At 63.6% G+C, this 56,253-nt stretch carries 54 protein-coding genes (2 of these 54 running past the window's edge); 37 read left to right on the plus strand and 17 right to left on the minus strand.

Annotated elements, in window-relative coordinates:
* From BM382_RS23615 to BM382_RS23685, 15 genes are all read left to right on the plus strand, one after another.
* On the plus strand, positions 1-3,304 hold the 3' portion of the coding sequence (locus BM382_RS23615; RefSeq protein WP_345769785.1) for a glycosyltransferase. Its footprint begins 278 nt before the window's first position; only the last 3,304 of its 3,582 coding nucleotides appear in the window; its start codon lies off the left edge, out of view; it ends in the stop codon at positions 3,302-3,304.
* Positions 3,305-3,448: 144 nt separating this feature from the next.
* Positions 3,449-5,578 carry a flagellar biosynthesis protein FlhA gene (gene flhA, locus BM382_RS23620; RefSeq protein WP_011060000.1) on the plus strand — a complete coding sequence of 710 codons (2,130 nt, stop codon included), beginning with the start codon at positions 3,449-3,451 and terminating at the stop codon, positions 5,576-5,578.
* 11 nt (positions 5,579-5,589) lie between these two features.
* Positions 5,590-6,912, plus strand: a complete 1,323-nt coding sequence (gene flhF, locus BM382_RS23625; protein WP_011060001.1) for a flagellar biosynthesis GTPase FlhF — start codon at positions 5,590-5,592, stop codon at positions 6,910-6,912.
* A gap of 118 nt (positions 6,913-7,030) precedes the next feature.
* The gene (fleN, locus tag BM382_RS23630; protein ID WP_011060002.1) at positions 7,031-7,861 is read left to right on the plus strand and encodes a flagellar synthesis regulator FleN; all 831 of its coding nucleotides are present in this window, start codon (positions 7,031-7,033) and stop codon (positions 7,859-7,861) included.
* Positions 7,858-8,598 carry an RNA polymerase sigma factor FliA gene (gene fliA, locus BM382_RS23635; protein ID WP_011060003.1) on the plus strand — a complete coding sequence of 247 codons (741 nt, stop codon included), beginning with the start codon at positions 7,858-7,860 and terminating at the stop codon, positions 8,596-8,598. Before fleN ends, fliA begins: the two co-directional genes overlap by 4 nt.
* Positions 8,599-8,763: 165 nt before the next feature.
* Complete coding sequence (locus BM382_RS23640) at positions 8,764-9,135, plus strand: chemotaxis response regulator CheY (protein WP_003183998.1); 372 nt, start codon at positions 8,764-8,766, stop codon at positions 9,133-9,135.
* A 30-nt stretch (positions 9,136-9,165) separates the two neighbouring features.
* Positions 9,166-9,954 carry a protein phosphatase CheZ gene (locus tag BM382_RS23645; RefSeq protein WP_047284566.1) on the plus strand — a complete coding sequence of 263 codons (789 nt, stop codon included), beginning with the start codon at positions 9,166-9,168 and terminating at the stop codon, positions 9,952-9,954.
* A 12-nt stretch (positions 9,955-9,966) separates the two neighbouring features.
* Positions 9,967-12,252: a chemotaxis protein CheA gene (locus BM382_RS23650; RefSeq protein ID WP_065363385.1), complete on the plus strand. Its 2,286-nt coding sequence runs from the start codon at positions 9,967-9,969 to the stop codon at positions 12,250-12,252.
* 47 nt (positions 12,253-12,299) lie between these two features.
* A complete protein-coding gene (locus BM382_RS23655; RefSeq protein WP_072444217.1) occupies positions 12,300-13,421 on the plus strand; it encodes a protein-glutamate methylesterase/protein-glutamine glutaminase in 1,122 nt (373 codons plus the stop codon).
* The gene (locus BM382_RS23660) at positions 13,421-14,161 is read left to right on the plus strand and encodes a flagellar motor protein (protein WP_011060007.1); all 741 of its coding nucleotides are present in this window, start codon (positions 13,421-13,423) and stop codon (positions 14,159-14,161) included. Before BM382_RS23655 ends, BM382_RS23660 begins: the two co-directional genes overlap by 1 nt.
* Before the next feature lie 2 nt (positions 14,162-14,163).
* Complete coding sequence (gene motD / locus BM382_RS23665; protein WP_011060008.1) at positions 14,164-15,048, plus strand: flagellar motor protein MotD; 885 nt, start codon at positions 14,164-14,166, stop codon at positions 15,046-15,048.
* A 50-nt stretch (positions 15,049-15,098) separates the two neighbouring features.
* Complete coding sequence (locus BM382_RS23670; protein WP_011060009.1) at positions 15,099-15,887, plus strand: ParA family protein; 789 nt, start codon at positions 15,099-15,101, stop codon at positions 15,885-15,887.
* An 84-nt stretch (positions 15,888-15,971) separates the two neighbouring features.
* Positions 15,972-16,850 (plus strand): chemotaxis protein CheW, encoded by an 879-nt coding sequence (locus BM382_RS23675; protein WP_072444215.1) that lies wholly within the window; start codon positions 15,972-15,974, stop codon positions 16,848-16,850.
* Positions 16,851-16,929: 79 nt separating this feature from the next.
* A complete protein-coding gene (locus tag BM382_RS23680; RefSeq protein WP_011060011.1) occupies positions 16,930-17,412 on the plus strand; it encodes a chemotaxis protein CheW in 483 nt (160 codons plus the stop codon).
* Positions 17,413-17,805, plus strand: a complete 393-nt coding sequence (locus tag BM382_RS23685) for a DUF2802 domain-containing protein (RefSeq protein WP_011060012.1) — start codon at positions 17,413-17,415, stop codon at positions 17,803-17,805.
* 59 nt (positions 17,806-17,864) lie between these two features.
* Here the strand turns inward: BM382_RS23685 and BM382_RS23690 are convergent, their stop codons facing one another.
* Positions 17,865-18,194 carry an EscU/YscU/HrcU family type III secretion system export apparatus switch protein gene (locus BM382_RS23690; RefSeq protein WP_053156958.1) on the minus strand — a complete coding sequence of 110 codons (330 nt, stop codon included), beginning with the start codon at positions 18,192-18,194 and terminating at the stop codon, positions 17,865-17,867.
* A complete protein-coding gene (locus BM382_RS23695; RefSeq protein WP_026020030.1) occupies positions 18,191-19,774 on the minus strand; it encodes a flagellar hook-length control protein FliK in 1,584 nt (527 codons plus the stop codon). The genes BM382_RS23690 and BM382_RS23695 overlap by 4 nt, the downstream gene beginning before the upstream one ends.
* Positions 19,775-19,970: 196 nt before the next feature.
* Here BM382_RS23695 and ccmA point away from each other — a divergent pair, with 196 nt between their 5' ends.
* From ccmA to BM382_RS23750, 11 genes are all read left to right on the plus strand, one after another.
* Positions 19,971-20,606 (plus strand): cytochrome c biogenesis heme-transporting ATPase CcmA, encoded by a 636-nt coding sequence (gene ccmA, locus BM382_RS23700; RefSeq protein WP_011060015.1) that lies wholly within the window; start codon positions 19,971-19,973, stop codon positions 20,604-20,606.
* Positions 20,603-21,271, plus strand: a complete 669-nt coding sequence (gene ccmB / locus BM382_RS23705; RefSeq protein WP_011060016.1) for a heme exporter protein CcmB — start codon at positions 20,603-20,605, stop codon at positions 21,269-21,271. Before ccmA ends, ccmB begins: the two co-directional genes overlap by 4 nt.
* A 90-nt stretch (positions 21,272-21,361) precedes the next feature.
* A complete protein-coding gene (locus BM382_RS23710) occupies positions 21,362-22,117 on the plus strand; it encodes a heme ABC transporter permease (RefSeq protein WP_072444213.1) in 756 nt (251 codons plus the stop codon).
* Positions 22,114-22,290 carry a heme exporter protein CcmD gene (gene ccmD / locus BM382_RS23715; protein ID WP_011060018.1) on the plus strand — a complete coding sequence of 59 codons (177 nt, stop codon included), beginning with the start codon at positions 22,114-22,116 and terminating at the stop codon, positions 22,288-22,290. Before BM382_RS23710 ends, ccmD begins: the two co-directional genes overlap by 4 nt.
* On the plus strand, positions 22,287-22,742 hold the full coding sequence (gene ccmE / locus BM382_RS23720; RefSeq protein ID WP_011060019.1) for a cytochrome c maturation protein CcmE: 456 nt from the start codon (positions 22,287-22,289) through the stop codon (positions 22,740-22,742). The genes ccmD and ccmE overlap by 4 nt, the downstream gene beginning before the upstream one ends.
* Positions 22,743-22,745: 3 nt before the next feature.
* Positions 22,746-24,734: a heme lyase CcmF/NrfE family subunit gene (locus tag BM382_RS23725; protein ID WP_072444211.1), complete on the plus strand. Its 1,989-nt coding sequence runs from the start codon at positions 22,746-22,748 to the stop codon at positions 24,732-24,734.
* Positions 24,731-25,267: a DsbE family thiol:disulfide interchange protein gene (locus tag BM382_RS23730; protein WP_011060021.1), complete on the plus strand. Its 537-nt coding sequence runs from the start codon at positions 24,731-24,733 to the stop codon at positions 25,265-25,267. Before BM382_RS23725 ends, BM382_RS23730 begins: the two co-directional genes overlap by 4 nt.
* Positions 25,264-25,734, plus strand: coding sequence for a cytochrome c-type biogenesis protein (locus tag BM382_RS23735; protein ID WP_011060022.1), 471 nt, complete (start codon positions 25,264-25,266; stop codon positions 25,732-25,734). Before BM382_RS23730 ends, BM382_RS23735 begins: the two co-directional genes overlap by 4 nt.
* On the plus strand, positions 25,731-26,942 hold the full coding sequence (gene ccmI / locus BM382_RS23740; protein ID WP_015634649.1) for a c-type cytochrome biogenesis protein CcmI: 1,212 nt from the start codon (positions 25,731-25,733) through the stop codon (positions 26,940-26,942). Before BM382_RS23735 ends, ccmI begins: the two co-directional genes overlap by 4 nt.
* Before the next feature lie 14 nt (positions 26,943-26,956).
* Positions 26,957-27,358, plus strand: a complete 402-nt coding sequence (locus tag BM382_RS23745) for a hypothetical protein (protein ID WP_011060023.1) — start codon at positions 26,957-26,959, stop codon at positions 27,356-27,358.
* Between the two features lie 119 nt (positions 27,359-27,477).
* The gene (locus BM382_RS23750) at positions 27,478-28,620 is read left to right on the plus strand and encodes an alpha/beta hydrolase family protein (protein WP_072444209.1); all 1,143 of its coding nucleotides are present in this window, start codon (positions 27,478-27,480) and stop codon (positions 28,618-28,620) included.
* Positions 28,621-28,690: 70 nt separating this feature from the next.
* On the opposite strand, the gene BM382_RS23755 is transcribed toward BM382_RS23750, so the two are convergent.
* A complete protein-coding gene (locus BM382_RS23755; RefSeq protein WP_011060025.1) occupies positions 28,691-29,899 on the minus strand; it encodes an MFS transporter in 1,209 nt (402 codons plus the stop codon).
* A gap of 245 nt (positions 29,900-30,144) precedes the next feature.
* Here BM382_RS23755 and BM382_RS23760 point away from each other — a divergent pair, with 245 nt between their 5' ends.
* Together BM382_RS23760 and BM382_RS23765 are read left to right on the plus strand one after the other, a co-directional pair.
* Complete coding sequence (locus BM382_RS23760; protein ID WP_011060026.1) at positions 30,145-30,774, plus strand: hypothetical protein; 630 nt, start codon at positions 30,145-30,147, stop codon at positions 30,772-30,774.
* 134 nt (positions 30,775-30,908) lie between these two features.
* Positions 30,909-31,358, plus strand: coding sequence for a RidA family protein (locus BM382_RS23765; protein WP_015634653.1), 450 nt, complete (start codon positions 30,909-30,911; stop codon positions 31,356-31,358).
* A 65-nt stretch (positions 31,359-31,423) separates the two neighbouring features.
* On the opposite strand, the gene BM382_RS23770 is transcribed toward BM382_RS23765, so the two are convergent.
* The 8 genes from BM382_RS23770 to gcl form a co-directional block, all read right to left on the minus strand.
* Complete coding sequence (locus BM382_RS23770) at positions 31,424-32,425, minus strand: sulfate ABC transporter substrate-binding protein (protein WP_015634654.1); 1,002 nt, start codon at positions 32,423-32,425, stop codon at positions 31,424-31,426.
* A gap of 90 nt (positions 32,426-32,515) precedes the next feature.
* Positions 32,516-33,340 (minus strand): ion transporter, encoded by an 825-nt coding sequence (locus BM382_RS23775; protein WP_015634655.1) that lies wholly within the window; start codon positions 33,338-33,340, stop codon positions 32,516-32,518.
* A gap of 21 nt (positions 33,341-33,361) precedes the next feature.
* Entirely contained in the window at positions 33,362-34,282 is a 921-nt protein-coding gene (locus BM382_RS23780; protein ID WP_072444207.1) for an urea transporter, read from the minus strand.
* A 101-nt stretch (positions 34,283-34,383) separates the two neighbouring features.
* Positions 34,384-35,799, minus strand: coding sequence for a pyruvate kinase (pyk, locus tag BM382_RS23785; protein ID WP_072444205.1), 1,416 nt, complete (start codon positions 35,797-35,799; stop codon positions 34,384-34,386).
* Positions 35,789-37,069 (minus strand): glycerate kinase type-2 family protein, encoded by a 1,281-nt coding sequence (locus BM382_RS23790; RefSeq protein ID WP_072444203.1) that lies wholly within the window; start codon positions 37,067-37,069, stop codon positions 35,789-35,791. The genes pyk and BM382_RS23790 overlap by 11 nt, the downstream gene beginning before the upstream one ends.
* Positions 37,070-37,222: 153 nt before the next feature.
* Entirely contained in the window at positions 37,223-38,116 is an 894-nt protein-coding gene (locus BM382_RS23795; protein ID WP_011060033.1) for a 2-hydroxy-3-oxopropionate reductase, read from the minus strand.
* A gap of 105 nt (positions 38,117-38,221) precedes the next feature.
* Entirely contained in the window at positions 38,222-39,004 is a 783-nt protein-coding gene (gene hyi / locus BM382_RS23800) for a hydroxypyruvate isomerase (protein WP_011060034.1), read from the minus strand.
* A gap of 117 nt (positions 39,005-39,121) precedes the next feature.
* Entirely contained in the window at positions 39,122-40,897 is a 1,776-nt protein-coding gene (gene gcl, locus BM382_RS23805; RefSeq protein WP_015634658.1) for a glyoxylate carboligase, read from the minus strand.
* Positions 40,898-41,165: 268 nt separating this feature from the next.
* On the opposite strand from gcl, the gene BM382_RS23810 reads away from it, so the two are divergent.
* The gene (locus tag BM382_RS23810) at positions 41,166-41,606 is read left to right on the plus strand and encodes a GlcG/HbpS family heme-binding protein (protein WP_019093635.1); all 441 of its coding nucleotides are present in this window, start codon (positions 41,166-41,168) and stop codon (positions 41,604-41,606) included.
* Positions 41,607-41,737: 131 nt separating this feature from the next.
* On the opposite strand, the gene BM382_RS23815 is transcribed toward BM382_RS23810, so the two are convergent.
* Entirely contained in the window at positions 41,738-42,346 is a 609-nt protein-coding gene (locus BM382_RS23815; protein WP_011060037.1) for a TetR/AcrR family transcriptional regulator, read from the minus strand.
* Between the two features lie 169 nt (positions 42,347-42,515).
* Between BM382_RS23815 and BM382_RS23820 the strand changes: the two genes are divergently transcribed.
* Positions 42,516-43,439, plus strand: coding sequence for a DUF808 domain-containing protein (locus tag BM382_RS23820; protein ID WP_019093634.1), 924 nt, complete (start codon positions 42,516-42,518; stop codon positions 43,437-43,439).
* 7 nt (positions 43,440-43,446) lie between these two features.
* On the opposite strand, the gene BM382_RS23825 is transcribed toward BM382_RS23820, so the two are convergent.
* The 3 genes from BM382_RS23825 to BM382_RS23835 form a co-directional block, all read right to left on the minus strand.
* Positions 43,447-45,480 carry an FUSC family protein gene (locus BM382_RS23825; protein WP_011060039.1) on the minus strand — a complete coding sequence of 678 codons (2,034 nt, stop codon included), beginning with the start codon at positions 45,478-45,480 and terminating at the stop codon, positions 43,447-43,449.
* 142 nt (positions 45,481-45,622) lie between these two features.
* Positions 45,623-46,411, minus strand: coding sequence for an MlaA family lipoprotein (locus tag BM382_RS23830; RefSeq protein WP_011060040.1), 789 nt, complete (start codon positions 46,409-46,411; stop codon positions 45,623-45,625).
* The gene (locus BM382_RS23835; protein WP_026020029.1) at positions 46,404-47,702 is read right to left on the minus strand and encodes a serine/threonine protein kinase; all 1,299 of its coding nucleotides are present in this window, start codon (positions 47,700-47,702) and stop codon (positions 46,404-46,406) included. The genes BM382_RS23830 and BM382_RS23835 overlap by 8 nt, the downstream gene beginning before the upstream one ends.
* 233 nt (positions 47,703-47,935) lie before the next feature.
* Here BM382_RS23835 and BM382_RS23840 point away from each other — a divergent pair, with 233 nt between their 5' ends.
* Positions 47,936-48,301, plus strand: a complete 366-nt coding sequence (locus BM382_RS23840) for a hypothetical protein (RefSeq protein ID WP_011060042.1) — start codon at positions 47,936-47,938, stop codon at positions 48,299-48,301.
* A gap of 27 nt (positions 48,302-48,328) precedes the next feature.
* Here BM382_RS23840 and BM382_RS23845 read toward each other — a convergent pair whose 3' ends face one another.
* The gene (locus tag BM382_RS23845) at positions 48,329-49,924 is read right to left on the minus strand and encodes a glycoside hydrolase family 17 protein (protein WP_026020028.1); all 1,596 of its coding nucleotides are present in this window, start codon (positions 49,922-49,924) and stop codon (positions 48,329-48,331) included.
* Between the two features lie 288 nt (positions 49,925-50,212).
* On the opposite strand from BM382_RS23845, the gene BM382_RS23850 reads away from it, so the two are divergent.
* The 3 genes from BM382_RS23850 to BM382_RS23860 all read left to right on the plus strand — a co-directional run bounded on the left by BM382_RS23850 (position 50,213) and on the right by BM382_RS23860 (position 53,221).
* The gene (locus BM382_RS23850; RefSeq protein ID WP_011060044.1) at positions 50,213-51,064 is read left to right on the plus strand and encodes a glycine betaine ABC transporter substrate-binding protein; all 852 of its coding nucleotides are present in this window, start codon (positions 50,213-50,215) and stop codon (positions 51,062-51,064) included.
* Between the two features lie 190 nt (positions 51,065-51,254).
* A complete protein-coding gene (locus BM382_RS23855) occupies positions 51,255-51,566 on the plus strand; it encodes a DUF485 domain-containing protein (protein ID WP_011060045.1) in 312 nt (103 codons plus the stop codon).
* The gene (locus BM382_RS23860) at positions 51,563-53,221 is read left to right on the plus strand and encodes a cation acetate symporter (RefSeq protein WP_011060046.1); all 1,659 of its coding nucleotides are present in this window, start codon (positions 51,563-51,565) and stop codon (positions 53,219-53,221) included. Before BM382_RS23855 ends, BM382_RS23860 begins: the two co-directional genes overlap by 4 nt.
* Before the next feature lie 286 nt (positions 53,222-53,507).
* On the opposite strand, the gene gltA is transcribed toward BM382_RS23860, so the two are convergent.
* On the minus strand, positions 53,508-54,797 hold the full coding sequence (gene gltA, locus BM382_RS23865; RefSeq protein ID WP_011060047.1) for a citrate synthase: 1,290 nt from the start codon (positions 54,795-54,797) through the stop codon (positions 53,508-53,510).
* A gap of 350 nt (positions 54,798-55,147) precedes the next feature.
* Between gltA and sdhC the strand changes: the two genes are divergently transcribed.
* The 3 genes in view from sdhC to sdhA are tightly spaced (at most 3 nt apart) and all read left to right on the plus strand, a layout consistent with a single transcriptional unit that may run on beyond the window.
* The gene (gene sdhC / locus BM382_RS23870; RefSeq protein WP_015634665.1) at positions 55,148-55,534 is read left to right on the plus strand and encodes a succinate dehydrogenase, cytochrome b556 subunit; all 387 of its coding nucleotides are present in this window, start codon (positions 55,148-55,150) and stop codon (positions 55,532-55,534) included.
* A complete protein-coding gene (gene sdhD, locus BM382_RS23875) occupies positions 55,528-55,896 on the plus strand; it encodes a succinate dehydrogenase, hydrophobic membrane anchor protein (RefSeq protein ID WP_011060049.1) in 369 nt (122 codons plus the stop codon). The genes sdhC and sdhD overlap by 7 nt, the downstream gene beginning before the upstream one ends.
* Positions 55,897-55,899: 3 nt before the next feature.
* Positions 55,900-56,253: the 5' end (the start) of a succinate dehydrogenase flavoprotein subunit gene (gene sdhA / locus BM382_RS23880; RefSeq protein WP_011060050.1), read on the plus strand. Its footprint extends 1,419 nt past the window's final position; the window shows 354 of its 1,773 coding nt (coding positions 1-354); the start codon lies at positions 55,900-55,902; its stop codon lies beyond the right edge, outside the window.

Genomic DNA, 56,253 nt, shown 5'->3' on the forward strand with positions numbered 1-56,253 from the left:
CGAGCTCTTCAATGCCATTGAGTGCATAAAAGTCGCCAGTGGAAAGTACATCAAGTTCCTCCATGACGACGATGTATTGCACCCTGAATGTGTCGCGCAACTGGTGGCTGCGATGGAGTCAGATCCCTCTGTGGCCATGGCGTCTTCGCGTCGCCGCCTGATCGATTCCGACGGGGTCCCGCAACCGGATGCCCTGGCCACATCCCTGCCTTTCGCTACCGATGTGGTTATCGATGGCAAGGAGCTGACCAGCCTGCTGGCCGACCATAGCCTCAACTTCATCGGCGAGCCGAGTTGCGTGCTTTGTCGCCGAGAGGATCTGCTGGCGCTGGGGGATGGCCTTATGTCGCTCAATGGTTGCCTGATCTATTGGGTGGGCGACCTGGCGATGTATGTGAAGCTGCTGCAAAAGGGCAACCTGGCGTTGCTGAAGCAGCCGCTGACCGATTTCCGAGTGTCCCTGCAGCAGGGCAGTCAGCAGGGGCGCGACAAGCCGGGTATCGGTAACCAGGGGCACGCTGATTTCAAACGGACATTGCGCGAACTGGGCTGGCATCGAGGGGGGCTGGATAACCATCTGGTTTCGGTGCGTTCCCTGTATGGCGGCGACAGGTTCGAGCCGGTGGATATCCTGGCTGCTCTGCGCCAGAGTTACGCCAAGGGCGTGGCCGACCGGCAGATCAACAGCTGGATCGAGCAGCGGGTGCCAAGCCCGACCCAGTTGCATTTGATGGAGGGCTATCTGCAGTCCGGCGGCGGTGCTCCTTCAATCGGCATCATCGTCCTTGATCTGGCCGCGGATGCCCAGGCGCTGGCGCGCACCCTGCATAGCCTGGCGGCGCAGCCGCAGGGGCTTGTGCAACTGAAAGTGACGGTACTGGGGCATGAGGCGCCTGGCTTGGTTGCCGGCGGCGCCGAGTTGCACTTCACACCGGTTCAGGCGAACTACGCAGAGCAGGTCAATCGTTTGCTGCAAGAAGATGCATGCGAATGGTGTGTGCTGGTCCGCGCTGGTGATGAGTTCACGCCAAGCGGCCTGTTGGTCGCCAGCCTGGAGTTGCTGCCGGATCCCGACTGCCGTGCAGTGTTCTGTGATGGCGTGCTGCGAGAAGCCAATGGCGACACGGGGGTCATGCTGCGCCCGGACTTCAACCTGGATTACCTGCTGAGTTTCCCGGGGGTGCTGGCGCGTCACTGGATCTTCAGGCGTCGGGTGCTGATCGAGGTGGGTGGTTTTGATGGTGCCTACGCGCGGGCCCTGGAGTTCGAGCTGATCCTGCGCCTGATCAATCAAGGTGGCATTGACGGTTTCGGGCATATCCCGGAATTGCTGCTGAGTTGTCCGCCCGTGGCCCTGGGTGAAAATGAAGATGAGCGCCGTGCGCTGGTCGAGCACCTGTCGCAGCGTGGCTATGCCAGCGCGCAGGTCGACAGCTCGCTTGCGGGACACTATCTGATCGACTACGGGCACCAGGCCCGCCCCCTGGTATCGATCGTGGTGGTGGTGAGTGACGACCTGGCGGCGGCGCAGCGCTGTATTTTCAGTGTCCTGGAGCACACCCGTTACCCTTTCTACGAGTTGCTGATCGTCGATAACGCCTGTCAGGCCGCAGAGGCAAGGCAGTGGTTGCAGGCTGTCGCGGAGCTGTCGGCTGAGCGTATCCGGGTAGTCAGCCTGCCTTATGCCGTGGATCGTTCCACCGCCAACAACCTGGGGGCGCAGCAGGCTTCTGGTGAATATCTGGTATTCCTGCGTGCGCTGACGGCGATCTTCGACGGTGGCTGGATTGATGCGCTGTTGAATCACGCGCTGCGCCAGGAGGTGGCGGTAGTGGGGGCCAAAGCGCTCTCCAGTGATGGCGAAGTGAGCCATGGCGGACTGATCCTGGGGCTGGCGGCCGGCGGGGCGGCAGCATTTGCCGGGCAGCAGGCCGACGCTGCCGGGTACATGAATGGCTTGCAGGTGGATCGCAATTGCAGTGCGGTCGCCGACATCTGCCTGATGGTACGTAAAGCCCTGTTTGATGGGGTGGGTGGCTGGGATGCCGAGCTGTTCCCTGAGGCGGGAGCGGATATTGACCTGTGCCTGCGCCTGGCGGGCCATGGTTATCTGACCGTGTGGACGCCGCGTGCGCGGGTCATGCACGGTATGCCGCCGGCCGCGTTTGCGCCGCGGGATGAAGATGCCTTGTCCCAGCGCTGGCTTTCGGTGCTGGCGCGGGACCCGGCCTACAACCTGAATTTTTCCCTGGGGCAGCCAAAGGGCTTTCAACTGGCCGAGCCGTCGTTAAGTTGGCGTCCGCTGATCTGGCGCCCGTTGCCAGTGGTGCTGGTGCATCCTTCGGATCGTTATGGCAGTGGTCACTATCGGGCCATTCGACCGATGGAGGAGCAGAGTTCGGCGGGCCTGATCGACGGGGTGCTGTCGATGGCGCTGTTATCGCCGGCCGAACTGGCGCGAGTGGCCCCGGATTCGATGGTTTTCCAGCGCCACATCGGCGAGGAGTCGCTCAGCGCCATGCGTCGTGCGCAAGCCTTCTCGCGCAGTTTCAAGGTCTTTGAGCTGAACGATCACCTGCCAAGCCTGGCTGTCGGGGAGGCTGCCCAGGGCATGACGCCTGGGGATATTTCCTACTATTTGCGCGAAGCCGTGGCCTGCGTCGATCGCCTGGTGGTGTCCACCGAAGCCCTGGCCGACGCTCTGCATGGCCTGCATCCGGATACCCGGGTCATCCACAGTCGTCTGGACCAGCAGGGCTGGGGGGCGTTGCCAAGCAGCCAGCGGTGTGCCGGCGACAAGCCCCGGGTAGGGTGGGCGGGCGCGGACTGGCAGCTGGCTAATCTTCAAGTGATCGGCGAGGTGGTGAAAGCCCTGGCGACGGAAGTCGACTGGGTGTTCATGGGGGCTTGTCCCGAGGAACTGCTGCCCTATGTCAAGGAAGTGCATCGTGGTGTGGAGATCAGCCTGTATCCGGCGGCGCTGGCCAGGCTGAATCTGGATCTGGCAGTAGCGCCCATGCAGCAGAGTCTGCTCAACGAGTGCAAGAGCAACCTGCGTCTCCTGGAGTATGGCGCCTGTGGTTATCCGGTCATCTGCAGTGATCTGGCGTGTTTCCGCGGTGATTTGCCGGTGACTCGGGTTGCCAATCACTTCCAGGACTGGAGGGCGGCCATCCGCATGCATCTGGATGATCCACAGGCCAATGCCCGGGCCGGGGATGCCCTGCGTGAAGTCGTCCGGCGCGACTGGATGCTGGACGCTAGCGCATTGATGGCGTGGCGTGCTGCCTGGCTGCCGGATTAATCACGGCCACTCTGAGGTTTCCGGCATTTTCAGCTCAATGCCGGCGCCATATTTCCTTTCGGTAAAAGTTGGAAGGTTTCTTGCAGTAGCAGCCCCGTGCCGCTTCAGGCGTCAAAAGTTTGCTTTACGGAACGGGGTAAATCGGTGGATCGCTCTCAGTTAATCAACACGGCTCGCAGCAACCTGGCTGACCTCGGTCGAGGCAATCTGGGTGTGCCGGTGCTGCTGTTGGTCATGCTGGCCATGATGATGTTGCCGGTCCCGGCGTTCCTGCTGGACGTGTTCTTCACGTTCAACATCGCTTTGTCGATCGTGGTTCTGCTGGTGTGCGTGTACGCCCTGCGGCCGCTGGACTTTGCCGTGTTCCCCACCATTCTGCTGGTGGCCACGCTGCTGCGCCTGGCGCTCAACGTGGCCTCGACCCGGGTGGTGATGCTCCATGGCCAGGAGGGCCACGCCGCTGCCGGTAAGGTGATCCAGGCCTTCGGTGAGGTGGTGATCGGCGGCAACTACGTGGTCGGTATCGTGGTCTTTGCGATCCTCATGATCATCAACTTCGTGGTGGTGACCAAGGGTGCCGGCCGTATTTCCGAGGTGAGCGCGCGCTTCACCCTGGACGCCATGCCCGGCAAGCAGATGGCCATCGATGCTGACTTGAACGCCGGCCTGATCGACCAGAACCAGGCCAAGCTGCGCCGTCTCGAAGTGGCCCAGGAGGCCGAGTTCTACGGTTCCATGGACGGTGCCAGCAAATTCGTGCGTGGTGACGCCATCGCCGGTTTGCTGATCTTGTTCATCAACCTGATCGGCGGCATGGCCGTCGGTATCTTCCAGCACAACATGAGCTTTGGCGATGCGGGCCGGGTATACGCCTTGCTGACCATCGGTGACGGTTTGGTGGCGCAATTGCCATCACTGTTGCTGTCCACTGCGGCGGCGATCATGGTGACCCGGGCTTCGGGTTCCGAAGACATGGGCAAGCAGATCAACCGGCAGATGTTTGCTTCGCCCAAGGCGCTGGCGGTGGCAGCCGGCCTGATGGCCGTGATGGGGCTGGTGCCGGGCATGCCGCACTTCTCCTTTCTCAGCCTGGCGGCCGTGGCCGGTGGCGCCGCTTACCTGGTCTGGAAAAAGCAGAACCAGGTCAAGGTCAAGGCTCTGGAAGAGGTCCAGCGTCAACAGGACCTGCTGCCTTCCCCGGCCCGTGCCCTGGAAACCAAGGAGTTGGGTTGGGACGACGTGACGCCGATCGACATGATCGGCCTGGAAGTCGGTTACCGCCTGATTCCCCTGGTGGATCGCAACCAGGGCGGGCAATTGCTGGCGCGGATCAAGGGGGTGCGCAAGAAGCTCTCCCAGGACCTGGGCTTTCTCATGCCCACGGTGCATATCCGCGACAACCTGGACCTGGCGCCGAGCGCCTACCGCCTGACCCTGATGGGGGTGATCCTGGCCGAAGCGGAGATCTATCCGGATCGCGAGCTGGCGATCAACCCGGGGCAGGTCTATGGCACGCTCAACGGCATCTCCGCTCGGGACCCGGCCTTTGGTCTGGAAGCGGTGTGGATCGAAATCAGCCAGCGGCCGCAGGCGCAGTCCCTGGGCTACACCGTGGTGGACGCCAGTACCGTGGTCGCCACCCACTTGAACCAGATTCTGTACAAGCACTCCAGCGAACTGATCGGCCACGAAGAGGTCCAGCAGTTGCTGCAAGTGTTGTCCAAGAGTTCGCCGAAGCTGGCCGAGGAATTGGTGCCGGGCGTGCTGTCGCTGTCGCAGTTGCTCAAGGTCCTGCAAGCGCTGCTGGCCGAGCAGGTGCCGGTACGCGACATCCGCAGCATTGCCGAAGCCATCGCCAACAATGCCGCCAAGAGTCAAGATACTGCCGCTTTGGTTGCCGCGGTACGCGTCGGATTGTCTCGTGCCATCGTCCAAAGCATTGTAGGCACTGAGTCTGAGCTGCCTGTGATCACCTTGGAGCCAAGGTTGGAACAAATTTTGCTCAGCAGTCTGCAGAAGGCAGGACAAGGCCAGGAAGAAGGCGTTCTGCTGGAGCCAAGCATGGCAGAGAAGCTGCAGCGTTCGCTGATCGATGCGGCGCAGCGTCAAGAGATGCAAGGTCAACCGGTGATTCTGTTGGTAGCGGGGCCGGTCCGCGCCATGCTCTCGCGGTTCGGCCGTCTCGCCGTCCCGGGTTTGCATGTGCTGGCGTACCAGGAAATTCCGGACAACAAGCAAGTGACCATCGTTGCGACAGTAGGGCCCAACGGCTGAGGTAGTGGGTTATGCAAGTTAAGCGTTTTTTCGCCGCCGATATGCGTCAGGCCATGAAACTGGTTCGTGATGAGTTGGGCGCTGAAGCCGCCATCATCGGCAACCGGCGGATCGCCGGCGGTGTCGAGCTGACGGCTGCGCTGGATTACAAGTTGTCGGCCTTGTCGCCACGGGTTCCGAACATGGAACTCGAGGACGAGCTGCGCAAGACCCAGTCGCGGATTGTCACCGCCCAGGCTGAACTGAGCCTGCGGGGCGAGGGCGACAGTGCCTCGATCACCAATCGCCAGCTGTTCGCCGGCCTGCCGTTGACCGCGGCCGAGCCCCTGATCGAGCCGACCCTGACCGAGCGTCCGCGCCCGGCGCCGGCTCCAGCAGCGCCACCTGCCGATACGCGGGCGCTGGACTCGATGCGTTTCGAGCTCAACGGTCTGCGCGAACTGCTGGAAGTGCAGCTCGGCTCCCTGGCCTGGAGCCAATTGCAGGGCAGCCGTCCGGAGCAGGCCAACCTCTGGCGTCGCCTGCAGCGCATCGGCCTGTCGGGCCCGCTGGCCCGTGACCTGCTGGCACTGATTACCGAAATCAACGAACCCCGTCAGGCCTGGCGCATGTTGCTGGCGCACCTGGCGCGAATGATCCAGACCCCGGAAGTCGAGCCTCTGGAAGAGGGCGGTGTGATCGCCATGGTCGGCCCGGCCGGCATGGGCAAGACCACCACCCTGGCCAAGCTGGCGGCGCGCTACGTGCTCAAGTACGGGGCGCAGAACATTGCCCTGGTGAGCATGGACAGCTACCGCATCGGCGCCCAGGAGCAGCTCAAGACCCTGGGGCGCATCCTGAATGTGTCGGTGACCCATGTGGACCCGGGCCAGTCCCTGGCCCAGGCACTGGATCCGCTGCTGCGCAAGCGCGTGGTGCTGATCGATACCGCCGGCCTGCAGGCCAGCGATCCGGCGTTGCGCATGCAACTGGAGAGCCTGGCCGGTCGTGGCATTCGTGCGAAGAACTATCTGGTACTGGCTACCACCAGCCAGAAACAGGTGCTGACCGCCGCCTACCACAGCTACAAACGCTGCGGCCTGGCCGGTTGCATCCTGACTAAACTTGATGAAACAGCCAGTCTTGGCGAAGTGTTGAGCCTGGCTATCAGTCATGAACTGCCGGTTGCCTATCTCACTGATGGTCCGCGGATTCCTGACGATCTGCACCTGCCTCGCCGGCATCAGCTGGTGAGTCGCGCGGTAAGCGTACAGATGCAGGAAGAACCCAGCGAGGAAGCCATGGCCGACATGTTCGCTGACCTTTACCACAGCCCGTCCAAACGGGTTGGCTGAGGTAATCATGAATAGATTGCAGTGTATCTACATCGATGGTCTGCCATGCATTGTTCCAATGGTGAACGCGCAGCCAGTTATGTGGCCCCGTCTAAGTAAGACAAGGTAAAGAAAGAACATGGGCAGCATGCATCCCGTACAGGTGATTGCGGTGACCGGCGGCAAAGGTGGCGTCGGCAAGACTAATGTGTCAGTGAACTTGTCCCTGGCTCTGGCTGAGCTCGGCCGGCGGGTCTTGCTGCTGGATGCCGACCTGGGACTGGCCAATGTCGATGTCCTGCTGGGCCTGACTCCCAAACATACCCTGGCCGACGTCATCGAGGGTCGTTGCGAACTGCGCGATGTGCTGCTCCAGGGCCCTGGAGGCATCCGCATCGTACCGGCCGCCTCGGGCACCCAGAGCATGGTGCACCTGAGCCCCGCGCAGCACGCTGGCCTGATCCAGGCCTTCAGCGATATCGGCGACAATCTCGATGTGCTGGTGATCGACACCGCTGCGGGTATTGGTGACTCGGTAGTCAGCTTTGTCCGCGCGGCCCAGGAAGTACTGCTGGTGGTGTGCGACGAGCCGACCTCGATCACGGACGCCTACGCGCTGATCAAGCTGCTCAACCGCGACTACGGCATGAACCGTTTCCGGGTCCTGGCCAACATGGCTCAGAGCCCTCAGGAAGGTCGCAACCTGTTTGCAAAATTGACCAAGGTCACGGATCGCTTCCTGGACGTGGCCTTACAATACGTCGGCGCAGTTCCCTACGACGAAAGCGTACGCAAGGCCGTGCAAAAGCAGCGTGCGGTCTATGAAGCCTTTCCTCGTTCGAAGTGTGCATTGGCGTTCAAGGCCATCGCGCAAAAAGTCGATACCTGGCCGTTGCCGGCGAACCCACGCGGGCATCTGGAGTTTTTTGTCGAGCGGCTAGTGCATCAAACAGCGGGACCGGTGCTATGACTGCCAGTGGCTACAACCTCTACAAGAAGTCGGCGCGTGACAGCCAGTACGAATTGATCGAGCGCTACGCGCCTCTGGTCAAGCGTATTGCCTATCACCTGCTGGCGCGGTTGCCGGCCAGTGTTCAGGTAGAAGACCTGATTCAGGCCGGGATGATCGGTTTGCTCGAAGTGTCGACCAAATACGACGCGAGCAAGGGGGCGAGTTTCGAAACCTACGCGGGTATCCGTATCCGTGGGGCGATGCTCGACGAGGTTCGTAAAGGCGACTGGGCACCGCGTTCGGTGCACCGTAATACGCGCATGGTCAGTGATGCGATTCGCGCAATTGAAGCTAAAACCGGTCGTGACGCTAAAGATCATGAAGTTGCGGCCGAACTTCAATTGAGTCTCGACGATTATTACGGGATTTTGAACGACACCTTGGGCAGTCGCCTGTTCAGTTTCGACGACCTGTTGCAGGACGGCGAGCATGAAGGGCTGCATGAGGATGGCGCCAGTGCTCATCTCGAGCCGTCACGAGACCTGGAGGATGAACGCTTCCAGGCCGCGTTGGCGGATGCGATTGCCAATTTGCCGGAGCGCGAGCGACTGGTGTTGGCGCTGTACTACGACGAAGAGCTGAACCTCAAGGAAATCGGTGAGGTCCTGGGGGTCAGCGAATCGCGGGTCAGCCAGTTACACAGCCAGTGCGCAGCCCGTTTGCGGGGGCGTTTGGGGGAGTGGCGAGCGCGCTGACAGGCAGTGTGGGGACACTGCGTTCAGGACCGGTGAAGCAAGCGCTGCACCGGTCTTGCAGTATGTGCTCCATGCAGTCGTTGTGTGTTATGCCGGATTGATTGAATGGCGCGTTCAGGTGCTGGATGCGTTTAAGACTGCTTGGAGGTCGAATTGGACAAGAACATGAAAATCCTCATCGTTGATGACTTTTCAACGATGCGGCGGATCATTAAGAACCTGTTGCGTGATCTGGGATTCACCAACACGGTCGAGGCCGACGATGGCACTACCGCCATTCCGGTACTCAACAGCGGGAGCATCGACTTTCTGGTAACGGACTGGAACATGCCGGGCATGACCGGTATCGACCTGCTGCGCCACGTGCGCGCCGATGAAAAACTCAAGCACCTGCCGGTATTGATGGTGACTGCTGAAGCCAAGCGCGAGCAGATCATCGAAGCTGCCCAGGCCGGCGTAAACGGCTATGTCGTCAAACCATTCACGGCTCAGGCGTTGAAAGAGAAGATCGAAAAAATCTTCGAACGCATCGGTTGAGACGCGTAGCCATTCCGCCACGGGGGAGCTATGGAGCATAACGAATCTTCACTGGGCGACTTTGAGTCGACCCTGAAAAAACATGCGCTGGAACTGGTCGAAAGCCTTGAAAAGGGCAAGTTCGGCGAAGCGGTGCAATTGATCCATGAGCTCAATCAGACCCGTGACCGCGGCCTGTACCAGGAAGTGGGCAAGCTCACCCGCGAGCTGCATAGCGCGATCGTCAATTTCCAGATTGACCCGCACATGCCGCAAGCCGAGGAAGTTTCACAGATCACGGATGCCACTGAGCGCCTGTCCTATGTGGTCCGGCTGACGGAAGCCGCAGCCAACCGCACCATGGACCTGGTGGAGAGCAGCACCCCGCTGGTCAACGGCCTGAGCACTGAAGCCCAGGCCTTGAGCGCAGACTGGGGGCGCTTCATGCGGCGCGAGGTCGGCGCTGAAGAGTTTCGCGAGCTGGCGCGCCGGGTCGACAGTTTCCTGACGCGTAGCGAACAGGAAACCCGTACCGTTTCCGGCCACCTCAACGACATTCTGCTGGCGCAGGATTACCAGGACCTGACCGGTCAGGTGATCAAGCGTGTGACCCAGTTGGTCACGGAAGTCGAAAGCAATCTGCTCAAACTCGTCTTGATGGCCAGCCAGGTCGATCGTTTCGCCGGTATCGAACATGACCGTGAATCGATCCTCGCTGAAAAAGATCCGCAAAAACATCTCGCCAAGGGTGAAGGTCCGCAGATTCATGCCGATAAACGGGAAGACGTTATGTCCGGTCAGGACGATGTAGACGATTTGCTTTCCAGCCTTGGATTCTAGGAGCACCCATTAATGAGCTTCGGCGCCGATGAAGAGATCCTTCAGGATTTCCTGGTTGAGGCCGGCGAGATTCTAGAGCAACTGTCCGAACAACTGGTCGAGCTGGAAAGCCGGCCAGATGATGCGGATTTGCTCAATGCAATTTTTCGCGGTTTTCACACTGTTAAAGGGGGCGCCGGCTTCCTCCAGCTCAATGAGCTGGTGGAGTGCTGCCACATCGCCGAGAACGTCTTCGACATCCTGCGCAAGGGTGAGCGGCGAGTCGACTCGGAACTGATGGACGTGGTGCTTGAAGCTCTGGACGCGGTGAACGGCATGTTCAGCCAGGTCCGTGAGCGCACCGAAATCACCGCTGCCACACCGGAGTTGCTGGCGGCCCTGGCGCGCCTGGCCGAACCTGCCGGTGCCGAGCCTGCAGCACCTGCTGTGGAAGAGGTGGTTGAGCCGGTTGCCGAGCCTGTGGCTGAAGAAAGCCCGGCAGGGGACATCACCGATAACGAATTCGAGCTGTTGCTCGACTCGCTGAATGCCGCCAAGGCCGAAGCCGAAGCAGCGCCTGCCGCCGCACCTGCGGCCCAGGGCGAGCCGGCCAGCGATGAAATCACTGACGCCGAGTTCGAATCCCTGCTCGATCAGTTGCACGGCAAGGGCCAGTTCGCCCCGGATGCCGTGGCACCGGCCGCGGCCAGTGCCACCAGTGGTGCGGCTGGCGCAGGTGATGAGATCACCGACGATGAATTCGAAGCATTGCTGGACCAGTTGCATGGCAAGGGCAACTTCGCCGTGGAGGCCCTGGATTCGGCCGTGGCGGCGGCGCCAGCCGCTCCTGCCGCAGCCGCACCAAGCGCAGCCGCAGCCGGCAGCGACCTGATCACCGATCACGAATTCGAATCCCTGCTGGATGAGTTGCACGGCAAGGGCAAATTCTCCGAAACCCCGGGTGCGGCCAAGCCAGCCGCGGCTACTGCGGCTCCGGCTGCGGCGGCCACTGCTGCCGTCGCCAAGCCGGCGGCGAAGAAGCCCGAGCCCAAGGCCGAGGCGCCGAAAGCTGCCGCTGCTCCTGCTGCGGCACCGGCACCGGCTCGCGCCGCCGCTGCGGCCCCGCCGGCGGAAAAGCCTGCCAGCGAAGCGGAAACCACGGTGCGTGTCGATACCGCGCGCCTGGACGAAATCATGAACATGGTGGGCGAGCTGGTGCTGGTGCGTAACCGCCTGGTGCGCCTGGGCCTCAACAGCGGCGACGAAGCCATGTCCAAGGCCGTGTCGAACCTCGACGTGGTGACTGCCGACCTGCAGACCGCGGTGATGAAGACCCGCATGCAGCCGATCAAGAAAGTCTTCGGGCGCTTCCCGCGCCTGGTTCGCGACCTGGCCCGGCAGCTCAAGAAAGAGATCAACCTGGAGCTGGTGGGGGAAGAAACCGACCTCGACAAGAACCTGGTAGAGGCCCTGGCCGACCCGCTGGTGCACTTGGTGCGCAACGCGGTGGACCACGGCATCGAATCGCCGGAAGAGCGCGAAGCCTCGGGCAAGTCCCGTGGCGGCAAGGTGGTGCTGGCGGCGGAACAGGAAGGCGACCACATCCTGCTGTCGATCTCCGATGACGGCAAGGGCATGGACCCGAACGTGTTGCGCGCCATCGCCGTCAAGCGTGGCGTGATGGACAAGGATGCCGCCGACCGCCTGAGCGATACCGAGTGCTACAACCTGATCTTTGCCCCGGGCTTCTCCACCAAGACCGAGATTTCCGATGTGTCCGGTCGCGGTGTGGGCATGGACGTGGTGAAGACCAAGATTTCCCAGCTCAATGGTTCGATCAACATCTATTCGACCAAGGGCCAGGGCTCGAAGATCGTCATCAAGGTGCCGTTGACCCTGGCGATCATGCCGACCCTGATGGTCATGCTCGGCAACCAGGCATTCGCTTTCCCGCTGGTCAACGTCAACGAAATCTTCCACCTCGACCTGTCGCGCACCAACGTGGTGGACGGCCAGGAAGTGGTGATCGTGCGCGACAAGGCGTTGCCCCTGTTCTACCTCAAACGCTGGCTGGTCAGTTCCGCCGCTCATGAAGAGCAGCGCGAGGGCCACGTAGTGATCCTTTCGGTGGGTACCCAGCGGATCGGCTTCGTCGTCGATCAACTGGTGGGCCAGGAGGAAGTGGTCATCAAGCCCTTGGGCAAAATGCTTCAGGGAACCCCGGGCATGTCCGGCGCCACCATTACCGGTGACGGCCGCATTGCTCTGATCCTCGATGTTCCGAGCATGCTCAAGCGTTACGCCGCACGGCGTATTTGATTCGGCGGGGAGGGGCGGTTGGCCTCGCCCCACCTAACGGAGTGTTTATGGCAGTCAAAGTCCTGGTGGTGGACGATTCGGGTTTTTTCCGCCGCCGCGTCTCGGAAATTCTTTCAGCGGATTCGAATATCCAGGTCGTCGGCACGGCGACCAATGGTAAAGAGGCGATCGATCAGGCCCTGGCGCTCAAGCCGGACGTGATCACCATGGACTACGAGATGCCGATGATGGATGGCATCACCGCAGTGCGGCACATCATGCAGCGCTGCCCGACGCCGGTCCTGATGTTCTCCTCCCTGACCCACGAAGGCGCCCGAGTGACCCTCGATGCGCTGGATGCCGGGGCGGTGGACTTTCTGCCGAAGAACTTCGAGGACATCTCGCGCAATCCCGAGAAGGTCAAGCAGTTGTTGTGCGAGAAGGTCCACAGTATCTCGCGCAGCAATCGGCGCTTCAGCAGCTACAGTGCTCCGGCGCCACAGCCGGCGAGTGCGCCGGCACCTGCTCCTTCGAGCTTCGCCAGTTCGCGCTCGCCAGCTCCCGCACCGGCTCCGGCCCGCACAGCGGCGCCGGCGGCCAGTGCGAATTCGCGGGCACCCAAGCGCAAGGCCTACAAGCTGGTGGCCATTGGTACGTCCACAGGCGGCCCGGTGGCGCTGCAGCGGGTCCTGACCCAGCTGCCGGCCAACTTCCCGGCCCCCATCGTCTTGATCCAGCATATGCCGGCGGCCTTCACCAAGGCCTTTGCCGAGCGTCTGGACAAGCTCTGCCGCATCAGTGTCAAGGAAGCCGAGGATGGCGACATCCTGCGTCCGGGCCTGGCGCTGCTGGCGCCTGGCGGCAAGCAGATGATGGTCGACGGTCGCGGTGCGGTGAAGATTCTCCCGGGCGATGAGCGCTTGAACTACAAGCCGTGCGTGGATATCACCTTCGGCTCTGCGGCCAAGTCCTACAGCGACAAAGTTCTGGCGGTGGTGCTCACCGGCATGGGCGCCGACGGTCGTGAAGGCGCGCGTCTGCTCAAGCAGGGCGGCAGTGCGGTATGGGCCCAGGACGAGGCCAGCTGTGTGATCTATGGCATGCCAATGGCCATCGTCAAGGCCAACCTGGCGGATGCGGTGTACAGCCTGGACGACATCGGCCGGCACCTGGTCGAGGCCTGTCTCTGATGGATGTGCTCAGCCTTATCGGGATCATCATGGCGTTTGTCGCCATCATCGGTGGCAACTACCTGGAGGGGGGGCACCTGTCGGCCCTGGCCAACGGTCCGGCGGCACTGATCGTGCTCGGCGGGACCATCGGCGCGGCACTGCTGCAGTCGCCGCTGAGCGCCTTCAAACGGGCCATGCAGATCCTTGCCTGGATCCTGTTCCCGCCCCGGGTCGATCTGCCGGGCGGCATCGACCGGGTGGTCAACTGGAGCCTCACCGCGCGCAAGGAAGGCCTGCTGGGCCTGGAAGGCGTGGCGGATGCCGAGCCTGACAGTTATGCGCGCAAGGGCTTGCAGTTGCTGGTGGACGGTGCCGAACCCGAAGCCATCCGCAGCATTCTCGAAGTGGATTTCTATACCCAGGAAAGTCGTGATATCGAGGCCGCCAAGGTGTTCGAGAGCATGGGCGGCTATGCGCCGACCATCGGCATCATCGGCGCGGTAATGGGGCTGATCCACGTGATGGGCAACCTGGCCGATCCATCCCAGCTGGGTAGCGGCATCGCCGTGGCCTTCGTCGCCACTATCTATGGGGTGGCCAGTGCCAACCTGGTGCTGCTGCCGATCGCCGCCAAGCTGAAATCCGTTGCCTTGCGCCAGTCGCGTTACCGGGAAATGCTCCTCGAAGGCATCCTGTCGATCGCCGAAGGCGAAAACCCCCGCTCCATCGAGCTGAAGCTGCAAGGCTTCATGGACTGATTATGGCCCGTCGTCGCCAGCAAGAAGAACACGTCAACCATGAGCGCTGGTTGGTTTCCTACGCCGACTTCATTACCTTGCTGTTCGCGTTTTTCGTGGTCATGTACTCGATTTCCTCGATCAACGAGGGCAAGTACAAGGTCATTTCCGAAGCCTTGATCGGGGTCTTCACCGACTCCGATCGTAGCCTCAAGCCGATTCCCATCGGTGACGAGCGTCCCAAGACCGTGACCCCGGCCAAACCCCTGGTCAAGGACAGCGACCAGACCGACGCCGGCATCGCCGGGGCCAGTGACCCGCTGAAAAGCATCGCCGATGACATCAGCGCAGCCTTTGGCGACCTGATCAGCTCCAACCAGATGACCGTGCGCGGCAATGAACTGTGGGTGGAGATCGAACTCAACTCCAGCCTGCTGTTCGGCAGTGGCGATGCCATGCCCAGCGACCAGGCGTTCACCATCATCGACAAGGTGGCGAAGATCCTCAAACCCTTCGACAACCCGATCCATGTCGAGGGCTTCACCGACAACCTGCCGATCCAGACCGCGCAGTACCCGACCAACTGGGAACTGTCCTCGGCCCGTTCGGCGAGCATCGTGCGCATGCTGGCGATGCAGGGGGTGAACCCGGCGCGCATGGCCTCGGTGGGCTACGGTGAGTTCCAGCCAGTGGCCAACAACGCCACCGCCGAAGGCCGGGCGCGCAATCGCCGGGTGGTGCTGGTGGTGTCGCGCAACCTGGATGTGCGCCGCAGCCTGACCGGTACCGGCACCGCCCATGCAACACCGGATGCGGCACTCAAGCGTGCTGGCACACAAACTGCACCAACCCCGGTCAAAACGCCGGTACAGGGAAGCGCCGTCAATTCTCCGTCACCTGCTTTATAACTTAGCGCTATGTCTCGCCCCGCTGTGGCCGGGCGGGAGGAACCAACCGAATGAGAGTCTGGGCAGTTGCCAATCAAAAGGGTGGTGTCGGTAAAACCACCAGTTCCATCGCTTTAGCCGGCTTGCTGGCCGAGGCGGGCAAGCGTGTGGTCGTGGTCGATCTCGACCCCCACGGCTCCATGACCAGCTACTTCGGCTATGACCCGGACAGCCTGGAGCACAGCAGCTACGACCTGTTCCTGCACAAGGGCAATGTGCCCCAGGACCTGCCGGGCCAGTTGTTGCTGGGTACCAGCCACGAGCGTATTTCGCTGTTGCCGTCCAGCACCGCGCTGGCCACCCTGGAGCGCCAGTCGCCGGGGCAGAGCGGCCTGGGCCTGGTAATCGCCAAGAGCCTGGCGCAGCTGTGGCAGGATTTCGACTATGCGGTGATCGACAGCCCCCCGTTGCTCGGGGTGCTGATGGTCAACGCCCTGGCGGCCAGCCAGCAGTTGGTGATCCCGGTGCAGACCGAGCACCTGGCGGTCAAGGGCCTGGAGCGCATGGTCAATACCCTGGCCATGGTCAATCGCTCGCGCAAGCAACCCTTGCCGTTCACTATCGTGCCGACCCTGTTCGACCGCCGTACCCAGGCCTCCCTGGGCACCTTGCGGGTACTGCGGGACAAGTTTCCCGAGGAGATCTGGCAAGGCTACATTCCGGTGGATACCCGCCTGCGCGACGCCAGCCGGGCCGGGGTCACCCCTTCGCAATTCGATGGCAAGAGCCGCGGCGTACTGGCCTACAAGGCCTTGCTCAAGCACTTGCTGGCCCAGCAGCTCGTGGCGCAGGTGGCTTGACGTGAAGCGTTATTCAAGTCGCCACGCCGCCCGGCCGATAACCCCTACAGGTCACTGTATCGGGGTTTTAGCGTGGGCATCCTCATGAACCGTCCTCTGGATATAAAGAGCCGGCCGCAGTTGGCGCTGCAGTCGTACCTGGACGCTTTGCTGCAGGACGCCACCGACGAGGAGTTGCTGCCACCGCCGCCGATCCCGGTGCCCGCCCCGGTAGTGGTCGAAGCCTCCAGTGAAGTGCTGGATGAATTCCAGGCCGCGGTACTGGAAGAGCAGGCCCGTGACGCCGAGCTCCAGCAGCACTCGGCGCCTGCGGTTGCTGCGCCAGAGCCTATTGCCACCCCGGTGCTGGAAGCGCCGGAGCCCATGCCAAGCACCCTCTCGCCCGTGGTGCCGATGCTCCAGGCCCTGGTGCCGCCCGTGGTGGAAGTGCACTTGCCGCCGAGCAATACGCCGCCTCCGGTCACCGGCAGCGATCGTCCCGCCTGGGCGGCAGAGCCGTTCGAGTGCCTGTTGTTCGATGTCGCGGGCCTGACCCTGGCGGTGCCCCTGGTGTGCCTGGGCTCGATCTATTCCCTGGCCGGGCAGGAGCTGACGCCGCTGTTCGGCCAGCCGGAATGGTTCCTCGGTATCCTGCCGAGCCAGGCTGGCAACCTGAAGGTGCTGGATACCGCACGCTGGGTCATGCCGGATCGCTACCGCGACGATTTCCGCCAGGGCCTGCAGTACGTGATCTCGGTCCAGGGCTATGAATGGGGGCTGGCGGTGCATCAGGTCAGCCGCTCGCTGCGCCTGGACCCCAATGAAATCAAGTGGCGCAGTCACCGTGGCCAACGCCCGTGGCTGGCCGGCACGGTGATTGAACATATGTGCGCCTTGCTCGATGTTGCCGAACTGGCGGAATTGATCGCCACCGGTGGCGCCAAGCAGATGGCGATCAGTCAAGCGGCCCACAAGCCGAAGTAAACCAACAACAGGCCGCGTCCGTCGGGCGTGGCCACACAGAACACACGCCGTTTTCAACGGTTATTTGAGGGGTCAGGGTATGAATAAGTCGTCGTCTGCACAGGGTTCCGAAGATCCGATCCTGCAATGGGTCACCTTCAAGCTGGATAACGAGTCCTACGGCATCAACGTGATGCGGGTCCAGGAAGTGCTGCGCTACACCGAGATCGCTCCGGTGCCGGGCGCACCCAGCTACGTGCTGGGGATCATCAACCTGCGCGGCAACGTGGTGACCGTGATCGATACCCGCCAGCGCTTCGGCCTGGTGCCGACCGAAGTCAACGACAACACCCGGATCGTCATCATCGAAGCCGACAAGCAAGTGGTCGGGATCATGGTGGACAGCGTCGCCGAAGTGGTTTACCTGCGCCAGTCGGAAGTCGAGACCGCGCCGAACGTCGGCAACGAAGAGTCGGCCAAGTTCATCCAGGGCGTGTGCAACAAGAACGGCGAACTGCTGATTCTGGTTGAGCTGGACAAGATGATGAGCGAAGAGGAATGGTCGGAACTGGAGAGTATCTGATTGATCCTCGAGGTAGCGGTAATTGTCCTGGCGATCCTCTGGGTCGCCACTCTGGCTCTGTTCCTGTCCTACACCCGCAACCAGCGGCAGATTGCTGCCCAGCAGGCTGAGGGTGACGCCGTGCGCGACCAGCGGATCAAGGAGCTGGCCAAGCGCGTCGACCATTACCAGAGCGGTACGGTGCGCATGGGCGAGGACCTGCACGAGTTGCGCGCTGTGGTAGCGCCTTTGCCGGACAAGCTGGCCCAGCTGGAGCAGCGTGACCCTTCCAGCCTGTCGTTCGCCCAGGCCGCGCGCCTGGTGGGCATGGGCGCCAGCGTCGACGAACTGACCCAGTCCTGCGGCCTCACCCAGGCCGAAGCGGAGCTGGTCAGCAAGCTGCACAAAGGCTGATGTAGCCGCGAACGCCCGCTGCAAAAAGGCCCCTGGGGCCCTCATGCGGCCGGGCTGTCTCAGTAATCGTCGCCGCGTTCGGTGATGTCCTTCTCCAGTTCCGCCCGTTGCGGATCATGCCCCGCCGGGAACTTGCCCTTGAGGTTCCAGGCGAAGGCGATGATCTCGGCGATGGTCCGGTACAGCTCCGGCGGAATGCTCTCGCCCAGTTCCAGTCGCGCCAGTAGCTTCACCAGCTCGGCGTTCTCGTAGATCGGTACTTCATAGTCCCGGGCAATCTTCAGGATGGCTTCGGCCAGTTCGTCATCGCCCTTGGCGGTGAGGGTCGGAGCTTGCTGGCCATCGTATTTAAGGGCGATGGCCTGGCGTGGTGGCGGAGAGTGCTTCATGCGGTTTCGTCCACCCAGCGTTGTTCCAATCGGGTTTGCGGGCCCTGGGGCGGAGTGCCGAGGTGGCAATCCAGGTCGCCGACATTCAGTCCCGAGGCCAGCAGGCGTTCGCGCAGGTTGCCCAGGTGGCTTTCAATCAGGCTCGCCGTATAGGGGCGCTCGGCCCAGAGCTGGCTGGACAGTCGGCCCTGGATCAGCTGTGCCTGGACTTGCAGCGGGCCCAGAGGCTCCAGGTCGAAGGCCAGGTCGACCCGCCACAGGGCCTGCTTGGGCTCACGTTCCTCGCGTTTGTGTTCCGGCTCCGGTTCCGGCGCCTCTTCGCGCTGCAGCTTGACCTGCAAGGGCACGATGTCCTGCAGGTTGCGCATGGGGATTTCCAACTGCCAGGTACTCAACAGCCGGCCATCGTCGGTCAGGCCGCTTTGCTCCAGGCTCGACAGTTGATGGCTCTGCAAACGCGATACGGCCGCGGCGGCCAGGCGCAGCAGTTGTTCCAGGTCACCTTCGCCTTCCAGGCTCTGCAGCAACCGTTCCGGCAATGGAAAGCCGGTGGGCGAAGCCTTGGCGCTGACCTGGCCGAGGGTACCCAGGGCGCTGCGCACGAAGCTGGGCAGCGACTGGGCCAGGGTGTTGGCGGCCAGGATGGCGTTGAAGCTGGTGGAGGAGGGCAGGCCCGGGGTCAGCTGGGCGATCAGGCGCAACAGGTCGGCCTTCATGTCCGGCACCTGCCCCGGGTTGGCCCCGGCCAGCAGCCGGGCTTCCAGGAACAGGCCGCTGCCCAGCAAGGCCTGGGCCACGCCGCGCGGGTTGCTCAGTTGCTGCACGTCGGGCAGGCCGGCCAGCAGACGCTCGACGGCGGCGCGCAGGTCAGTGGAGGTGGTCGAGGGGTCACTGTCGGCGGGCAGGTTCTGCAGGGCGTTGATCAAGCTACTGAGGGAACCCTGGCGGCTTTGCTGGCTGGCCAGTTGGGCGGCGATGGCCAATTGCTCCTGACGGCTGCTCAGGGGGACGAAATTCAGGGTCTGGGCATCCGAGACCAGGGCGCTGAGCAGGCTGCCGATGCGCAGCGGCTGCGGGCTTTCGATGCTCAGGGTGGCGCCGCTCTGTGCGGTGTTGAGCAGGCTCACCAGGGAGCGATAGATCGCCGGCTGGCTGGTGCCCTGGGGCAGCATCTGGGTGGTCAGCACCTTGGCCTGGATCAGGGTGCCGGGGGGCAGTTGGCTGGTGTCCAGGCGGGTCAGGGCGGCGACACTGGAGGCGATGGCCTGTTGCACGGTGATCGCCAGGTTGCCCGCCGAGGGTTGGGTGACCGCCAGGCTGGTGCCCTGGGGCAGGGGTTGATTGCTGGTGGCCTGCAAAGTGGTTTGCCGGCCGTTGTCCAGGGTCACTTTGAGCAGCAACTGGAACGTCTGGTCGGTCTGCTTGAGCGACAGCACTTCGGCCTTGGCGCTCTGGCCGGCGGCAATCAGGCCCTCCAGGGGCGGCACCAGCTTCAGCAGTTCCCCGCTGATCGCCTGGGGGCGCGAGGCGCCGGGCGCGGGCACCTGGGGCGCAGGCAGGATGTTCATTTCGCCTGTCATTCGGACACAACCTGTGGAAATTAGCCCTCATAAGCGTAGGGCTTCGCATGTATAATGCCGCCCGTCTTTGGGGGAGTGGTGAAAACATTGCAATTGTTTGACGCAGCTCTCTAGAACAGGCCGCCAATGCATTTATCCTGCATCTCTTTAACGGCCGCTCCGTTGCCGACTTGAACCTGTAAAGGCCCGCTATCCCTTGACCAGCCCTCTTCTCGAAGCCGTAGCACTCGCCTGTGAGCGCGATTGGCGGATGCTATTTGAACACCTCGAGTTGCGTCTGACGGGCGGCGACATGGTGCAGATCAGCGGCCCCAACGGCAGCGGCAAGACCAGCCTGCTGCGCCTGCTGGCCGGGTTGATGCAGCCCACCAGCGGCCAGGTGCTGCTCAATGGCCAGCCATTGCACGCCCAGCGCGCGGAACTGGCCCGCAACCTGTTGTGGATCGGCCATGCCGCCGGCATCAAGGAGCTGTTGAGCCCCGAGGAGAACCTCAGCTGGCTCTGTGCCCTGCACCAGCCTGCCCGGCGCGAGGCGATCTGGCAGGCCCTGGCGGCGGTCGGCCTGCGCGGTTTCGAGGATGTGCCGTGCCATACCCTTTCCGCCGGCCAGCAGCGCCGCGTGGCCTTGGCGCGCCTGTACCTGGACAGCCCGCCGTTGTGGATACTCGACGAACCCTTCACCGCCCTCGACAAGCAGGGCGTGGCCCAGCTCGAAGAGCACCTGGCGGGCCATTGCGAGCGCGGCGGCATGGTGGTCCTGACCACCCACCACAGCCTGGCCCGCATGCCTTCTGGCTACCGTGACATTGACCTGGGACGGTGGGCTGCATGAGTGTGTTTGCCCTGTTGGTGGCCCGTGAAGCGCGCCTGTTGTGCCGGCGCCCGGCGGAACTGGCCAACCCCTTGGTATTTTTCGCAATCGTTGTCGCACTGTTCCCCCTGGCCGTGGGACCTGAGACACAATTGTTGCAAACCTTGTCTCCGGGGCTGGTCTGGGTAGCGGCCCTATTGTCCGTCCTGCTCTCGCTGGACGGGCTTTTTCGCAGTGATTTCGAGGATGGATCCCTGGAGCAGTGGGTCCTTTCGCCGCACCCCCTGGCTCTTCTGGTTCTGGCCAAGGTACTGGCACACTGGGTGTTTTCCGGGTTGGCACTGGTCTTGCTCGCGCCCTTGCTGGCGGTGATGCTGGGGCTGCCTGCCGCCTGTCTGCCGGTGCTGCTGATGTCCCTGCTGCTGGGGACCCCGGTGCTCAGCCTGCTGGGCGCAGTAGGCGCGGCATTGACGGTGGGGCTCAAGCGTGGCGGCCTGCTGCTGGCGCTGCTGATCCTGCCGTTGTACATCCCGGTACTGATTCTCGGCAGTGGCGCCCTGCAGGCGGCATTGCAGGGCATGCCGGCAACCGGTTACCTGCTCTGGCTTGGGAGCCTGACCGCCCTGGCAGTAACCTTGACACCCTTTGCAATAGCGGCTGGCCTGAAGATCAGCGTCGGCGAATAATAATGAGGTCTGATCATTTTTTGATCACTTCTTTCTGAGAAAAGACCCAGGCTTTTCGACCACGAAAAGCACCCGTGATGGAAATAGTGAATGAACTGGACTTGGTTTCATAAGCTCGGCTCGCCTAAATGGTTTTACGGCATCAGTGGCAAGCTGCTGCCCTGGCTGAGTGTTGCCGCCGTGTTGCTGATCGGCCTCGGCGTGGTCTGGGGCCTGGCCTTTGCGCCACCGGATTACCAGCAAGGCAACAGTTTCCGCATCATCTACATCCATGTGCCGATGGCGATGCTGGCCCAGTCCTGCTACGTCATGCTGGCCGTGTGCGGTGTGGTCGGGCTGGTGTGGAAAATGAAACTGGCCGATGTCGCCCTGCAATGCGCGGCGCCGATCGGGCACTCGATCACCTTCCTGGCCCTGGTGACCGGGGCTATCTGGGGCAAGCCGACCTGGGGTTCCTGGTGGGTCTGGGATGCCCGACTAACGTCGATGCTGATCCTGCTGTTTCTGTACGCAGGTCTGATTGCGCTCAATGCCGCCATCAGCAATCGTGACAGCGCCGCCAAGGCCTGTGCGGTGCTGGCGATTGTCGGCGTGGTGAATATCCCGATCATCAAATACTCGGTGGAATGGTGGAACACCCTCCACCAGGGCGCGACCTTCACCCTGACCGAAAAGCCTGCCATGCCGGTGGAAATGTGGCTGCCGCTGCTGCTGACCTCGTTGGGTTTCTACTGTTTCTTTGGTGTGCTGCTGTTGCTGCGCATGCGCCTTGAGGTGCTCAAGCGTGAAGCCCGGACCAGTTGGGTCAAGGCCGAAGTCCAACGCAGCCTGGAGGCCGCCCGATGAGCTTTGCATCCTTCAGCGATTTTCTCGCCATGGGCCATCACGGCCTCTACGTCTGGTCGGCCTATGGCATTTGCCTGGTGGTCCTGGCTCGTGAGCTGGTGGCGCCGATCCTGGCGCGCAAGCGCTATCTGCAACAAGAGGCGCGTCGTCTGCGCCGGGAGAACGGTAAGTGAATCCGCTGCGTAAAAAGCGTCTTTTGATCATCCTGGCGATTCTGGTCGGTGTCGGCATTGCCGTTGGCCTGGCCCTCAGCGCGCTGAAGGAAAACATCAACCTGTTCTACACCCCGACCCAGATCGCCAATGGCGAAGCACCGCTGGACACGCGGATCCGCGCCGGCGGCATGGTCCAGGCCGGTTCCCTGCAGCGTTCCGCCGACTCCCTGGACGTGAAATTCGTGGTCACCGACTTCAACAAGTCGGTGACCATCACCTACCGCGGCATCCTTCCGGACCTGTTTCGCGAAGGGCAGGGCATCGTTGCCCTGGGCAAGCTCAACGCCGATGGCGTGGTGGTGGCCGATGAAGTGCTGGCCAAGCACGACGAGAAGTACATGCCGCCGGAAGTCACCAAGGCCCTGAAAGACAGCGGCCAATCGGCACCGACACCAGCGAAAGAGGGTTAAGCCATGAGTTTCGCACTGTTCGTTCCCGAACTCGGTCACCTGGCGATGATCCTCGCCCTGTGCTTCGCCCTGGTCCAGGCCGTGGTGCCGCTGCTGGGGGCCTGGCGCGGTGATCGCCTGTGGATGAGCCTGGCCCAGCCGGCTGCCTGGGGCCAGTTCGCCTTCCTGGCGTTCGCCTTCGGCTGCCTGACCTACGCTTTCATGAGCGACGATTTCTCGGTGGCCTATGTCGCCAGCAACTCCAACAGCGCCTTGCCCTGGTACTACAAATTCAGCGCCGTGTGGGGGGCTCACGAAGGCTCGCTGCTGCTCTGGGCACTGATCCTCGGTGGCTGGACCTTCGCCGTGTCGGTGTTCTCGCGCCAGTTGCCCCAGGTGATGCTGGCCCGGGTGCTGGCGGTGATGGGCATGATCAGCACCGGCTTCCTGCTGTTCCTGATCATGACCTCCAACCCGTTTTCGCGGATCCTGCCCCAGGTGCCGGCCGATGGTCGCGACCTCAACCCGCTGTTGCAGGACATTGGCCTGATCGTTCACCCGCCGATGCTCTACATGGGCTATGTGGGTTTTTCGGTGGCCTTCGCCTTCGCCATCGCCGCTTTGCTCGGCGGCCGCCTGGACGCCGCCTGGGCTCGCTGGTCGCGGCCCTGGACCATCGTGGCCTGGGCCTTCCTCGGCATCGGCATCACCTTGGGCTCCTGGTGGGCCTACTACGAGTTGGGCTGGGGTGGCTGGTGGTTCTGGGACCCGGTGGAAAACGCCTCGTTCATGCCCTGGCTGGTGGGCACGGCGCTGATCCACTCCCTGGCGGTCACCGAAAAGCGCGGGGTGTTCAAGAGCTGGACCGTGCTGCTGGCGATTGCCGCCTTCTCTCTGAGCCTGCTGGGGACTTTCCTGGTGCGTTCCGGCGTCCTGACTTCGGTGCATGCCTTCGCCTCCGACCCTGAGCGCGGCGTGTTCATCCTGATTTTCCTGCTGTTCGTGGTGGGGGGTTCGCTGACCCTGTTCGCCCTGCGCGCGCCGGTGGTCAAGAGCCAGGTGGGCTTCAACCTCTGGTCGCGGGAAACCCTGCTGCTGGGCAACAACCTGGTGCTGGTGGTGGCGGCCTCGATGATTCTCCTCGGCACCCTGTACCCGCTGGTGCTGGACGCCCTGACCGGCGCCAAGCTGTCGGTGGGCCCGCCGTACTTCAACGCGCTGTTCATTCCGCTGATGGCCCTGCTGATGGTGGTGATGGCGGTGGGCGTGCTGGTGCGCTGGAAAGACACCCCGGTGAAATGGCTGGTGGGCATGCTCGGCCCGGTACTGCTGGGCAGCGTGGCCCTGGCCGTGGTTGCGGGCATCGCCTATGGCGACTTCAACTGGGCCGTGCTGGCGACCTTCCTGCTGGCGGCCTGGGTGCTGCTGGCCGGGGCTCGCGACATCGTCGACAAGACCCGGCACAAGGGCCTGATCAAGGGCCTGCCGAGCCTGACCCGCAGCTACTGGGGCATGCAGCTGGCGCACCTGGGCATCGCGGTCTGTGCCCTGGGCGTGGTGCTGTCGAGCCAGAACAGCGCCGAGCGCGATCTGCGCCTGGCGCCGGGCGAATCCATGGAACTGGCCGGCTATCACTTCATCTTCGAAGGCGCCAAGCACTTCGAAGGGCCGAACTTCACTTCCGACAAGGGCACCGTCCGCGTGGTGCGCAATGGCAAGGAAGTGGCGGTGCTGCATCCGGAGAAGCGCCTGTATACCGTGCAGAGTTCGATGATGACCGAGGCCGGGATCGATGCCGGCTTCACCCGCGACCTGTATGTGGCCCTTGGCGAGCCCCTGGGCGATGGCGCCTGGGCGGTGCGGGTACACGTCAAGCCGTTCGTGCGCTGGATCTGGTTCGGCGGCCTGCTCACCGGTTTCGGTGGCTTGCTGGCGGCCCTGGACCGGCGCTACCGGGTCAAGGTTAAAAGCCGCGTGCGCGAAGCGCTGGGCATGACAGGAGCCACCGCATGAGACGCTGGATGATGATGTTGCCCCTGGCGGTGTTCCTGGTGGTGGCGGTGTTTCTCTATCGTGGGTTGTATCTGGACCCGGCCGAGCTGCCTTCGGCGATGATCGGCAAGCCGTTCCCCGAGTTCTCCCTGCCGTCGGTGCAGGGCGACAAGACCCTGACCCGCGCCGACCTGCTGGGCAAGCCGGCGCTGGTCAACGTCTGGGGCACCTGGTGCATTTCCTGCCGGGTCGAGCACCCGGTACTGAACAAGCTGGCCGAGAAGGGCGTGGTGATCTACGGCATCAACTACAAGGACGTCAACGCCGATGCCCTGAAGTGGCTGGCCGAATTCCACAATCCCTACCTGCTGGACGTGCGTGACGAGGAGGGCTCCCTGGGCCTGAACCTGGGCGTCTACGGCGCTCCGGAAACCTTTTTCATCGACGCCAAGGGCATCATCCGCGACAAGTACGTCGGGGTGATCGACGAAGTGGTGTGGCGCGAGCAACTGGCCGCCAAGTACCAGGCCCTGGTCGACGAGGCCAAGCCATGAAGCGCTGGTTAGCCGCCGCCATCCTGGGCCTGGGCATCGCCGGCATGGCCCATGCCGCCATCGACACCTACCAATTCGCCAACGACACCGATCGCGAACGGTTCCACGAGTTGACCAAGGAACTGCGCTGCCCCAAGTGCCAGAACCAGGACATCGCCGATTCCAACGCGCCGATTGCTGCCGACCTGCGCAAAGAGATTTTCCGCATGCTCGGCGAGGGCAAGGACAACCAGCAGATCATCGACTTCATGGTCGATCGCTACGGTGACTTCGTGCGCTACCGGCCGGCCCTGACCGGCAAGACTGCCTTGCTCTGGTTCGGCCCCGCCGGGTTGCTGCTGGGCGGGCTGGTGATCATTGTCGTGATTGTCCGGCGTCGGCGCGTGCAGCGCAGCGACAGCCCGAACACGCTTTCCGTCGAAGAGCGTCAGCGCCTCGACCAACTGCTGGATAAAAACCACCCATGATTGATTTCTGGCTTGCGGCAGGCCTGCTGCTCCTGATTGCCCTGAGTTTCCTGTTGATCCCGGTATTGCGTGAGCGTCGCGCTCAGCGTGAAGAGGATCGTACCGCGCTGAACGTGGCGCTTTATGAAGAGCGCGTGGCCGAACTGCACAGCCAGCAGCAAGAAGGCGTGCTCAGTGCCGAACAGATGGACAGTGGCCGTGCCGAAGCCGCGCGCGAACTGCTGGCCGATACCGAAGGCAGCGCTAACGTGCGCACTTCGCGCCTGGGCAAGCCGCTGCCGTTGCTGGCCGCGCTGCTGGTGCCGGTACTGGGCCTGGGCCTGTACCTGCATTTTGGTGCCAGCGACAAGGTCGAGCTGACCCGGGAGTTCGCCCAGGCGCCACAGTCCATGGAGGAAATGACCCGGCGCCTGGAGCGTGCGGTAGCGGCCCAGCCGGATTCCGCCGAAGGCCTGTACTTCCTCGGCCGAACCTACATGGCCCAGGACCGGCCGGCGGACGCGGCGAAGATCTTCGAACGCACCGTGGCCCTGGCCGGGCGTCAGCCCGAGCTGCTGGGGCAATGGGCCCAGGCGCAGTACTTTGCCGACAACAAGCAATGGTCGGACAAGGTCCAGGGCCTGACCGACGAAGCCCTGAAAGCCGACCCCAATGAAGTCACCAGCCTCGGGCTGCTGGGGATCGCCGCCTTCGAAGGCGGGCGTTTCCAGGAAGCCATCGACTACTGGAAGCGCCTGCAGGCGCAACTGCCGCCGGACGACAACTCCCGCGCCGCGTTGCAGGGCGGTATCGACCGCGCCAGCGAGAAGCTGGTGGCCAGTGGCGGCAAGGTTGCCAGCGAACCTGCGGCCAAGGCTCAGGCCAAGGGCGCGGTGCTCAAGGTCAGGGTCGACCTGGCGGCCGAGCTCAAGGCCAAGGTCCAGCCGGGCGACAGCGTGTTCATCTTCGCTCGCGCCACCCAGGGCCCACCCGCGCCGCTGGCGGCCAAGCGCCTGACCGTGGCCGACTTGCCGGCCACGGTCGAGCTGGCGGATGCCGACGCGATGATGCCGCAGTTGAAACTGTCGAACTTCCCTGAAGTCCAACTGGTTGCGCGCGTGTCCCGCGCCGGCCAGCCGACGGCCGGCGAGTGGGTCGGGCGCAGCCAGCCTCTGGCCAGCAGCACCACCGCTGCCCAGCAGCTGACCATCGACAGCCCGGATCAATAATCAGAGAAGCCGCCATGACCGCCATCGCTCGTATCACCCTGTTATCACTGGTCCTGGGGTTGAGCGCATGTACGGTCCATCGGCCGGTGCCCACCAGCTCCGAGCCGATCCCGCCGGCAGGGCCGAGCACACGCCCGGCCCCGTCCACGGCGCCGGGTACGCCCAGCGCGCCGATCCCCGCCGCCAAGCCCCTGCCACGCACCTCCGCCAGCTTCGCGCCGCCACCGGGCGGGCACAGCCATTGGGATGCGCGGTTGGGGGTCTATGTGCTGGATGACCAGAGCAACACCTTCTACCGCCAGCGCACCTACTACCGCTGGAACAATGGCTGGAGCCGCTCCATCAGCCCTGACGGGCCCTGGGAAGACACCGATATCCATGGTGTGCCCGCCGGGCTTGGTCGCCAGTTCCAGTAACCCTGTCCGATAAGCGCAGAGGCGCAGGCCAGAGCCTGCGCCCGGGCTGGATTATTTAAGCCTCGGGATGCCTGGCCGATACAGCGGGGTGTTCCCGAGTATCAGCCGTTGAGCGCCCGATGAAGAATGACCTGAACAAACCCTATTTCACGCCGATGGTGTTCTGGCTTGCGCTGATCTGTGTGCTGTTGCTGGTGTATGGCTTTGGCCCGACCGAGGTGCCGGAGCTGATCTACCTGTCGCTGGAGCCGGTGTGCCTGCTGCTGGCATTCGTCTTCATGTACTACTTCTTCTGCTGGAGCCTGATCTCGGTCTTTCGCTTGGGCGAGATCGGCTGGAAGCGCGTGGACTACGCCTGGCTGCTGCTGGCGTCCCTGGCCCTGATCAGCGCCACCCAGGCGGTGCGCGTGGACTGGTTCCAGACCGACTACCAATTGGCGCAGCAGGCCCAGGCCGGGCTGCAGCGGCGCGTGGCCACGGAGATCGAGGACATGCTGGGCGTGGAGCACTGCAAGGCGGCCATCGCTCGCTACGAGCCCCAGGATGCGGCCCAGGTCAGCAGCCTGTGCGAGCGTTTTGCAGCGCTGGAGCGCACCGCGGACGGGCGCCTTTCGGTCTTGGCAGAGGTCAAGGTGCAGCAGGCGCTGGAGGATATCCGCGGCGAATACACGGCGGCTCCCATCCGCCAATGGCTGCAGGGCTTGAGTGAAAGCATCAAGGAACTGGAGCAGCAGCGGGCCGAGGTGCGGCGCCTGTACGGGTTGGTAACGGTCAGCGCTACCGAGAGGCTCTACAGCTACTTCGTGCCCTTGCTGCTGGTGATCGCCCTGGCATTGCGCGCCTCCAAGGTCACCGGCGAAGTGCTGCTCAAGGCACCACGGCGGCGCAAGCTGTGGCTGATCATCAACCGCCGCGTGGTCATCGATGGCCTGGGTTTTGCCCGTGGCGCCCGGGCTCGGCTGGATGAAGCCCTGGGCAATTGGCGGGTAGCCCGTTGGGGTGTGGTGCACCTGGGCTGCAACTTCATCGGCGCCCCCGGCCCCCAGGACACCCCGGTCCCGGTCACCCCGGGCTTCTATGAAAGTGAATTCCAATTGGCCAGCCTGGCCGACTTCGACAGCAGCGAGTTCGTCGAATGGGCCGCGACCCAGACCATCGACACTCTGTACCTGGTGGGGGAAACCGATGCCGGCCTGATCGGGCGCCTGCGGCTCTGGGGGGCGGCGGCCAATATCGAAGTCCTGGTGCGCGAACGCATCTGAGGCGCCCGCCCTGGTGCAGCTTGCCTGCCCGGGCAACTCCGGGCAGGGGCAAGGGCGCCGCGCCTTTTCCTCAGGCCCGGGCCGGGCGGCGGTTGTCCCGCACCAGCAGGAAACGCATCAAGGCCAGCAGCGGGAAGGCGCTGCCCACCAGCACGATGCCCAGCCAGCCGCCATGCTCGTACACCGCACTGGCAATCGAGGAGCCAAAGGCACCGCCGATGAAGATGCTGGTCATGTACAGCGCATTCAGGCGGCTGCGGCTGTGGGCGTCGAGGGCGTACACGGCGCGCTGGCCGAGCACCATATTCATCTGCACGCAGAAATCCAGGACCACCCCGGTCACGGCCATGCCGATCACGCTGTAGGCCGGATGCACCAGGCTGGGGATGAAGCTCAGGGCCGCCAGCAGCATGGCCAGCAGTGAGGCGATGCGGGTATGGCCGGCATCTGCCAGGCGCCCGCTGATGGGCGCGGCGATGGCGCCGATGGCGCCCACCAGGGCAAAGATCGCGATCTGGCTTTGGCTCAGGCCGTGCTGGCGCGCCAGCTCCAGCGGTGCGGCGGTCCAGAACAGGCTGAAGGTGGCGAACAGGCAACCCTGGTAGAAGGCGCGCTGGCGCAGTACCGGTTGCTGGCGCAGCAAGTTGCCCAGGGAATGCAGCAGTTGGCCATAGGTGGCGCTGTGGGCCGGCTGGCGCTTGGGAATGGTGAGCATCAGCACCAGGCTGATGGCTGCCATCAGCAGCGCCGCGGCGATGAACATCGCCCGCCAGCCGAAGTGGTCGGCCACCACGCTGGACACCGGCCGGGCCAGGAGAATCCCCAGTAGCAGGCCGCCCATGATCCCGCCCACCACCCGGCCCCGGGTTTCCTCGGGGGCCAGGTGCGCGGCCAGGGGAATCAGGATCTGCACCGACACCGAACTGAAGCCGATCAACAGCGACACCAGGAGAAAGGCATTGGGCTGCTGGATAAAGGCCGCGCCCAGCAGGCTGGCAATCGCCACCAGGGTGGTGCAGATCATCAGCCGGCGGTTTTCCAGCAAATCGCCCAGGGGCACCAGGAAGAACAGGCCCAGGGCGTAGCCGATCTGGGTCAGCGACACGATCAGGCTGGCCAGGGCGCTGGACAGGCCGAGATCCGGGGCAATCAGCTCGATGATCGGTTGTGCGTAGTAGATGTTGGCGACTATGGCCCCGCAGCAGAAGGCGAACAGCAGCACCATGCCTCGGGTCATTGTCGCGCTGGCGGTGGGCAGAGCCTGGGTCGTGGAATTCATTGGCGATCTCTGGGGCAAGCGCAAGGAGCGAGGTCGGCAAGACCCCGTGGCAAAGCGATGGAGCGGGCCGGGTGGCAAAGGTCAGCGATCGAATGATGAAGGCCCGTTGAGTACCGGGGCGTGTCGCTGTCGAGGGGCGATGATACATTTACTTACATCCTGTTCGATAGCATGCTCATGCTCCCCCGGGGCCTTGCAGTCGACTGACGGGCTCTGTGCACCCATTGCCTTGAGGAATCCGTTCCATGAATCGGTCTTTGCCTGGTTTGTTGTGCAACCTTCAATGCCTGGCCCTGGCGTTCCTGCTGGGCAGCACCACGGCCCTGGCCCAGGATGCGCCGGGCATGCGCATTGGCGTACGCGGGGAAATCACCGGGGTCGGCGGCGACGTGGTGCGGGTGCACGTCAACAGTGGGGAGAATGTCAGCGTCGAGCTGACGCCCCAGACCCAGGTGCGTGCCGTGACCCTGGCCAATATCGAGGACATCAAGCCCGGCAGCTATATCGGCTCGGCGGCCATGCCCATGGCCGACGGCACCCTCAAGGCGCTGGAAGTGCATGTGTTTCCACCGCAGTTGGCCGGTACGGGTGATGGCCACCGGCCTTTCGACCTGGCCAAGGGCAGCAGCATGACCAACGGCAGCGTCGGCGACCTGGTGGTGAGCAACGGCCGCACCCTGACCGTCAACTACAAGGGCGGCCAGCAGAAGATCCTGGTGCCGGACGATGTGCCCATCGTCAACCTGACTCCCGGCGACCGCAGCCTGCTCAAGGTCGGGGTCAAGGTGGTGATGTTCGTTACCCAGAGCGATGACGGCAAACTCACCGCGCAGTCGATCTCCGCCGGCAAGGATGGGGTCGCGCCGCCGATGTAGGCCGCTGCTGCACGGGTTTGCCACCAGGCGGGTGGGGGCTTGCATTGCCAAATGTTGCTGCGCGCGGGTTGCAGTGGAAGTCGGCAAAGGCTTGGTTTACGGTTTCCGGTCGTTCAATGCGCCGGGAGTGCCTTATGGAAAAGTCGACGTTCAACCCAGCCAGTGTGTTCAATTCCCTGCAATACGGTTTCAGCCAGGCGGTGGAGGTGCGCGGTGGGCGGCGCCTGCTGCTTTCCGGCCAGGTGGGTGTGGATGAGCAGGAGCGCACCGTGGGCCCGGGCCTGCGGGAGCAGACCGAGCAGGCCTTCGACAATATCGCCCGGGTCCTGGCCGAGGCGGGTGGCCGGCTGGCGGATGTGGTGATGCTGCGGATCTACATCGCCGAAGCGGCCCGCAACCAGCAGGAGCACATCAGCGCCGTCTTGCTCGAACGCTTTGCCAGCCAGCCGCCGGCGTCTTCGTGGATCATCGTCAGCGGGCTGTCGCTGCCAGAGTGGCTGATCGAAGTCGAGGCGGAGGCGGTGCTGGAGGAGCGCCATCAGGCCGCCGAAGCGGCGCTGTTCACTCCGGCGCGAGCCCTCTGAGCGCCATGCCTGGGGCATAAAAAAAGCGACCCCGGAGGTCGCTTTTTTCATTCACCCGTTAGGGGTCACTTGGCGTTGGTGTAGATCTGGTCGAAGATCCCGCCGTCGTTGAAGTGGGTCTTCTGCACGCTGCGCCAGTCGCCGAAGGTCTTCTCCACCGAGAGGAAGTCGACTTTCGGGAAGCGATCGGTGTACTTGGCCAGCACTTTCGGGTCCCGTGGGCGCAGGTAGTTGTTGGCGGCGATTTCCTGGCCTTCCGGCGACCACAGGTACTTGAGGTACTCCTCGGCGGCGGCGCGGGTACCTTTCTTCTCTACCACCTTGTCCACCACCGATACCGGCGGCTCGGCTTCGGCGGACACGCTCGGGTAGATCACCTCGAACTGGTCGCGACCGAATTCGCGGGCGATCATCTCCGCCTCGTTCTCGAAGGTCACCAGCACGTCGCCGATCTGGTTGGTCATGAAGGTGGTGGTGGCGGCGCGGCCACCGGTGTCGAGCACCGGCGCCTGCTTGAACAGCTTGCCGACGAAGTCCTTGGCCTTGTTCTCATCGCCGCCGTTCTTGAGCACATAGCCCCAGGCCGAGAGGTAGGTGTAGCGGCCGTTACCCGAGGTCTTGGGGTTGGGCACTATCACCTGCACACCGTCCTTGAGCAGGTCCGGCCAGTCCTTCAGGGCCTTGGGGTTGCCCTTGCGGACGATGAACACGGTGGCCGAGGTGAACGGCGCGCTGTTGTTCGGCAGGCGGGTCACCCAGTTGTCCGGCACCAGCTTGCCGTTGTCCGCCAGGGCGTTGATGTCGGTGGCCATGTTCATGGTGATGACATCCGCCGGCAGGCCGTCGATTACCGAACGCGCCTGTTTGCTGGAGCCGCCGAAGGACATCTGCAGGGTGATGTTCTCGTTGTGCTCGGCTTTCCAGTGTTTCTGGAAGGCGGCGTTGTAGTCCTTGTAGAAGTCGCGCATCACGTCGTAGGAAACGTTGAGCAGGGTCGGTGCGGCCTGGGCGACGCTGCCCAGGGCCAGGCTGGCGGCCAGTAGCGAGGCGCTGAAGAGTTTTTTCACTGCACATTCCTTTTGTTCGAGAGTGAAGGCAATTTGCCGCCGACTATAGCCGGGGCGCTATATCTCTTTAAAGATTAAAAAGTACTTTGCTTATTCCAGTTTCCTGAATAGCGCATTGCCGCAGCGGGAACAGAAGGCCGCGGCGGGTTCGTGGGTGTTCTTGCGGCACACCGGGCAGTCGTGCTTGAGCTGCTCGCCGCGCATGGCGCTGGCCAGTTCCGCGGTGAAGATCCCGGTGGGCACCGCGATGATCGAGTAACCGGTGATCATCACCATGGACGAGATCACCTGGCCGATCACGGTCTTGGGCACGATGTCGCCGTAGCCCACGGTGGTCAGGGTGACGATGGCCCAGTAGATGCCCTTGGGAATGCTGGTGAAACCGTGCTCCGGGCCTTCGACCACGTACATCAGGGTGCCGAACACCGTGACCAGGGTGCAGACGCTGAGCAGGAACACCAGGATCTTCTGCTTGCTGCCGCGCAGGGCGTCCAGCAGGTAGTGGGCCTGCTTGAGGTAGGGCGCCAGCTTGAGCACACGAAAGATCCGCAGCATGCGGATGATGCGGATGATCAGCAGGTATTGGGCGTCGCTGTAATACAGGGCGAGGATCCCCGGAACGATCGCCAGCAGGTCCACCAGGCCATAGAAGCTGAAGGCATAGCGCAGCGGCCGGGGGGAGCAGTACAGGCGCAGCCCGTACTCGATGGCGAAGATCAGGGTGAAACCCCATTCGATGTAGGCCAGGACGTTGGCGTAGTTGCGATGGACCTCGTCGATGCTGTCGAGGATCACGATCACCAGGCTGGCGAGGATGATCAGCAGCAGGGTGCTGTCAAAGCGCCTCCCCGCCACCGTATCGGTCTGGAAGATCATTACGTAGAGGCGCTGCCGCCAGTTGTCGCTGTTGCCCATGGAAATCGCCTGAATCGAAAGTCAGCGAAGCCTAGGGGGATTTGCCGGGGGAGCGCAAGGCGCGTCGCCCCGCACGTTGCGGCCCAGCACCCGGTCGACGGTGTGCACCAGCCAGCAGGCCAGGACAAAGGGTGCGGTCAGGGGCGCAAGACCCAGGGCGACCAGCCCCGGGCTGATCAGCAGTGCCAGCAGCATCCCCAGCAGCGGCCGCCAGGGGTGCCGGGCCTGCTGGCCCAGGGCCAGGGCGACCAGGGCGCAGTTGTAGCCGCCCAGGCCCTGCAGGGCCTGGGCATGCTCTTGCTGCAGCAGGGCAAAGAGCAGGCCGCAGGCGGAGCCGAACAGGGCCCAGGCTGCCGCGCGGCGGCTGGCCAGCAGCAGGCCGAGCAGAATCAGCAGGCCGGCCAGGGGCTGGCCGAGGAACATGATCTGTCCCAGGCCCTGGAACAGCCCACCCAGCAGGTTCGCCAGGGACAGCCCGGGCACGCCCTGGGTGGCCGCGGGCAGCGGCTCGATCAGGCTCAGCAGCAGCCAGCCGAGGCCGACGAAGGGCGCGGTGTAGGCCGGCAGGCTGGCGGGGTTGCGGGCACGTTTGAGCCATTGCTGGGTAATGATCGCGCTGAGGCCGCCGGCGGCGATGATCAGCGGCGGCAGCAATACCGACCAGGGCAGGTACAGGCCCAGCAGCAGGCCCAGCAATACGCCGTTGTAGCTGAACAGCCCGGCCTGGCGGTCGGCCTTGGCGTACCCCCGGCGTTGCGCGGTCAGCAGCCCGGCCAGGGCACCCAGCAGGGCAGCGCCGAGCAGTGCCGGGGCACTGACCAGGATCGCCAGCAGGCACAGCAGGCCGCACAGCGGATGGCGCTGGAGAAAGATCTGACTGAAGCCGTTAAGCAGGGTAGTGGCCCAGTCGGGGCAGAAGGCATTGAAAGACTGTGAAGGCATGATGCAAATCAGTGGGGCGGCCCCTGGGCGAGGGTTGCGCCGACCGCCCAGGCCTCCTCTGCGGGAGGCTCTGGCCGGTCAGCGGCGCCATGGGCTGCGGGTCAGAGAAGGGTTTCGACGCGCAACGAATTGGTGGTGCCCGGCTGGCCGAACGGCACACCGGTGGTGATCACCACGGTGTCGCCGCGCTTGGCCAGGCCCTGGGCCTGGGCGATTTCCAGGGCCGTGGCACACACCTCGTCGACCTGGCGCAGCCGGTCGTTGACCACCGAATGCACGCCCCAGGCCACTGTCAGGCGGCGAGCAGTGGCAAGGTTCGGCGTCAGGTTGAGGATCGGCACCGAAGGCCGCTCGCGGGCGGCGCGCAGGGTCGAACTGCCGGATTCGCTGTAGTTCACCAGCACCGCCACCGGCAGGATGCTGCACACCCGGCGGATCGCACAGCTGATGGCGTCCGAGACCGTGGCCTCGGCCTGGGGCCGGCTGACGTCCAGTTGGGTCTGGTAGTCCGGGCCGGTTTCCACCTGGCGGATGATCTTGCTCATCATCTGCACGGCCTCCAGCGGGTATTCGCCGGAAGCGGTTTCCGCCGACAGCATCACGGCGTCCGCACCCTCGGCCACGGCGTTGGCGACGTCGGTGACCTCGGCCCGGGTCGGCGCAGGGGAGAAACGCATGGATTCGAGCATTTGGGTGGCCACCACCACCGGCTTGCCCAGCTGGCGGCAGGTGCTGATGATGTTTTTCTGGATCTGCGGCACGCTTTCTGCGGGCACTTCCACCCCCAGGTCGCCCCTGGCCACCATGATCGCGTCGCTCAGCTCGGCGATTTCCCGCAGTTGGGTGACGGCCGAAGGCTTCTCGATCTTGGCCATCAGGTAGGCCTTGTCGCCGATCAGCGCACGGGCTTCACGGATGTCTTCCGGGCGCTGCACGAAGGACAGGGCCACCCAGTCCACCCCCAGTTCCAGGCCGAAGCTCTGGTCGCGACGGTCCTTGGCCGTCAGCGGGCTGAGGTCGAGCACCGCCTGGGGCACGTTGACGCCCTTGCGGTCCGACAGCTCACCGCCATTGAGCACGGTGGTCTCGATGGCGTCGGCGTGCTTGGCGATCACTCGCAGGCGCAGCTTGCCGTCGTCCAGCAGCAGGTCCATGCCCGGCTCCAGGGCGGCGATGATCTCCGGGTGCGGCAGGCTGACCCGCTGGGCGTTGCCCGGGGTCGCGTCGAGGTCCAGGCGCAGGGCCTGGCCGCGCACCAGTTGCACCTTGCCCTCGGCGAAGGTGCCGACCCGCAGCTTCGGCCCTTGCAGGTCCATGAGGATGCCCAGGGGGTAGTTCAGTTCGCGCTCTACCTGGCGGATCCACTCGTAGCGCTGGGCGTGGTCGGCATGGGCGCCGTGGCTGAAATTGAGCCGGAAGATGTTCACCCCGGCTTGCACCAGCTCACGGATGTCCTCGATGCCGTCGATGGCCGGGCCCAGGGTGGCGAGGATTTTGACCTTCTTGTCAGGCGTCATGTTTGGGGTTCTCGAGAATCAGGATGGCGCGGAAGTCGTTGACGTTGGTGCGGGTCGGCTCGGTGACGATCAGGTCCCCCAGCGCCGCGAAGTAGCCATAGCCGTTGTTGTTGTCCAGCTCGTCGCTGGCGCTCAGGCCCAGGGCCGCGGCGCGGGCGTAGCTGTCCGGGGTCATGATGGCCCCGGCATTGTCCTCGGAACCGTCGATGCCGTCAGTGTCGCCGGCCAGGGCATAGATGCCCGGATAGCCCTTGAGGCTGTCGGTGAGGCTCAGGAGGAACTCCGCGTTGCGCCCGCCACGGCCATTGCCGCGCACGGTGACCGTGGTTTCACCGCCGGAGAGGATCACGCAGGGCGCCGCCACGGGCTGGCCGTGCAGGGCGACCTGGCGGGCGATGCCGGCGTGGACCTTGGCCACCTCCCGGGATTCGCCCTCCAGGTCGCCGAGGATCAGTGGGCTGAAGCCGGCCTGGCGAGCCTTCACGGCCGCCGCCTCAAGGGACTGCTGGGGCCGGGCGATCAGTTGGAAGTGGCTGCGCGCCAGGCACGGGTCACCGGGCTTGACGGTTTCCGACTCGGGGCTCTGCAGCCAACTGCGGACCGCGGCCGGTACGTCGATGCCATAGCGCTTGAGAATCGCCAGGGCCTCGGCCGAGGTGCTGGGGTCGGCCACGGTGGGGCCGGAGGCGATGACCGTGGCCAGGTCGCCGGGTACATCGGAAATCGCATAGGTGTAGACCGTGGCCGGCCAGCAGGCCTTGGCCAGGCGTCCACCCTTGATCGCCGAGAGGTGCTTGCGCACGCAGTTCATCTCGCCGATGGTGGCGCCGGATTTGAGCAGGGCCTTGTTGATGGCCTGCTTGTCCGCCAGGGTGATGCCGGCGGCTGGCAGGGCCAGCAGCGCCGAACCGCCACCGGACAGCAGAAAGATCACCCGATCCTGTTCCGACAGGTTGCTGACCAGTTCCAGCACGCGCTTGGCCACGGCCAGGCCGGCGGCGTCGGGCACCGGGTGGGCGGCTTCGACCACTTCGATCTTGGTGCAGGGGGCGCCGTGGCCGTAGCGGGTGACCACCAGCCCGGTGACTTCGCCCTGCCAGCTGCGCTCGACCACCTGGGCCATGGCCGCGGCGGCCTTGCCGGCGCCGATGACGATGACGCGGCCGCTGCGGTCGCTGGGGAGATGGGCTTGCAGAACCTGTTGCGGGTGGGCGGCGTCGATGGCTGTGGCGAACAGCTCACGGAGGAATTTTTGCGGATCGACCGACATGGCGGGCTCCCGGATTTCTTGTTATGGGGGGCTTGAAACGGGTGTAGCCGCCACCTCAGGCGGCGGCAAGGTCAGCAGGGCCTGTCCCTGGCCCGCCGTGAGGCGTTTCCTGCGAACCTTGGCGCAGCCTGCGGCAGCGGCTACGGATGCTGCTTATTTCTTCTCGCGGATCGAGAAGTTGGCCATGTGTTCCAGGCCCTTGATCAGGGCGGAGTGGTCCCAGTTGGCGCCACCGATGGCGGTGCAGGTGCTGAACACTTGCTGGGTGTTGGCGGTGTTGGGCAGGTTGATGCCCAGCTCGCGGGCACCGCTCAGGGCCAGGTTCAGGTCCTTCTGGTGCAGGTTGATGCGGAAGCCCGGGTCGAAGGTGCCCTTGATCATCCGCTCGCCGTGCACTTCGAGGATCTTCGAGGAAGCGAAGCCACCCATCAGTGCTTCACGCACCTTGGCCGGGTCGGCGCCGTTCTTCGAGGCGAACAGCAGGGCTTCGGCCACGGCCTGGATGTTCAGGGCGACGATGATCTGGTTGGCCACCTTGGCAGTCTGGCCGTCACCGTTGCCACCCACCAGGGTGATGTTCTTGCCCATGCTCTGGAACAGCGGCAGGGCACGTTCGAAGGCCTGGCTGTCGCCACCGACCATGATGCTCAGGGTGGCGGCCTTGGCCCCGACTTCACCGCCGGACACCGGGGCGTCCAGGTACTGGGCGCCGGTTTCGTTGATCTTGGCGGCGAAGGCCTTGGTAGCGGTGGGCGAGATCGAGCTCATGTCGATGACGATCTTGCCCTTGCCGATCCCGGCGGCCACGCCGTCGGCGCGCAGCAGCACGTCTTCGACCTGGGGAGTATCGGGGACCATGATGATGACGAACTCGGCTTCCTGGGCGACGTCCCGGGGCGAGGCCAGGGCGATGGCGCCGGCGGCGATCAGGTCGGCCGGAGCCTTGCCGTGGTGTTCCGAGAGCAGCAGGCTGTGACCGGCCTTCTGCAGGTTGGCGGCCATTGGGTGGCCCATGATGCCGGTGCCGATAAATCCGATTTTAGCCATGATAAAAATCCTCTATTCAACGGGACCTTGTGGGCGCTGGCTGGCCAGCGAAGGCGGTCTTGCGGGCCTCTTCGCCGGCAAGCCGGCTCCTACGCAGGTACAGGTTCAGATTGCGTTGTGGGTTTTCAGCCAGCCAAGGCCGGCTTCAGTGGTGGTCAGCGGCTTGTACTCGCAACCGACCCAGCCCTGGTAGCCGATGCGGTCCAGGTGCTCGAAGAGGAAGCGGTAGTTGATCTCGCCGGTGCCCGGCTCGTTGCGCCCGGGGTTGTCCGCCAGCTGGATGTGGTTGATCTGGCCCAGGTGGTTGGCCATGGTCCGCGCCAGGTCTCCCTCCATGATCTGCATGTGGTAGATGTCGTACTGCAGGTACAGGTTGTCGCTGCCCACCTGCTCGCGAATCGACAGCGCCTGGGCGGTATTGTTGAGGTAGAAGCCGGGAATGTCGCGGGTGTTGATGGCTTCCATCACCAGCTTGATGCCCACTGCCTGGAGCTTGTCGGCGGCGTACTTGAGGTTGGCGACCAAGGTCTTTTCCACCAGGGCTTCATCGGCGCCCTGTGGGCGGATGCCTGCCAGGCAGTTGATCTGGGTATTGCCCAGGACCTGGGCGTAGGCAATGGCCAGGTCGACCCCGGCGCGGAACTCCTCGACCCGGTCGGGCAGGCAGGCGATACCGCGTTCACCCTTGGCCCAGTCGCCGGCCGGCAGGTTGAACAGCACCTGGCTCAGGCCGTGGGCGTCAAGTTGCGCCTTGATTTCGGCAGAGCTGAATTCGTAGGGGAACAGATATTCGACGCCGCTGAAGCCGGCATCGGCGGCCGCCTTGAAGCGGGCGAGGAAGTCCTGTTCGGTGAACAGCATGGACAGGTTGGCAGCAAATCGCGGCATGGTGGTCTCCTGTGGTTCGGTCAAGCCTGGGGCTGGCGCCAGGGGGCGGGCGGCCCGGGCGCCACCTCTGGCGGGAGGTGGCGCGCGGGGCCCGGCCGGTGCCAGCGGCCAGGGGTATCAGTCGAGCAGGGAAATCGCGGTAGGGGCGTCGTTGCCCACCAGCGCCAGGTCTTCGAACTCGTTGACCGCGTTGATTTCGGTGCCCATGGAAATGTTGGTCACGCGCTCCAGGATGATTTCCACCACCACCGGCACCTTGAAGGTCTGGAGCATTTCCTGGGCCTGGCGCAGGGCCGGCTGGATGTCCTTGGGTTCGAACACCCGCAGGGCCTTGCAACCCAGGCCTTCGGCAACGGCCACGTGGTCGACGCCATAGCCGTTGAGTTCCGGCGCGTTGAGGTTGTCGAAGGACAGCTGCACGCAGTAGTCCATGTCGAAACCGCGCTGGGCCTGGCGGATCAGCCCCAGGTAGGAGTTGTTCACCACCACGTGGATGTACGGCAGGTTGAACTGCGCGCCCACCGCCAGTTCTTCGATCATGAACTGGAAGTCGTAGTCGCCGGACAGCGCCACCACCTGGCGGTTCGGGTCGGCCTTGACCACGCCCAGGGCAGCGGGGATGGTCCAGCCCAGCGGGCCGGCCTGGCCGCAGTTGATCCAGTGGCGTGGCTTGTAGACGTGGAGGAACTGCGCGCCGGCAATCTGCGACAGGCCGATGGTGCTGACGTAGCAGGTGTCCTTGCCGAATACCTGGTTCATTTCTTCGTACACGCGCTGCGGCTTGACCGGCACGTTGTCGAAGTGGGTCTTGCGGTGCAGGCTGGCCTTGCGCTGCTGGCAATCATGCAGCCAGGCGCTGCGATCCTTGAGCTTGCCGGCGGTCTGCCATTCGCGGGCCACCTCCAGCAATACGGTCAGGGCGCTGCCAGCATCGGAAACGATGCCCAGGTCCGGGGTGAAGACGCGGCCGATCTGGGTCGGTTCGATGTCCACGTGGATGAACTTGCGGCCTTCGGTGTAGACGTCCACCGAACCGGTGTGGCGGTTGGCCCAGCGGTTGCCGATGCCCAGCACGGTGTCGGACTTGAGCAGGGTGGCATTGCCGTAGCGATGGGAGGTCTGCAGGCCGACCATGCCCACCATTTGTGGGTGATCGTCAGGGATGGTGCCCCAGCCCATCAGGGTCGGGATCACCGGAATGCCGGTCAGTTCGGCGAACTCCACCAGCAGCTCGCTGGCGTCGGCGTTGATCACGCCGCCACCGGCCACCAGCAATGGACGTTCGGCCTGGTCCAGCAGGGCCAGAACCTTTTCCGCCTGCAGGCGGGTCGCCGCCGGCTTGGCCAGGGGTAGGGGCTGGTAGGCGTCGATGTCGAATTCGATTTCCGCCATCTGCACGTCGAACGGCAGGTCGATCAGTACTGGGCCGGGACGGCCGGAGCGCATTTCATAAAAGGCTTTCTGGAAGGCGTAGGGCACCTGGCCCGGTTCCAGCACGGTGGTGGCCCACTTGGTCACCGGCTTGACGATGCTGGTGATGTCCACGGCCTGGAAGTCTTCCTTGTGCAGGCGGGCGCGGGGGGCCTGACCGGTGATGCAGAGAATCGGGATGGAGTCGGCCGAGGCGCTGTACAGGCCGGTGACCATGTCGGTGCCGGCGGGGCCCGAAGTACCGATGCATACGCCGATGTTACCGGCCTTGGTGCGGGTGTAGCCCTCGGCCATGTGCGAGGCGCCTTCGACGTGGCGAGCGAGCACGTGATCGATGCCACCGACCTTCTGCAGCGCGGAATACAGCGGGTTGATGGCGGCACCCGGGATGCCAAAAGCGGTATCGACCCCTTCGCGGCGCATCACCAGAACGGCGGCTTCGATTGCTCTCATTTTGCTCATGGTTTTGTGCCTCTTGCGTTTTGTAATTGTATACAAGTGGTTTTGCGCAAAGTGTATTCACGGCGGATGGCGCAGGTCAATCCATTTTCTTGAGCGGCAGCGGCTTTCATCAAAGCCCCGATAAACCGGCGTCCTTTTGTCGCATGGGCTGCCTTTCGCGAATTATTGTATACAAAAAATAAATTCATTGTGTTCTATTTGTTGTATCGGACTTCTCCTACAAGAAGCTTCCCCAGACTTTCTCAATAACAAGATAAGGACGGCACCCATGAGCGCTTTAACCTTGAAAGTCGCAGTCAGCCTGGCCAACCAGGCCATCAACGCGGGGCGCAAGATCAATGCGGCGCCGCTGACCATCGCGGTGCTGGATGCCGGCGGGCACCTGGTGACCCTGCAACGGGAGGACGGCGCCAGCCTGCTGCGCCCGCAGATCGCCATCGGCAAGGCCTGGGGGGCGGTGGCCCTGGGCAAGGGCTCGCGCCTGCTGGCCCTGGACGCGCAGCAGCGCCCGGCCTTCATCGGCGCATTGAACGGTCTGGGGCAGGGCAGCGTGGTGCCTGCGCCGGGCGGGGTGTTGATTCGGGATCAGGCGGGGGCAGTGATTGGGGCGATCGGCATCAGTGGCGATACCTCGGACATCGATGAGCAGTGCGCCATCAGCGCGATCGAAGCCCAGGGCCTGGCGGCGGACGCTGGCGTCAGCGCGTAGCCCTCGACCTCGCGGGCCCGGCCTGTAGCCGCTGCCGAGCCCGCGAGGCTGCGAAAAGCCGCGCAGGATCTTGATTGAAACTATTGCGCCCTTGCGGGCCGGGAAACAAACCAGAAAGTACCGAAACGCTATCAGCGATCCAGTTCACAGCCCTTGAGCACCAGACGGATGATGGTCTGCGCCGCAGCTTCGTAGTCGTCTTCGTCGAGCTTGGTCTTGCCGGTGACCACCGAGATCTGCCAGTCGAAGTCGGCGTAGGTCTGGGTCGCGGCCCAGATGCTGAACATCAGGTGGTTGGGGTCGAGCGGGGCGATCAGGCCGCGATCGATCCAGGTCTGGATGCACTCGATGTTGTGCTTGGCCTGGGCGTTGAGCTGTTCCACCTGCTCCGGGCTCAGGTGCGGCGCGCCATGCATGATCTCGCTGGCAAAGACCTTGGAAGCGAAGGGCAGGTCGCGGGAGATGCGGATCTTCGAGCGGATGTAGCCGCTGAGCACTTCGCTGGGCACGCCATCGGCATTGAACGGGGTGGAGGCCTGGAGGATGGGTTCGATGATGCTTTCCAGCACCTCGCGATAGAGGTTTTCCTTGGACTTGAAGTAGTAGTAGACGTTGGGTTTGGGCAACCCGGCCTTGGCGGCGATGTCGCTGGTCTTGGTCGCCGCAAAGCCCTTGTCGGCAAACTCTTCACTGGCGGCCCGCAGGATCAGTTCTTTATTGCGCTCGCGGATGGTGCTCATAAACCAGGGGATTCCTTGCCTGTTCGGGCGGTTGCGCATGGTAGCACCGGCGTCGCGCGAGGCTCAAGAATGCCCGGCGGCCGCGGTTTTACTGCTTCTGGCATCTCGCTTGTGCTGCCAGCGGCACGGTATGCTGCGCGCCTTATTTCCATGCAGGGAAGCCAGGTTCATGGCCGGAAGCAGTTTGCTGGTATTGATCGATGACATCGCCGCGGTACTCGATGACGTGGCCTTGATGACCAAGATGGCGGCGAAGAAGACCGCCGGTGTGCTGGGCGACGACCTCGCGCTCAATGCCCAGCAGGTCTCCGGGGTCCGCGCCGAGCGGGAAATTCCGGTGGTCTGGGCGGTGGCCAAGGGGTCGTTTCGCAACAAGCTGATCCTGGTGCCGGCGGCGCTGGCCATCAGCGCCCTGGCGCCGTGGCTGGTGACCCCGCTGCTGATGCTGGGTGGTGCCTACCTGTGTTTCGAGGGTTTCGAGAAGCTGGCGCACAAATACCTGCACCACGCCGAAGTGGCGGCCGAACATACCCAGACCCTGCAAGCCCTGGCCGACCCCCAGGTGGATCTGGTGGCTTTCGAGAAGGACAAGATCAAGGGTGCGGTGCGCACCGATTTCATCCTTTCCGCGGAAATCATCGCCATCACCCTGGGCACCGTGGCCGGGGCCTCCCTGACCCAGCAGGTGGTGGTGCTCTCGGGTATCGCCATTGTCATGACCGTCGGCGTCTACGGCCTGGTGGCCGGCATCGTCAAGCTCGATGACCTGGGGCTGTGGCTGGTGCACAAGCCTGCCGCCCTGGCCAAGCGCATCGGCGGGGCGATCCTGCGGGCGGCGCCGCTGATGATGAAGGGCCTGTCGGTGATCGGTACAGCGGCGATGTTCATGGTGGGCGGCGGCATCCTGACCCACGGTGTGCCCGCCGTGCACCACCTGATAGAAGGGCTGGCCGAGCGCAGCGCCGGGGTCATAGGCCCGGTATCGGCGTTGATGCCGACCCTGCTCAATGCCGTGGCCGGGATCATTGCCGGTGCCGTGGTGCTGCTGGCGGTCACCCTGGCGGGCAAGGCCTGGCGCGCACTGCGCGGCTGACGGGCGCTCAGCCCGCTGCCGGCACCGGGGTCGGCAGCGCGGCCGCTTGTTGCTGGCGGCACCAGCGGCGCCAGGTGAACTGCAGTTGCAGAATCGCCGCTCGGGCCATCTCTCGGGCTTGCAGGGGCAGGTCGCGGTCGCCATCCAGGGCCTTGAGCAGGGCCGCCGAGACCGCATCCAGCTGTTCGCTGCGGTTGGCGCTGGGGCCGCCGTGCCTGAGCAGCGTCGCCAGGTGCGCGAGATAATGCTCGCGTTCCGTGGCCAGGGTGCCCCGGGCCGGGTCCAGGCAACTGCGCAATTGCAGCAGCTCATCTCCCAGGTCCAGCCCCAGCAGGCCGTTGTCCCAGTGACTGCGGCGGTTCTCGGGCTGCATCTGCCAATACCGCGACACCCGGATCAGACGATCGGCCATGCGCCCGCCGAACCAGCTTTCGGCCTGCTCCGGCGGGCGTGAGGTGAGCTGCGCCAGATCGAACAGCGAAGCCTTGAACATCCGCCGGTAGTGCTGCTCGCCCGGGTTGAGGCTGACCAGGCGCAGCACCACCACGGCGATGCCGACACCGATCAGGGTGGCCATGGCCTTGTTCAGGAACGCCCCGAGGTCGTAGCTCATCAGGTTGCTGGGGCCGACGTTGTTGACGAAAAAGATGCAGAACGCCGAGGCGACGGGCGCGAGCTTCGGTCGGCTCATGCACAGCGAAGCGCAGAACAGCGGCACTGCCAGCCCCAGGCACAGCAGGGGAAAACCGTCCCAGCCCGGCAGCAGGCCAAGGCCGACGAAGGCCGCCACGGGAATGGACAGGGCAATGCCCTTGAAGAAATTCAGGCAGGACGCGGCAGGGTTCTCACGCCCGGCGAACAGGCTCAGCACCACGCCACAGATGGAGACGGCCCCCAGCCCCGAGGGCCAGGCGGACAGCAGCCAGAAGCCGGCGACGGCGAGAAAGGCCAGGGCGCTGCGCAAGCCTCCCAGCACCCCTTGCTGGATATCCCGGTGCCAGGACAGGGCGCCGGGAGCGCCGGGCGGGACCCGGCCCTGTTCCACGGCGCTGACACTCAGGGCGCTCTGTTCCACCCGCTCCAGTACCTGGGCCAGTTGCACCAGGCACAGATGGCCTTCGGCGGACAGCGAAGGGTCCTGCAGTGCCTGTTGCAGGCGCTGGAGCAAGGGCGGCAGGGCGGCGTCATGTTCGGCCTGCAGGGCCTGGATGGTCTCGCCGAGCAAGGGTTGGAGTTGCTGCGCGGTGGCGGCGTCGAGCATCTGCCGTTGCCGCGCCACGCCGCGGGCGGACCGGAGCAAGCCCAGCAGGTCGCGGCTCAGCACCCGCAGCGCCTGGGAGCGACGGCGCCCCTGCGGGCCTTCGAACCAGGCGTGATCGCGTTGGGCATCCACGGTGACGATACGCCCCAGGGCTTCCAGCAGCCCCTTGCGCTGGTCTTCCCCCAGCAGCTCCGAGGCTGCGGCCTGGCGCCCGGCCAGCCAGGCGGCGCGGCCCTGGACCGCCAGCGCCTGTTCCACCCGGCGCGGCCAGAGCAGTTGGCTGGCCACGGCGGCGCAGATGATCCCCAGGCCGATTTCCGAACAGCGCGCCACTGCCTGGTCGAACACCTGCAAGGGCGCTGCGGTGGCGGGCAGGGCGATGATGGCAGTGGTGTAGCCCGCCAGTACGAAACCGTAGGCTGCGTGGTTGCGCAGCAGCGAGGCGCCGGTGGTGCAGAAGGCCAGCCACAGGGCCATGGCCAGCAGGAACAGCAGGGGCGCCTGGCCCAGGGTTGCGATCAGCAATATCGACACCACGGCCCCCACCAGGGTGCCCAGCAGGCGGTAGGCGCCCTTGGCCAGGACCATGCCGCTGCTGGACTGGCTGACGATGAACACCGTGGTCAGGGCCCATTGCGGTTGTTCGAAATCCAGGCGGAACGCCAGGTACAGGGCCAGGCCGCCGGCAATCAGGTTGCGCGCGGCGAACAGCAGGTCGGCAGGGGCAGGGGCGAAGAGGGCTTGCCAGATATCGGCGCGGAAAAAGGTCGGCAGTTTCATCTTTCAGACACATTGATAGCTAGCTAATGATTAGCATCGTATCGATTTTGCCAGGGTGTGCCAATCGGCTTTTCAACGAGCGGGCGAGGAAGGGGCTTTGACGGGGAGCGGACGCCCCGCCGGATGGCGGGGCGAGGCAGGGTTACTCGGCGATCTGCAGCTTGCGCGACTCGGTGTAGACGTAGCGCACTTTCTCGTATTCGAACGGCGAGTTCAGCTGGCCATAGCGGAAGCTGGTCTGGTAGCGCTTGTCGACCCCGCGCAGGACCCAGATTTCCGGGTGATTGCTGCTGGCTTCCGAAACATTGAGGAAGTTGATCGCCGATTCGGCGGTGTAGTCCACCGCCAGCCCGGCGGTATCACGCAGGTTCGACGGGCCGAGGATCGGCAGCACCAGGTACGCGCCGCCGGGTACGCCGTAGAAGCCCAGGGTCTGGCCGAAGTCTTCGCTCTGGCGCGGCAGGCCCATCTTGGTAGCCGGGTCCCACAGGCCGGCCACGCCGATGGTGGTGTTGAGCAGCAGGCGCGCGGTGGTTTCCATGGAGCGCTGGCCCTTGAACTGCAGCAGGCTGTTGAACAGGTTGGGCACATCGCCCAGGTTGTTGAAGAAGTTGCTGACCCCGGTGCGCAGGAAGCTCGGCGTCACGTATCGGTACCCGTCCACCACCGGCAGGAACACCCATTGGTCGAAGCGGTAGTTGAAGTGGTAGACCCGGCGATTCCACGATTCCAGCGGGTCGTAGATATTCAGGGCGTTCAAGGTCGAGCGCTCGAACTCGCGTTGGTCCAGCCCCGGATTGAACTTGAGCTTCTTCAACGGCTCGGTGAAGCCATCGGGGTCGGGGGTGACGGGAATGTTGGCCTTGCTGTTGTCGGCTTGGGCATAGCCTGCGCAGAGCAACGCAGCGATAAGCAGGAGATGTTTAGCCACGGAAGAACTCCAGCATGGCGTCGCTGTTGACGCGGTAGTTGAGGTTGCCGCAGTGGCCGCCATGGGGGTAGACGGTCAGGCGGTCACCAAAGGTTTTACGCAGGAAACCCAGGTCGCCGGGGCCGAGGATCACGTCGTCGGCGTTGTGCATCACGGCGATCTTCGGGCTGGCCTTGAGGTAGTCCTGCAGGGCGTAGAGGCTGACCTGGTCGATCAGTTGCAGCAGGCTGCCGCCATCGGTGCGGGCGCGCCACATGGGGATCACCTGCTCGGTCAGGTAGCAGTCGAAGTCGCATTGCAGGGCACGCTTGAGAAACGGCGTGAGGCTGGTGCCTTCGCGGATCGGGTATTTGGGCGGGGTGATCAGGCCACGGCGGTTGATCAGGTCCGAGGTGAAGGCAATGTCCGCCGCAGAGAAACGGAAGGAGGTGCCGATCAGCATCGCCATCTGCTCGTTGGTCAGGTGCTGCTTGGATTGCTGGAAGTCGTAGAGCAGGGCGTCGTTGAGGTCGATATAGCCCTTCTGCTGGAAGTAGCGGGTCAGCTTGCCCAGCACCAGTTCGTAGAAGGTAGTGCTGTTGTTGATGCCCTTGACCTCGGTCTGCACCAGCTTGTCGAGGTTGGTGATCGAGGTATAGAGATTGACCGGCGGGTTGAGCAGCAGGACCTTCTTGAAATTGAAGCTGCGCCGGGTTTCATCCAGCTTGCTGACGAAGGCCGCATCCAGCGCGCCAAGACTGTAGCCGGTGAGGTAGAACTCGGTGATCGGCAGCTTGGGATTCTGCGCCCGTACGGCCTGCATCACCCGGTACATGTCCTCGGCGTCTTCCTGGGTCACGCCCGGGGTGGCAAAGCGCGAAGCGGCGCTGATGAAGTCGAAGCTGGTGGGCGAGGACAGCTGCACCACGTGGTAGCCGGCTTTGTAGTAGAGCTTCTTCAGGTACTCGTTGAGGCTGCTGTCATAGCGCGCCCCGGTGCCGGCGATCAGGAAGATCAGCGGCGCGGCGTGGTCCTGGGTGGCAATGCGGTAGGTGAGTTTCTTCACCGCCCAGAAGTTGTCCGGGAGGATGAATTCCCGTTCCGGACGCAGCGTCAGGCTGTGGTCAGACTGGCGGATGTCATCGTTGGAGGGCAGTTCCGGGCGCAACTCCGGAGGCGTGGTGGCGATGGTGGCTTCGAAGGGGTTGGTCAACGGGTAGCCATAGGTGGCCGGGTCGACGTCGACCGCCAGCGCGGACGCACTCAGGATAAGGCCGCCAAACAGGGCAGCGAAGCGCAAGGAACGAAGCATGACTGTATCCCTAGAAGAAGGTACCGAATGAGGTTCGCAGGCTATGACCACCGCGCTGCTGCCGAAGTGCCATGGTTGGGCACAAATAACGCCTGCGACAGGCTTATTGGGAAGTGATAGTAGCCGGACGATACACTTTGCCGCCATTTGCATGACAGATATCTGCGCCTGGCGCTTGCCAAGCGTTCGCGGGGGATTATGCTGGGCGCCGTTTTGACTGTTCGGAGTGTTTCATGTCCCGCCGCCTTCCCCTGATTCTGCTGCTCGTGGTCCTGCCGCTGTGGCTGGCCGCCAGTTATGGCCTGCGCTACGGCTTCATGGAGGATGCGCGCTGGGTGGGTGCCTGTGTCGAGGCTGCCAGCCGCTGGGAGTGCGGGCTGCGCTCCAGCCTGGGTTGGATGATTCACTTCAAGGTGCTGGGCTGGAGCGCGGTGGCCGTGGCGCTCCTGGGTTTTGTCATGCCCGGGCGTGCCGGTTGGGGGCTGGGCGTACTGGCGTTGCTGATCGGCATCCCGGCCCTGGCCCTGTACAACACCACCCTGGCGGTATTTGCCGTGGTGATTGCCGGCTTGCGCCTGGTGCGCGCCAGCAAGCCATAGCCGCAGCAGCGGCCATGGCCTATGGCCTCAGGCCCTGCGGGCCCGCAGGTTGCGCCAAAGCGCCGCTACCATCAGCAGGCTGACCAGGGCCCAGCCCCAGGCCTGCTGGTTGGCCAGACCTTCCTGATACAACTGCGGGGCAATGCCGGCACCGACGATAAAGGTCAGCAGGGCAATCTCCCGGCGCGGCACTCGCACCGGGCGGCACAGGTAGACCAGTGCCGGCAGTAGCAGGGCTGCGCTGGGGAAGCTGCGGTAGCGCGGGTCGAACACCAGCTCCAGCATCATCACCGCCGCGGCGAACCCTGCGGCCGTCAGCAGCCAGCCGGCCCGTTTCTCCAGTGCATCGAAGGCTTTCAGGCGCCAGCCCTGGCGAGGGCTCAGGGCCAGGGCGGCGTGGGCCAGCACCAGCAGGTTGAGCCCCAGCAGCAGCGCGGCCCAGCACCATTCACCGGCGAAACGGCTGGTTGCCCGCGCCAGTTCTCCCCAGGTTCCGATGCTGCAAGCGGCCACTGCGCCCAACAGGGGCAGCAGCAGGGCGGCGCGGTGGTCGCGGGGCCGGCCGCCGAGCACCAGGGTGCCGAGCAGTATCAGGCCGCCGACGCCCAGCCACAGCGGCCAGTACGGCAGGTTGGACACCGGGCCGGCGAGGATGCCCTTGTCCTGGCGATCAGCATCGAACAGCCCCCAGTAGCCACCGACGGCACCTTCGCTGGCGCGCTTCCAGGGCTGGTCGAAGGCTTCGATCAGGTTGTAGTGCCAGCCATTGTGTTCCGCCAGGGCGACGAAGCCGCGGATGAACTTGGCCTCGTTGACCCGGCTGGGCAGCGCGGTTTCTCGCTGCCGGCCTTCACTGGGCCAGCCGGTCTCGCCAATCAGCACGTCCTTGGGGGCGAAGCGGTTGCCGAACACCTGGCGCACCTCGGCCACGTGGTTCAAGGCGGCGTCGATGTTCGACGGATCGTCTTCCCAATACGGCAGCAGGTGGATGGTGAGGAAATCCACCGCCGGGGCGATTTCCGGGTGCTTGAGCCAGAACTCCCAGACATCGGCGTAGGTCACCGGCTGCTTGACCCCGGCCTTGACCTTGAGGATCAGCCGCGCCAATTGCGCGCCGGTGACCTCCTTGCGCAGCAGTGCTTCGTTACCGACGATCACCGCACTGACCACGTCCGGGTTGGCGTTGGCCGAGGCGATCAGCAGGTCGACTTCCTTTTCGGTGTCCACCGGGTTGCTGTTGACCCAGGCGCCGATCATCAGCTTCAGGCCGTGCTTGCGCGCCAGGTCCGGCAGGGCTTCCAGGCCGGTCATGGAATAGGTACGGATGCATTCGAAACGGGTCGCCAGCAGGGCCAGGTCGGCGTCCATGCGCTGCGGGCGCAGCTTGAACGGCTGGTCGAAGGGCGACTGGTCCTTGTCGAACGGAGTGTAGGAAGCGCACTGCAGCTTGTGGCTGGCGCTGGCGACATCCGGCAGGTGCACCGGCCGGCCAAGGCCGTACCAATAACCGCAGAGGGCCAGCAGCCCGAGCAGGCAGGCGAACAGATAGGGCAGGGCGGGGAAACGAGGGGTGGCGGGCATGATCGGGCCGTCGTGGAACAAAGCCGGGCATCTTACCCGCATTTGTCCGCAGCTTGGTGGGCTGCATGATTTTGACATGCAAAGTTCGGGCGGACCCACTGCCCGGTAGAGGCCGGCCGTTGGTTACTGGCTATCTGATGTCGCTGCTGGCTGCCTTGAGGTCGTAGACAGAGCAGGTCGCGGAACAGGGCGGGTTGATGATCCAGGCATCAGTACTCCGCTGATGATCGAACGCGTTCGCGGTGAGGCGTGATGGGGGCGCTGAGCACCATAACCATACGTTGACGTGCCTGGCAGCCGCCCGGCACTGCACTTTTCGGGGAAGTAACGATGAAGATGCGACGACTCTTAGGCGCAGGTGCCGCACTGGTACTTGCCATCAGCTCCACTCTGGCCAGTGCCGACAGCAAGACCCTGAGCATCGGCTATGTCGACGGCTGGTCCGACAGCGTGGCGACGACCCATGTGGCGGCGGAAGTGATCAAGCAGAAGCTCGGTTATGACGTCAAGCTGCAGGCGGTGGCGACCGGGATCATGTGGCAGGGCGTAGCCACCGGCAAGCTCGACGCCATGCTTTCGGCCTGGCTGCCGGTGACCCATGGCGAGTACTGGGCCAAGAACAAGGACAAGGTGGTGGACTACGGCCCCAACTTCAAGGACGCCAAGATCGGCCTGATCGTGCCGGAGTACGTCAAGGCCAAGTCCATCGAGGACCTCAAGACCGATACCACGTTCAAGAACAAGATCGTCGGCATCGACGCCGGCTCGGGGGTGATGCTCAAGACCGACCAGGCGATCAAGGACTACGGCCTGGACTACAAGCTGCAGGCCAGTTCCGGGGCGGCAATGATCGCCGAGCTGACCCGCGCCGAAGAAAAACAGGATTCCATCGCCGTGACCGGCTGGGTGCCGCACTGGATGTTCGCCAAGTGGAAACTGCGCTTCCTCGAAGACCCGAAGGGCGTGTACGGCGCTGCTGAAACCGTCAACAGCATCGGCAGCAAGGGCCTGGAGAAGAAGGCGCCGGAAGTGGCGGCCTTCCTGAAGAAATTCCAGTGGGCCTCGAAAGATGAAATCGGTGAGGTCATGCTGGCCATTCAAGAGGGTGCAAAACCCGATGTGGCGGCCAAGGATTGGGTGAGCAAGCACCCGGAAAGGGTTGCCGAGTGGACTGCTAAATAAGCACAACGCGTCTAGATCAGGGGTCTTGAGGCCGCGCACTGGAAACAGTGGGCGGCCTTGTCATTTATTGAAGAAAAAACCGGCGCCAACGCTAATGTCGTTCTAATACTAAGGTCGTCTGGAACCTGCTCCATAGCCGCATAGAGTGGATTAGGTTCCACCTAAAATCTGTGCTGCGAGGATAAAAACAATGAACGACAGCATTTACCTCTCGATTCAAAACAGCCCGCGTTTCAAGGAGCTGGTCAGCAAACGAGAGCGGTTCGCCTGGATTCTCTCGGCGATCATGCTTGGGCTTTACTCGGCTTTCATCCTGTTGATCGCCTATGGTCCCCAGATCCTGGGCGCCAAACTCAGTCCTACCTCATCCATCACCTGGGGCATTCCCATCGGTGTCGGCTTGATTCTCTCGGCCTTCATCCTGACGGCCATCTATGTGCGACGCGCCAACGGCGAATTCGACGAGTTGAACAATGCGATCCTGAAGGAGGCTCAGCAATGATCCGACGTCTATTCGCAGCACTCGGTCTTGCCGCCTTCGCTCCCGCCCTCTGGGCTGCAGACGCCTTGACGGGCGAAGTCCACAAGCAACCACTCAACGTATCGGCGATCGTGATGTTCGTGGTCTTCGTCGGTGCCACCCTGTGCATCACCTACTGGGCCTCCAAGCGCAACAAGTCGGCTGCCGACTATTACGCGGCGGGCGGCAAGATCACCGGCTTCCAGAACGGCCTGGCGATCGCTGGCGACTACATGTCCGCGGCGTCCTTCCTGGGGATTTCCGCCCTGGTGTTCACTTCTGGCTATGACGGCCTGATCTACTCCATCGGCTTCCTGGTGGGCTGGCCGATCATTCTGTTCCTGATCGCCGAGCGCCTGCGCAACCTGGGCAAGTACACCTTTGCCGACGTGGCGTCCTACCGCCTCGGACAGACCCAGATCCGCACCCTGTCGGCCTGTGGCTCGCTGGTGGTGGTGGCGTTCTACCTGATCGCGCAGATGGTGGGTGCCGGCAAGCTGATCCAGCTGCTGTTCGGCCTCGACTACCATGTGGCGGTGATCCTGGTGGGCATCCTGATGTGCCTGTACGTGCTGTTCGGCGGCATGCTGGCCACGACCTGGGTGCAGATCATCAAGGCGGTGCTGTTGCTCTCCGGCGCGTCCTTCATGGCACTGATGGTGATGAAGCACGTCAACTTCGACTTCAACACCCTGTTCTCCGAAGCGATCAAGGTTCACCCCAAGGGTGAAGCGATCATGAGCCCCGGCGGCCTGGTGAAAGACCCGATCTCGGCGTTCTCCTTAGGTCTCGCGCTGATGTTCGGTACCGCTGGCCTGCCCCACATCCTGATGCGCTTCTTCACCGTCAGCGATGCCAAGGAAGCTCGCAAGAGCGTGCTCTATGCCACTGGCTTCATCGGCTACTTCTACATCCTGACCTTCATCATCGGCTTCGGCGCGATCCTGCTGGTAAGCACCAACCCGGACTTCAAGGATGCCGCAGGCGCCTTGCTGGGCGGCAACAACATGGCGGCGGTGCACCTGGCCAACGCAGTGGGCGGCAGCGTGTTCCTCGGCTTCATTTCGGCCGTGGCCTTCGCCACCATTCTGGCGGTAGTGGCAGGGTTGACTCTGGCAGGCGCTTCGGCGGTGTCCCACGACCTCTATGCCAGTGTGATCAAGAAGGGCAAGGCCAACGAGAAGGATGAGATTCGCGTTTCCAAGATCACCACCGTGGCATTGGGCGTACTGGCCATCGGCCTGGGCATTCTCTTTGAAAGCCAGAACATCGCGTTCATGGTCGGCCTGGCGTTCTCCATTGCCGCCAGCTGCAACTTCCCGGTACTGCTGCTTTCCATGTACTGGAAGAAGCTCACCACCCGTGGCGCCATGATTGGCGGCTGGATGGGCCTGGTGAGTGCCGTGGCGCTGATGATCCTCGGCCCGACCATCTGGGTGCAGATCCTGCATCACGAGAAGGCGATCTTCCCGTACGAGTACCCGGCGCTGTTCTCGATGATCATCGCCTTCATCGGTATCTGGTTCTTCTCCATCACCGACAAGTCGACCGCGGCGGTCAACGAGCGGGCGCTGTTCTTCCCGCAGTTCGTGCGTTCGCAGACCGGCCTGGGTGCCAGTGGGGCGGTGTCGCACTAAGCGGGATGAATGTATCGGCTTCTATATAGAAGCTGCGTAATGGCGAAATGCCCCGATCGAGAGACCGGGGCATTTTTCTGTCCGCTCGCCCTACCCGGAGCCCCCCGACTGCAGGTGCAGGAGCATAGGAGCTGGCTTGCCAGCGCAAGCGTATGTGAGGAGCAGGGCTCTTCGCCGGCAGGCCGGTTCCTGCGGGTTGGGGGGGGGCGAGGGGAGGGCAGAAACAAATACGACCTCTGTTAGAGGCCGTATCCGGTGCAGCTAAGACGTTTGCGCAAGGCAGGTCTTATTTGCGGTCTTCCAGTTTGGTGATGTCACGCGACTCGTAGCCGGTGTACAGCTGGCGTGGACGGCCGATCTTGTACGGGCTGGAGAGCATTTCCTTCCAGTGCGAGATCCAGCCGACGGTCCGCGCCAGGGCGAAGATCACGGTGAACATGCTGGTTGGAATGCCGATCGCCTTGAGGATGATCCCCGAGTAGAAGTCGACGTTCGGGTACAGCGAGCGCTCGATGAAGTACGGGTCGGTCAGGGCGATCTCTTCCAGGCGCATGGCCAGTTCGAGTTGCGGATCGTTGTTGATGCCCAGTTCCTTGAGTACTTCGTCGCAGGTCTGCTTCATTACGGTGGCGCGCGGGTCGCGGTTCTTGTACACGCGGTGACCGAAGCCCATGAGCTTGAACGGATCGTTCTTGTCCTTGGCCTTGGCGATGAACTTGTCGATGTTCGAGACATCGCCAATTTCGTCGAGCATGGTCAGTACCGCTTCGTTGGCACCGCCGTGGGCCGGGCCCCAGAGTGCAGCGATACCGGCAGCGATACAGGCGAACGGGTTGGCACCCGAGGAGCCCGCCAGGCGCACGGTGGACGTCGAGGCGTTCTGTTCGTGGTCGGCATGGAGGATGAAGATCCGGTCCATTGCCTTGGCCAGTACCGGGCTGATCGGTTTGATCTCGCACGGGGTGTTGAACATCATGTGCAGGAAGTTTTCCGCGTACGACAGGTCGTTGCGCGGGTACATCATCGGCTGGCCCATGGAGTACTTGTAGACCATCGCTGCCAGGGTCGGCATCTTGGCCACCAGGCGCACGGCGGAGATTTCGCGGTGCTGCGGGTTATTGATGTCCAGGGAGTCGTGGTAGAACGCCGACAGGGCACCGACTACGCCGCACATCACCGCCATCGGGTGGGCGTCGCGACGGAAACCGTTGAAGAAGCTCTTGAGCTGTTCGTGAACCATGGTGTGGTTCTTCACGGTGCTGACGAACTGGGCCTTCTGTTCGGCGGTGGGCAATTCACCGTTGAGCAGCAGGTAGCAGGTTTCCAGGTAGTCGGATTTCTCGGCCAGCTGTTCGATCGGGTAGCCGCGATGCAGCAGAATGCCGTTGTCGCCGTCGATGTAGGTGATTTTCGACTCGCAGGAGGCGGTCGACATGAAACCCGGGTCAAAAGTGAAGCGGCCCGTGGCCGTCAGACCCCGAACATCGATTACATCGGGACCAACGGTGCCGGTTAAAATGGGCAGCTCGACGGGGGCTGCGCCCTCGATGATCAACTGCGCTTTTTTGTCAGCCATGTGGCCTCCTATTTATGCTTGAAATCATCAGACAGACCCCCCACGCAGGGCCCGCACCACTATAGTGAGATAAATCCGAATGTCAATTTGCCTAAAGTCTTGTCCCAGAAGGCTTTGGGAGGGATTTTTTCGCGAAATTCAGCGCCATTTACGCCTTTTATAACGCTAACGCAATCAGCTATTAGGGGAAGGTCTTTGCGTTGTCATTAGTAGCCTAACTGTCTATACTCGGCCACCGACCTCCGTAGGCTTCTGGGCCCGCTTTGCTGGGGGTCGCACTCCCTGGGTAGTGGTTGCCTGACCAGTGCACTCCCCAACAACTTTGCCCTGATTGTTAGGGGCTCTTCAGTGTGAAAAAAGCCGTGAATAGCCAACGACCTGTAAACCTAGACCTAAGGACCATCAAACTCCCCATCACCGGCGTTACGTCGTTTCTCCACCGTGTTTCCGGCATCATCCTCTTCCTGGGCATCGGCATCATGCTTTATGCATTGAGCAAATCCCTGGGCTCCGAGGAAGGCTATGCCGAGGTGAAGGCGTGCTTGACCAGTCCGCTGGCCAAATTCGTTGCATGGGGCCTCCTGTCCGCCTTGCTGTATCACTTGGTGGCCGGTGTACGCCATCTGATTATGGACATGGGCATCGGTGAGACGCTGGAAGGCGGCAAGCTGGGCTCGAAAATCGTTATCGCCGTATCCGTGGTGGTAATCGTTCTGGCGGGAGTTTGGATATGGTAACCAGCGTTACGAACCTGTCGCGTTCGGGCCTTTATGACTGGATGGCACAGCGTGTGTCTGCGGTCGTTCTCGCGGCTTATTTCATTTTCCTGATCGGATACCTCGTAGCGAATCCGGGCATTGACTACACCCAGTGGCATGGCCTGTTCGCAAACAACTGGATGCGTATCTTCAGTCTGCTGGCCATGGTGGCCCTGGGCGCTCACGCCTGGGTCGGCATGTGGACCATCTCGACTGACTACCTGACGCCGATGGCGCTGGGCAAGTCGGCCACAGCAGTACGTTTCCTTTTCCAGGCAGTATGCGGCGTCGCGATGTTCGCTTACTTCGTCTGGGGTGTGCAGATTCTCTGGGGTATCTGATTCATGGCTAACATTCCAACCATTTCATTCGACGCCATCATCATTGGCGGCGGCGGCGCCGGCATGCGTGCCGCACTGCAGCTGGCCCAGGGCGGCCACAAGACTGCGGTGATCACCAAGGTGTTCCCGACCCGTTCGCACACTGTGTCTGCCCAGGGCGGCATCACTTGCGCGATCGCCTCGGCGGACCCGAACGATGACTGGCGCTGGCACATGTACGATACCGTCAAGGGTTCCGACTACATCGGTGACCAGGACGCCATCGAATACATGTGTCAGGAAGGCCCGGCTGCGGTCTTCGAACTGGACCACATGGGTCTGCCGTTCTCCCGTACCGAAACCGGTCGTATCTACCAG

The organism is Pseudomonas sp. NFPP25 (genome assembly GCF_900116505.1).
GTDB classification, from domain to species: Bacteria; Pseudomonadota; Gammaproteobacteria; order Pseudomonadales; family Pseudomonadaceae; genus Aquipseudomonas; species Aquipseudomonas protegens.

Coding starts and splice junctions, on each gene's coding strand:
- pyk (WP_072444205.1), bottom strand. CDS start 35,799: ATGACGCCTGACAAGAAGGTCAAAATCCTCGCCACCCTGGGCCCGGCC.
- BM382_RS23690 (WP_053156958.1), bottom strand. CDS start 18,194: ATGAAGCACTCTCCGCCACCACGCCAGGCCATCGCCCTTAAATACGAT.
- BM382_RS23810 (WP_019093635.1), top strand. CDS start 41,166: ATGAGCGCTTTAACCTTGAAAGTCGCAGTCAGCCTGGCCAACCAGGCC.
- BM382_RS23645 (WP_047284566.1), top strand. CDS start 9,166: ATGGAGCATAACGAATCTTCACTGGGCGACTTTGAGTCGACCCTGAAA.
- sdhD (WP_011060049.1), top strand. CDS start 55,528: ATGGTAACCAGCGTTACGAACCTGTCGCGTTCGGGCCTTTATGACTGG.
- BM382_RS23840 (WP_011060042.1), top strand. CDS start 47,936: ATGTCCCGCCGCCTTCCCCTGATTCTGCTGCTCGTGGTCCTGCCGCTG.
- BM382_RS23820 (WP_019093634.1), top strand. CDS start 42,516: ATGGCCGGAAGCAGTTTGCTGGTATTGATCGATGACATCGCCGCGGTA.
- gcl (WP_015634658.1), bottom strand. CDS start 40,897: ATGAGCAAAATGAGAGCAATCGAAGCCGCCGTTCTGGTGATGCGCCGC.
- BM382_RS23640 (WP_003183998.1), top strand. CDS start 8,764: ATGAAAATCCTCATCGTTGATGACTTTTCAACGATGCGGCGGATCATT.
- hyi (WP_011060034.1), bottom strand. CDS start 39,004: ATGCCGCGATTTGCTGCCAACCTGTCCATGCTGTTCACCGAACAGGAC.
- BM382_RS23695 (WP_026020030.1), bottom strand. CDS start 19,774: ATGACAGGCGAAATGAACATCCTGCCTGCGCCCCAGGTGCCCGCGCCC.
- BM382_RS23775 (WP_015634655.1), bottom strand. CDS start 33,340: ATGGGCAACAGCGACAACTGGCGGCAGCGCCTCTACGTAATGATCTTC.
- BM382_RS23735 (WP_011060022.1), top strand. CDS start 25,264: ATGAAGCGCTGGTTAGCCGCCGCCATCCTGGGCCTGGGCATCGCCGGC.
- gltA (WP_011060047.1), bottom strand. CDS start 54,797: ATGGCTGACAAAAAAGCGCAGTTGATCATCGAGGGCGCAGCCCCCGTC.
- BM382_RS23730 (WP_011060021.1), top strand. CDS start 24,731: ATGAGACGCTGGATGATGATGTTGCCCCTGGCGGTGTTCCTGGTGGTG.
- BM382_RS23825 (WP_011060039.1), bottom strand. CDS start 45,480: ATGAAACTGCCGACCTTTTTCCGCGCCGATATCTGGCAAGCCCTCTTC.
- BM382_RS23725 (WP_072444211.1), top strand. CDS start 22,746: ATGAGTTTCGCACTGTTCGTTCCCGAACTCGGTCACCTGGCGATGATC.
- BM382_RS23860 (WP_011060046.1), top strand. CDS start 51,563: ATGATCCGACGTCTATTCGCAGCACTCGGTCTTGCCGCCTTCGCTCCC.
- ccmB (WP_011060016.1), top strand. CDS start 20,603: ATGAGTGTGTTTGCCCTGTTGGTGGCCCGTGAAGCGCGCCTGTTGTGC.
- BM382_RS23655 (WP_072444217.1), top strand. CDS start 12,300: ATGGCAGTCAAAGTCCTGGTGGTGGACGATTCGGGTTTTTTCCGCCGC.
- flhF (WP_011060001.1), top strand. CDS start 5,590: ATGCAAGTTAAGCGTTTTTTCGCCGCCGATATGCGTCAGGCCATGAAA.
- BM382_RS23675 (WP_072444215.1), top strand. CDS start 15,972: ATGAACCGTCCTCTGGATATAAAGAGCCGGCCGCAGTTGGCGCTGCAG.
- BM382_RS23835 (WP_026020029.1), bottom strand. CDS start 47,702: ATGCTTCGTTCCTTGCGCTTCGCTGCCCTGTTTGGCGGCCTTATCCTG.
- motD (WP_011060008.1), top strand. CDS start 14,164: ATGGCCCGTCGTCGCCAGCAAGAAGAACACGTCAACCATGAGCGCTGG.
- ccmD (WP_011060018.1), top strand. CDS start 22,114: ATGAGCTTTGCATCCTTCAGCGATTTTCTCGCCATGGGCCATCACGGC.
- BM382_RS23745 (WP_011060023.1), top strand. CDS start 26,957: ATGACCGCCATCGCTCGTATCACCCTGTTATCACTGGTCCTGGGGTTG.
- BM382_RS23855 (WP_011060045.1), top strand. CDS start 51,255: ATGAACGACAGCATTTACCTCTCGATTCAAAACAGCCCGCGTTTCAAG.
- BM382_RS23710 (WP_072444213.1), top strand. CDS start 21,362: ATGAACTGGACTTGGTTTCATAAGCTCGGCTCGCCTAAATGGTTTTAC.
- BM382_RS23790 (WP_072444203.1), bottom strand. CDS start 37,069: ATGTCGGTCGATCCGCAAAAATTCCTCCGTGAGCTGTTCGCCACAGCC.
- ccmI (WP_015634649.1), top strand. CDS start 25,731: ATGATTGATTTCTGGCTTGCGGCAGGCCTGCTGCTCCTGATTGCCCTG.
- BM382_RS23660 (WP_011060007.1), top strand. CDS start 13,421: ATGGATGTGCTCAGCCTTATCGGGATCATCATGGCGTTTGTCGCCATC.
- BM382_RS23750 (WP_072444209.1), top strand. CDS start 27,478: ATGAAGAATGACCTGAACAAACCCTATTTCACGCCGATGGTGTTCTGG.
- fleN (WP_011060002.1), top strand. CDS start 7,031: ATGGGCAGCATGCATCCCGTACAGGTGATTGCGGTGACCGGCGGCAAA.
- BM382_RS23815 (WP_011060037.1), bottom strand. CDS start 42,346: ATGAGCACCATCCGCGAGCGCAATAAAGAACTGATCCTGCGGGCCGCC.
- BM382_RS23845 (WP_026020028.1), bottom strand. CDS start 49,924: ATGCGGGTAAGATGCCCGGCTTTGTTCCACGACGGCCCGATCATGCCC.
- fliA (WP_011060003.1), top strand. CDS start 7,858: ATGACTGCCAGTGGCTACAACCTCTACAAGAAGTCGGCGCGTGACAGC.
- BM382_RS23765 (WP_015634653.1), top strand. CDS start 30,909: ATGGAAAAGTCGACGTTCAACCCAGCCAGTGTGTTCAATTCCCTGCAA.
- BM382_RS23670 (WP_011060009.1), top strand. CDS start 15,099: ATGAGAGTCTGGGCAGTTGCCAATCAAAAGGGTGGTGTCGGTAAAACC.
- BM382_RS23755 (WP_011060025.1), bottom strand. CDS start 29,899: ATGAATTCCACGACCCAGGCTCTGCCCACCGCCAGCGCGACAATGACC.
- BM382_RS23850 (WP_011060044.1), top strand. CDS start 50,213: ATGAAGATGCGACGACTCTTAGGCGCAGGTGCCGCACTGGTACTTGCC.
- BM382_RS23760 (WP_011060026.1), top strand. CDS start 30,145: ATGAATCGGTCTTTGCCTGGTTTGTTGTGCAACCTTCAATGCCTGGCC.
- BM382_RS23795 (WP_011060033.1), bottom strand. CDS start 38,116: ATGGCTAAAATCGGATTTATCGGCACCGGCATCATGGGCCACCCAATG.
- BM382_RS23680 (WP_011060011.1), top strand. CDS start 16,930: ATGAATAAGTCGTCGTCTGCACAGGGTTCCGAAGATCCGATCCTGCAA.
- BM382_RS23780 (WP_072444207.1), bottom strand. CDS start 34,282: ATGCCTTCACAGTCTTTCAATGCCTTCTGCCCCGACTGGGCCACTACC.
- BM382_RS23650 (WP_065363385.1), top strand. CDS start 9,967: ATGAGCTTCGGCGCCGATGAAGAGATCCTTCAGGATTTCCTGGTTGAG.